This window comes from Cohnella faecalis (assembly GCF_003570905.1).
GTDB classification, from domain to species: Bacteria; Bacillota; Bacilli; order Paenibacillales; family Paenibacillaceae; genus Cohnella; species Cohnella faecalis.
Genome location: NZ_QXJM01000037.1, coordinates 57,672 through 115,342, shown reverse-complemented (window position 1 = coordinate 115,342; position 57,671 = coordinate 57,672). Strand labels below are relative to the sequence as shown.

50 protein-coding genes and 1 pseudogene (2 of these 51 cut by a window edge) are annotated in these 57,671 nt (G+C 55.3%); all 51 read right to left on the bottom strand.

What is annotated here, in order from left to right; genetic code table 11:
- Positions 1-956 carry the 5' portion of an EF-P 5-aminopentanol modification-associated protein YfmH gene (gene yfmH, locus D3H35_RS11740; RefSeq protein ID WP_119149507.1) on the bottom strand. It extends 337 nt beyond the left edge of the window, so only the first 956 of its 1,293 coding nucleotides appear in the window; the start codon lies at positions 954-956; its stop codon lies off the left edge, out of view.
- Positions 953-2,239: an EF-P 5-aminopentanol modification-associated protein YfmF gene (yfmF, locus tag D3H35_RS11735; RefSeq protein ID WP_119149505.1), complete on the bottom strand. Its 1,287-nt coding sequence runs from the start codon at positions 2,237-2,239 to the stop codon at positions 953-955. The genes yfmH and yfmF overlap by 4 nt, the downstream gene beginning before the upstream one ends.
- Positions 2,240-2,390: 151 nt before the next feature.
- Entirely contained in the window at positions 2,391-3,170 is a 780-nt protein-coding gene (sleB, locus tag D3H35_RS11730) for a spore cortex-lytic enzyme (RefSeq protein ID WP_119149504.1), read from the bottom strand.
- Between the two features lie 131 nt (positions 3,171-3,301).
- Positions 3,302-6,016 (bottom strand): FtsK/SpoIIIE family DNA translocase, encoded by a 2,715-nt coding sequence (locus D3H35_RS11725; protein ID WP_199728508.1) that lies wholly within the window; start codon positions 6,014-6,016, stop codon positions 3,302-3,304.
- Positions 6,017-6,770: 754 nt separating this feature from the next.
- Positions 6,771-7,037 (bottom strand): YlzJ-like family protein, encoded by a 267-nt coding sequence (locus tag D3H35_RS11715; protein ID WP_119149498.1) that lies wholly within the window; start codon positions 7,035-7,037, stop codon positions 6,771-6,773.
- Complete coding sequence (locus D3H35_RS11710; RefSeq protein ID WP_119149496.1) at positions 7,034-7,798, bottom strand: ClpP family protease; 765 nt, start codon at positions 7,796-7,798, stop codon at positions 7,034-7,036. The genes D3H35_RS11715 and D3H35_RS11710 overlap by 4 nt, the downstream gene beginning before the upstream one ends.
- A 134-nt stretch (positions 7,799-7,932) precedes the next feature.
- Positions 7,933-9,612 (bottom strand): ribonuclease J, encoded by a 1,680-nt coding sequence (locus tag D3H35_RS11705; protein WP_119149494.1) that lies wholly within the window; start codon positions 9,610-9,612, stop codon positions 7,933-7,935.
- A 219-nt stretch (positions 9,613-9,831) separates the two neighbouring features.
- The gene (dapA, locus tag D3H35_RS11700; protein WP_119149492.1) at positions 9,832-10,734 is read right to left on the bottom strand and encodes a 4-hydroxy-tetrahydrodipicolinate synthase; all 903 of its coding nucleotides are present in this window, start codon (positions 10,732-10,734) and stop codon (positions 9,832-9,834) included.
- Between the two features lie 22 nt (positions 10,735-10,756).
- Positions 10,757-11,974: an aspartate kinase gene (gene dapG, locus D3H35_RS11695; protein WP_119149490.1), complete on the bottom strand. Its 1,218-nt coding sequence runs from the start codon at positions 11,972-11,974 to the stop codon at positions 10,757-10,759.
- 84 nt (positions 11,975-12,058) lie between these two features.
- Positions 12,059-13,099 (bottom strand): aspartate-semialdehyde dehydrogenase, encoded by a 1,041-nt coding sequence (locus D3H35_RS11690; protein WP_119149488.1) that lies wholly within the window; start codon positions 13,097-13,099, stop codon positions 12,059-12,061.
- 45 nt (positions 13,100-13,144) lie between these two features.
- Positions 13,145-13,741: a dipicolinate synthase subunit B gene (locus tag D3H35_RS11685; protein ID WP_119149486.1), complete on the bottom strand. Its 597-nt coding sequence runs from the start codon at positions 13,739-13,741 to the stop codon at positions 13,145-13,147.
- Complete coding sequence (gene dpsA, locus D3H35_RS11680) at positions 13,738-14,637, bottom strand: dipicolinate synthase subunit DpsA (protein ID WP_119149721.1); 900 nt, start codon at positions 14,635-14,637, stop codon at positions 13,738-13,740. The genes D3H35_RS11685 and dpsA overlap by 4 nt, the downstream gene beginning before the upstream one ends.
- Before the next feature lie 349 nt (positions 14,638-14,986).
- Positions 14,987-15,430 carry a dUTP diphosphatase gene (gene dut / locus D3H35_RS11675; RefSeq protein WP_119149720.1) on the bottom strand — a complete coding sequence of 148 codons (444 nt, stop codon included), beginning with the start codon at positions 15,428-15,430 and terminating at the stop codon, positions 14,987-14,989.
- Complete coding sequence (locus tag D3H35_RS11670; RefSeq protein ID WP_119149484.1) at positions 15,393-16,673, bottom strand: M16 family metallopeptidase; 1,281 nt, start codon at positions 16,671-16,673, stop codon at positions 15,393-15,395. The genes dut and D3H35_RS11670 overlap by 38 nt, the downstream gene beginning before the upstream one ends.
- Positions 16,674-16,748: 75 nt before the next feature.
- Positions 16,749-17,729 carry a polysaccharide deacetylase family protein gene (locus D3H35_RS11665; protein ID WP_119149482.1) on the bottom strand — a complete coding sequence of 327 codons (981 nt, stop codon included), beginning with the start codon at positions 17,727-17,729 and terminating at the stop codon, positions 16,749-16,751.
- Between the two features lie 172 nt (positions 17,730-17,901).
- Entirely contained in the window at positions 17,902-20,019 is a 2,118-nt protein-coding gene (gene pnp / locus D3H35_RS11660; RefSeq protein WP_119149480.1) for a polyribonucleotide nucleotidyltransferase, read from the bottom strand.
- 176 nt (positions 20,020-20,195) lie between these two features.
- Entirely contained in the window at positions 20,196-20,465 is a 270-nt protein-coding gene (gene rpsO / locus D3H35_RS11655; protein ID WP_119149478.1) for a 30S ribosomal protein S15, read from the bottom strand.
- Between the two features lie 160 nt (positions 20,466-20,625).
- Positions 20,626-21,621, bottom strand: a complete 996-nt coding sequence (locus D3H35_RS11650) for a bifunctional riboflavin kinase/FAD synthetase (protein WP_119149476.1) — start codon at positions 21,619-21,621, stop codon at positions 20,626-20,628.
- A gap of 38 nt (positions 21,622-21,659) precedes the next feature.
- Positions 21,660-22,601 (bottom strand): tRNA pseudouridine(55) synthase TruB, encoded by a 942-nt coding sequence (truB, locus tag D3H35_RS11645; RefSeq protein ID WP_119149474.1) that lies wholly within the window; start codon positions 22,599-22,601, stop codon positions 21,660-21,662.
- A pseudogene (locus D3H35_RS11640) lies at positions 22,598-23,580 on the bottom strand (DHH family phosphoesterase). The gene truB and the pseudogene D3H35_RS11640 overlap by 4 nt, the downstream one beginning before the upstream one ends.
- 46 nt (positions 23,581-23,626) lie before the next feature.
- Positions 23,627-23,983 (bottom strand): 30S ribosome-binding factor RbfA, encoded by a 357-nt coding sequence (rbfA, locus tag D3H35_RS11635; protein ID WP_119149473.1) that lies wholly within the window; start codon positions 23,981-23,983, stop codon positions 23,627-23,629.
- A 35-nt stretch (positions 23,984-24,018) separates the two neighbouring features.
- Positions 24,019-27,180 (bottom strand): translation initiation factor IF-2, encoded by a 3,162-nt coding sequence (infB, locus tag D3H35_RS11630; RefSeq protein ID WP_119149470.1) that lies wholly within the window; start codon positions 27,178-27,180, stop codon positions 24,019-24,021.
- On the bottom strand, positions 27,173-27,505 hold the full coding sequence (locus D3H35_RS11625) for a L7Ae/L30e/S12e/Gadd45 family ribosomal protein (RefSeq protein ID WP_119149468.1): 333 nt from the start codon (positions 27,503-27,505) through the stop codon (positions 27,173-27,175). The genes infB and D3H35_RS11625 overlap by 8 nt, the downstream gene beginning before the upstream one ends.
- Positions 27,489-27,809, bottom strand: a complete 321-nt coding sequence (gene rnpM, locus D3H35_RS11620; protein WP_119149466.1) for an RNase P modulator RnpM — start codon at positions 27,807-27,809, stop codon at positions 27,489-27,491. Before rnpM ends, D3H35_RS11625 begins: the two co-directional genes overlap by 17 nt.
- 54 nt (positions 27,810-27,863) lie before the next feature.
- On the bottom strand, positions 27,864-28,961 hold the full coding sequence (gene nusA / locus D3H35_RS11615; protein ID WP_119149464.1) for a transcription termination factor NusA: 1,098 nt from the start codon (positions 28,959-28,961) through the stop codon (positions 27,864-27,866).
- Between the two features lie 51 nt (positions 28,962-29,012).
- A complete protein-coding gene (gene rimP / locus D3H35_RS11610) occupies positions 29,013-29,474 on the bottom strand; it encodes a ribosome maturation factor RimP (RefSeq protein WP_119149462.1) in 462 nt (153 codons plus the stop codon).
- 199 nt (positions 29,475-29,673) lie between these two features.
- Positions 29,674-34,020 (bottom strand): PolC-type DNA polymerase III, encoded by a 4,347-nt coding sequence (locus D3H35_RS11605; protein ID WP_119149460.1) that lies wholly within the window; start codon positions 34,018-34,020, stop codon positions 29,674-29,676.
- A gap of 452 nt (positions 34,021-34,472) precedes the next feature.
- Complete coding sequence (proS, locus tag D3H35_RS11600; protein WP_119149458.1) at positions 34,473-35,921, bottom strand: proline--tRNA ligase; 1,449 nt, start codon at positions 35,919-35,921, stop codon at positions 34,473-34,475.
- A gap of 27 nt (positions 35,922-35,948) precedes the next feature.
- Positions 35,949-37,211, bottom strand: a complete 1,263-nt coding sequence (rseP, locus tag D3H35_RS11595; protein ID WP_119149456.1) for an RIP metalloprotease RseP — start codon at positions 37,209-37,211, stop codon at positions 35,949-35,951.
- 98 nt (positions 37,212-37,309) lie between these two features.
- Entirely contained in the window at positions 37,310-38,452 is a 1,143-nt protein-coding gene (locus D3H35_RS11590; protein WP_119149454.1) for a 1-deoxy-D-xylulose-5-phosphate reductoisomerase, read from the bottom strand.
- 28 nt (positions 38,453-38,480) lie between these two features.
- Positions 38,481-39,275, bottom strand: a complete 795-nt coding sequence (locus D3H35_RS11585) for a phosphatidate cytidylyltransferase (RefSeq protein WP_119149452.1) — start codon at positions 39,273-39,275, stop codon at positions 38,481-38,483.
- 4 nt (positions 39,276-39,279) lie between these two features.
- On the bottom strand, positions 39,280-40,095 hold the full coding sequence (locus tag D3H35_RS11580; protein ID WP_119149450.1) for an isoprenyl transferase: 816 nt from the start codon (positions 40,093-40,095) through the stop codon (positions 39,280-39,282).
- Between the two features lie 82 nt (positions 40,096-40,177).
- Entirely contained in the window at positions 40,178-40,732 is a 555-nt protein-coding gene (gene frr, locus D3H35_RS11575) for a ribosome recycling factor (RefSeq protein ID WP_119149448.1), read from the bottom strand.
- The gene (pyrH, locus tag D3H35_RS11570) at positions 40,732-41,460 is read right to left on the bottom strand and encodes a UMP kinase (RefSeq protein ID WP_119149447.1); all 729 of its coding nucleotides are present in this window, start codon (positions 41,458-41,460) and stop codon (positions 40,732-40,734) included. Before pyrH ends, frr begins: the two co-directional genes overlap by 1 nt.
- Before the next feature lie 79 nt (positions 41,461-41,539).
- Positions 41,540-42,190 carry a translation elongation factor Ts gene (tsf, locus tag D3H35_RS11565; RefSeq protein ID WP_119149445.1) on the bottom strand — a complete coding sequence of 217 codons (651 nt, stop codon included), beginning with the start codon at positions 42,188-42,190 and terminating at the stop codon, positions 41,540-41,542.
- Positions 42,191-42,331: 141 nt separating this feature from the next.
- Complete coding sequence (gene rpsB / locus D3H35_RS11560; protein WP_119149443.1) at positions 42,332-43,030, bottom strand: 30S ribosomal protein S2; 699 nt, start codon at positions 43,028-43,030, stop codon at positions 42,332-42,334.
- A gap of 226 nt (positions 43,031-43,256) precedes the next feature.
- On the bottom strand, positions 43,257-43,796 hold the full coding sequence (locus D3H35_RS11555) for a hypothetical protein (RefSeq protein WP_119149441.1): 540 nt from the start codon (positions 43,794-43,796) through the stop codon (positions 43,257-43,259).
- Positions 43,789-44,382 carry a hypothetical protein gene (locus D3H35_RS11550; RefSeq protein ID WP_119149439.1) on the bottom strand — a complete coding sequence of 198 codons (594 nt, stop codon included), beginning with the start codon at positions 44,380-44,382 and terminating at the stop codon, positions 43,789-43,791. The genes D3H35_RS11555 and D3H35_RS11550 overlap by 8 nt, the downstream gene beginning before the upstream one ends.
- A gap of 36 nt (positions 44,383-44,418) precedes the next feature.
- A complete protein-coding gene (locus D3H35_RS11545) occupies positions 44,419-44,748 on the bottom strand; it encodes a hypothetical protein (RefSeq protein ID WP_119149437.1) in 330 nt (109 codons plus the stop codon).
- 49 nt (positions 44,749-44,797) lie between these two features.
- Positions 44,798-46,174: a DUF342 domain-containing protein gene (locus D3H35_RS11540; RefSeq protein ID WP_119149719.1), complete on the bottom strand. Its 1,377-nt coding sequence runs from the start codon at positions 46,172-46,174 to the stop codon at positions 44,798-44,800.
- 54 nt (positions 46,175-46,228) lie between these two features.
- Entirely contained in the window at positions 46,229-47,017 is a 789-nt protein-coding gene (locus tag D3H35_RS11535; RefSeq protein ID WP_119149435.1) for a FliA/WhiG family RNA polymerase sigma factor, read from the bottom strand.
- 16 nt (positions 47,018-47,033) lie between these two features.
- Positions 47,034-47,447, bottom strand: coding sequence for a hypothetical protein (locus D3H35_RS11530; protein ID WP_119149433.1), 414 nt, complete (start codon positions 47,445-47,447; stop codon positions 47,034-47,036).
- A 1-nt stretch (position 47,448) separates the two neighbouring features.
- The gene (locus D3H35_RS11525; RefSeq protein ID WP_119149432.1) at positions 47,449-47,943 is read right to left on the bottom strand and encodes a chemotaxis protein CheD; all 495 of its coding nucleotides are present in this window, start codon (positions 47,941-47,943) and stop codon (positions 47,449-47,451) included.
- Positions 47,940-48,560, bottom strand: coding sequence for a chemotaxis protein CheC (locus D3H35_RS11520; protein ID WP_119149430.1), 621 nt, complete (start codon positions 48,558-48,560; stop codon positions 47,940-47,942). The genes D3H35_RS11525 and D3H35_RS11520 overlap by 4 nt, the downstream gene beginning before the upstream one ends.
- A 3-nt stretch (positions 48,561-48,563) precedes the next feature.
- Positions 48,564-49,025, bottom strand: a complete 462-nt coding sequence (locus tag D3H35_RS11515) for a chemotaxis protein CheW (RefSeq protein ID WP_119149428.1) — start codon at positions 49,023-49,025, stop codon at positions 48,564-48,566.
- Between the two features lie 30 nt (positions 49,026-49,055).
- Positions 49,056-51,113, bottom strand: a complete 2,058-nt coding sequence (locus D3H35_RS11510; RefSeq protein ID WP_119149426.1) for a chemotaxis protein CheA — start codon at positions 51,111-51,113, stop codon at positions 49,056-49,058.
- Positions 51,114-51,155: 42 nt separating this feature from the next.
- Positions 51,156-52,655, bottom strand: a complete 1,500-nt coding sequence (locus D3H35_RS11505; protein WP_119149424.1) for a protein-glutamate methylesterase/protein-glutamine glutaminase — start codon at positions 52,653-52,655, stop codon at positions 51,156-51,158.
- A gap of 78 nt (positions 52,656-52,733) precedes the next feature.
- On the bottom strand, positions 52,734-53,597 hold the full coding sequence (locus D3H35_RS11500) for a MinD/ParA family protein (RefSeq protein ID WP_119149422.1): 864 nt from the start codon (positions 53,595-53,597) through the stop codon (positions 52,734-52,736).
- Positions 53,590-54,954, bottom strand: a complete 1,365-nt coding sequence (gene flhF, locus D3H35_RS11495; protein WP_119149420.1) for a flagellar biosynthesis protein FlhF — start codon at positions 54,952-54,954, stop codon at positions 53,590-53,592. Before flhF ends, D3H35_RS11500 begins: the two co-directional genes overlap by 8 nt.
- A complete protein-coding gene (flhA, locus tag D3H35_RS11490; protein WP_119149419.1) occupies positions 54,951-56,984 on the bottom strand; it encodes a flagellar biosynthesis protein FlhA in 2,034 nt (677 codons plus the stop codon). The genes flhF and flhA overlap by 4 nt, the downstream gene beginning before the upstream one ends.
- Positions 56,985-57,003: 19 nt before the next feature.
- Positions 57,004-57,671, bottom strand: the 3' portion of a protein-coding gene (flhB, locus tag D3H35_RS11485) for a flagellar biosynthesis protein FlhB (protein ID WP_119149417.1). It continues 427 nt past the right edge of the window; the window shows 668 of its 1,095 coding nt (coding positions 428-1,095); its start codon lies off the right edge, out of view; the stop codon is at positions 57,004-57,006.

Sequence of the window (57,671 nt, the reverse complement as noted above, 5' to 3'; positions counted from 1 at the left end):
TAGCCCGAACCGGTGTTGAATTCATGACCGAAGCCGTCGGAAATCAAATTATCGTCGTACAATTGCTGGTACAGCGGCGTGCTCGCTCCCAACGCAGCATCCAGCATAAGCTTGCTTACCAGTTCGCGTCGAATAGCGCTTTCTCCGACGGCTTCCCCCGGCGCTTCCTTATAACCGAACATGCATTTGGGCAGCGAAACGGGAAGATGAAGCACCCGGATCGGCTCCCTTACCGCAAGCGGCTCTTCCTCGAATAATCGTCCGATTTCGCCGCCCGGCCTGAACGACTTGGCAGCCTGGTCTTCACGCACCTGCTTCAAAGTCGCTTCCGGATCGACTCCGCCCACGACGAACAGCGTCATGTTGGACGGATGATAGAAGGTATGGTAGCAATCGTACAGCATTTCCTTCGTAATGGAACGAACCGAGTCTGCCGTCCCGGCGATGTCGATATGGACGGGATGCCTGCTGTACAGCGCTTCGATCAAACCGAAATACACTCGCCAATCCGGATTGTCCTTGTACATATCGATTTCCTGTACGATAATCCCTTTTTCCTTATCGACGTTCTCGTCCGTAAAATACGGATTTTGCACGAAATGAAGGAGAGTGTTCAGGTTGGCCGGCACCTGCTCGGTAGCCGAGAACAAGTACACCGTACGGTCGAAGCTCGTATAGGCGTTAGCCGAAGCCCCTTGCAGAGCGAACTGTGAAAAAATATCGCCCTCCGGCTCCTCGAACATTTTGTGCTCGAGAAAATGGGCGATTCCGTCCGGCACCCGGATCGCTTCGCCTCCAGGCGGTACGAAATGGTTGTCGACAGAGCCGTAGCGGGTCGTAAACGTCGCATACGTCTTCGTAAAACCGGGCTTCGGCAGTACGAACACGTCCAGCCCATTCGGAAGCTTCTCGTGCCAAAGCTTTTCTTCCAGGCCCGGATATTCGACTATCGTCATCGTTGCCCCTCCTCCTTCCGGTCGCGCAGGAAGTAGATCGTATCCAGCTTAACGCCTTTGGCCGCTTCCCGAATCTGATCCGGCGTCACCGCTTCAATCTCCCCGCGAAAGCTGTCGCTCGTGCGCTCGATGCCCGACAGCACGGCGTTATAATCGAAGCCGATTCTTTCGAAGGCCGAGTCTTGAATTTCCCGCAGCTGATTAGCAAGCATCGCTTTCGTCCGGGCCAAATCCTCTGCCGCGAATTCGCCTCTCTCCATGGCTGCAAGCTGCTCCTTGATGATCGTTACCGCCCGATCGAAGTTTTGAACCTCGATGCCGGATTGAATCGTCATAATCCCTTTGTGGCCGTCTATGCGAGAAGATGCGTAATAAGCCAAGCTCGCCTTCTCGCGGACGTTGACGAACAGCTTCGAATGCGGAAACGCGCCGAGCAATCCGTTATAGACGAGCAGCGCCGCATAATTCGGATCGGCGTAGGTCGAGCCTACGCGAAGTCCCATATTCAGCTTGCCTTGACCGACGTCGAGCCGCTCGACGATCGTCTGCGGCTCCGCTCTGGCGGGAACGACGGACGTTCTGGAGAAAATCGCCGGCTCTCCCTCCGGAAGCTTGAAAGCTTTCGCAGCGATTTCCTTTACTTCCGCAAGCTTCGTATCTCCTGACACGTAGAGATCGAACGACGCGTTCTTCAGCCAATGCTTATAAGATGCATAGAGAGAGTCGGGAGTTATAGCCGCCAAATCGTCCTTCCGTCCCAGCGATAGTAGCCGATAAGGTTCGTCTTTGCACATTTCCTCCACGCAGCGTTCGGCCGCATAGCGGATTTTGTCATTGATGATGGCGTCGATCCGCTTCGTTACGGTCGTCTTTTCCGCTTCCACGTACCGGGCTCTGAACGAATCGCCCTCCGTTGCCGGCTCCGTCACCACATCGCCGAGAAACACAAGAGCTTCCTTCAGCAGCGATTCGTTCGAGGACACGAACCGGTCGTTAATCATGTCGAGCTTGAATTGCACGATCTGATGGTCGCCCCGCTTGTAAATATCGAAGCCGAAGCCCGCCCCGTACAGATCGTCCAGCCGTTCCCGGAATGCGATCGTCTCCGGATAACTGCGCGTGCCGCGCCGAAGCACGAACGGGGTGAGCGCCGTCGGCGTCACCCCGGATTCGGTCAGCGGAATTCCGGCGTACAGAGCGCATGCGAATGTTTTGAAACGTTTGGTCGGAAGCACGTGAATGCGCAACCGACCGAGTTCACCGCGCTCGAAGTGTTCCGTCATGTTCCTGCAACCCCTTTATGCATAAAATCGCTTTTTCCAATTCCGACGGTTATTCAGCTTTACGTTCAGCCCCATTCTAACCGATCGGACAAAGGGGAAGCAAATGTTGGAAAAGCTATTTTGAAAAACGAATTTTTCGGCACGTTTGCTTTTACCGGCAGAAAATGTGTTTACCGATTTTCTTGTACTGCGGTCTCGTCCAAATCCATTTCGAGGTCGCTGTCTCCGGATTAAAATAGTACAGACAGCCATCGCTCGGATCCCAGCCGTTAATCGCGTCGTTGACCGCTTTTCTGGCGCTTTCGTTCGGTTCGAGGTAAATCTGCCCGTCCGCAACCGCCGTAAAGGCGCCCGGCTGAAAAATAACTCCGGTCGGCGTGTTCGGAAATTCCGAGGATTTCACCCGATTCAGAATGACCGCCGCTACGGCAACCTGGCCCTCGTAAGCTTCTCCGCGCGATTCGCCATAGACGGCGTTCGCCATAATTTTCAGCTCTTTCTCCGAGAAGCCCAATTTGTTCGCAGCCGGAAGCTTGTTGTCGTTCGCAGGCGGAGCGCCTCCAGCGGCACCAGTACCGGCAGCGGCGCCGCCGGGCAGTTCCGCGGCCGTCGGCTTCCAGTTTTTCGATGCTTGCCACAGCTTCAGCTTCGTCTTCGCTCCGACGACTCCATCGGCCTTCATACCGAATTTCCATTGGAACCATTTGACCGAGTTCAGCGTCGTCGGTCCGAAGTCCCCGTCAACTTTGCCGCTGTAAAAGCCGAGATGCTTCAGCCTCCCTTGCAGTTCATAGATGTCTTTCCCCGATGCGCCTTGCTTCAGTGTCGTCGTACCGAACGTTTCGCGGCTAATGCCCGAATGCTGAAGCGTGTACAGGCCTAGCAGGCCAAAAACCAGACAGATGGTCAAAATGACCAGACGATAACTCACGGGAGCTCACGCCTTTCTCTTGATGTTCGCGAGTTAGTATGAGAAGCCTGGCACCCTCTTATACCCATAACAAGAAAACAGACCGTGCTTCCTATGCGGAAGACGGTCCGAGAGCGCGCCAGGCGCGGAATTTATGAAGGAATTCGCTGCTGATACTGCTCCATCGTCATAAGCACCTCGCGGGGCTTGCTGCCCTCGTACGGGCCGACGATGCCTTTCGCTTCCATCGAGTCGATAAGACGGGCTGCTCGCGTGTAGCCGACGCGCATCCTTCTCTGAAGCAACGATACGGATGCTTGCTTCGCTTCCAAGATGATCTGCACCGCTTGATCGAACAGCTCGTCCACGAATTCGTTGCCGTCAGACTCATCCGATTCTTCGACTTCCGGCACAAGCTCTTCGTTGTACTCCGCTTCCGCTTGACCGCGGGCATAGCCGACCACGGATTCGACCTCTCCGTCGGACAAGAAAGCTCCTTGCACCCGGATAGGCTTCGATGCGCCCATCGGCAGGAAGAGCATATCTCCACGTCCGAGAAGCTTCTCTGCGCCGACCATGTCGAGAATGGTGCGCGAATCGACCTGAGACGATACCCCGAACGCAATCCGGCTTGGAATGTTCGCCTTGATTACGCCGGTAATAACGTCGACGGACGGACGCTGCGTTGCGATAATCAGATGGATTCCCGCCGCCCTGGCCATCTGGGCTAGGCGGCAAATCGCGTCCTCGACATCGCCGGCGGCAACCATCATCAAATCCGCAAGCTCGTCTACGATAACAACGATATAAGGCAGCACTCCGTCCTTGTTGTCGCCGCTCAACATAAGCGCATTATAGCCTTCAATGTTGCGCGTGCCGGATTTGGAAAACTTCTCGTACCTTTTCTCCATCTCCACGACGATTTTCTTCAATGCCAGGGAGGCCCGCTTCGGATCCGTTACGACAGGCGCCAGCAAATGGGGAATACCGTTGTAGACGTTCAGCTCGACCATCTTAGGGTCGATCATCAGAAACTTCACTTCATCAGGCTTCGCCTTATAAAGCAGACTCGTAATGATGCCGTTAATGCACACCGATTTGCCGGAGCCGGTAGCGCCGGCTACGAGCAGATGGGGCATTCGCGCGAGATTGCCCACGATCGGTTGACCGGAAATATCTCTACCGAAGGCTATAGTTAGCCGTCCCTGCGCTTCCTGGAACGCTTGCGTCTCCAGAACCTCGCGCAGCGTAACGACGCTAACTTCGTTGTTCGGCACCTCGATCCCGATTGCAGACTTGCCCGGAATCGGCGCCTCCATCCGTATATCTTTGGCGGCAAGCGCCAGAGCGATGTCGTCGGTTAAGCTGACGATCCTGCTGACCTTGACCCCAACGTCGGGCTGAAGCTCGTAACGGGTTACGGCAGGCCCGCGAGCCACGTCAAGCACCTTGGCCCTCACCCCGAAGCTTTCGAGCGTCGCTTCCAGCTTGCGAGCCGTATCTATGTAGTCGTTGGCGCTGCCGGATTTACCGTTGCCGGCGGGCTTATCGAGCAAGTTCATCGGCGGGAGCTTGTAGGGCTTCGGCGCCGGACGAACCGGCTTCGGTGTTATGGTCGATGCGACCGGGGAAGAAGCTTCCGCAGCGGGAGCGGGCGAATCCGTCTCTGCCGGTTCGGCCATTCCTTCCGGACCGGTTCCGGTTTCCAAATCCAACGCAAGCTGCTCACCTACCGTCTCGGCCATCGTCAGCGGTTCGATCGGAGGCCGGGTCATATCGGCGTAAATCGGTTTCAAATCGTCGTTTTCACCGCTTAGCCATGGAGCTGTAGCGGTATTCTCCGCAAAGTCGGTAAATCGCGGACCCGAATGGAGCTCGTCGGACGGTGTGCCTTCCTTAATTTCGACATCGTTGAACGGGGTCTCAAGGACAGACGATTGCTCCTCTGCTTTTTTTCGTCCGTTTGCTTTTGACGGAAACGATACAGGAGTATCCTCGTCTTCCCAATCATCGCTTGGCGGCAACTCCGCCTCTCTTTCCGGCTTACCGTGAAACAGCTGAAAAAACAGCGGCGTCTTCCGCGAGGATGTCTGCATCGGAGGCTCGTCCAGCCCGTCGTCGTCGGGAATGGGCGCTTGCGCTCCTTGCACGGCAAGCTTGGGCTTAGCCTTGGTCCGAACCGGCACCGCTTTCGCGGAGAGCAACCGGCGTCCAGAGGACAGCTTGGCATAGATCAGCGGGAATATTCGGCGAAGGAACATCCGAACGGCTTGGCCCATTTCGACGTAAGATCGTCCCGTAACGAGCAGAATCGCGATGGCGAATTCGACGACCAAGACGAATTTAGCCCCGTAATAACCGAACATCCAATAAAAAATCGAATATTGAAGCGCGCCGACAAGGCCGCCTCCCAAGCTTTTTTTCATGATTGGCACATCGGTCGCCGGCTCGGCGGACCACAGCTGCTCCTTCAGCTGAGCCATTGTTTGCGATACGATCGATGAGGGCGTTAACGCTTCCAAAGTTCCGAGCGTACTGTCGAGGAGCGCCATCGCGCTCCATAAAGAAAAAGCGAGCGCCACAAGCAAAAAGCCGGAGCGGCGGGACGTCCATCCTTTCGGCCATCCGCGCTTGATCATCGCGTATAATCCGATCCACGCGCCGGCGAGGGCTAGCATATAGTAGTGGTTGCCCAACAAATAACCGAACAATTTGGAGATCGATCTTCCGACCGCAGCCTCTCCCGCAAATGCGAAAACGGAGATGGTAATGAGCAAAATGCCGTATATTTCAAACTTCAGGCTCGATGCGAACGAAGCCTTTTTCTTCTTGCGCTTGGCCAAAATTGCCACCTCCCGGTTCAACATTATACCACAGTTTGCGGGAGGTTGGCAGGGAGCGCGCCAGCGCCGCCAAGACGCGCATCAGTGGGACGAGGTACCATTCTTTCTCCGATTACTCCGCCCAGATGCTCATCAGTGGGACGACGTACCATTCTTTCTCCAATTACTCCGCCCAGACGCTCATCAGTGGGACGAGGTACCATTCTTTCTTTCTCCGATTACTCCGCCCAGACGCTCATCAGTGGGACGACGTACCATTCTTTCTCCGATTACTCCGCCAAGACGCTCATCAGTGGGACGACGTACCATTCTTTCTCCGATTACTCCGCCCAGATGCTCATCAGTGGGACGACGTACCATTCTTTCTCCGATTACTCCGCCCAGATGCTCATCAGTGGGACGACGTACCATTCTTTCTCCAATTACTCCGCCCAGACGCTCATCAGTGGGACGAGGTACCATTCTTTCTCCGATTACTCCGCCAAGACGCTCATCAGTGGGACGACGTACCATTCTTTCTCCGATTACTCACCCAGACGCTCATCAGTGGGACGACGTACCATTCTTTCTCCGATTACTCCGCCCAGACGTCGCATCAGTAGGACGACGTACCATTCTTTCTCCGATTACTCCGCCCAGATGCTCATCAGTGGGACGAGGTACCATTCTTTCTCCAATTACTCCGCCCAGATGCTCATCAGTGGGACGACGTACCATTCTTTCTCCAATTACTCCACCCAGATGCCCATCAGTGGGACGCTCCAGTCTACAATCGCGGTTAACCCAGCGATTGGTCCATTTCGTTCTGCATGGAAACGGTCGAAGCCTGATGGTCGCTGTAGGCAATGATTCGCCCGGGCTCGAATTGCGGCAATAGAAAGCTTTCGAGCGGCGCGTGAATGAGACGAACGATGCGCCCAAAGCCGGGAGCGACGGGAGTTACCTGAACGAGCATGCTTCCTAACACGATTTCCATCATCGGAGGCAGCTCGTTGCCATAGCCTTCGAGCACGAGCTCCAGAGGCATCGGAGTATAAAGGTTCATGACGGACTGCCCCCCTCCGATTTTTTAGTTCCGATCCGTCGATTCAATTCTTTAAGCGCCTCTCCGATACCACCTACGGCATTGATCAACCCGTGACGAACCGCATCGCTTCCGATAACGGTCGTACCGATGTCGCGAGTGAGCTCTCCCGTCTTGAACATCAGCTCTTTGAACGTCGCTTCGGAAATGTGGGAATGGCGAGTAACGAAGCGGGTCACTCTCTCCTGCATCTTATCCAAATATTCGAACGTTTGGGGAACGCCGATGACGAGCCCGTTCATCCGGATCGGATGAATCGTCATCGTGGCCGTCTCCGCTATGAACGTGTAATCTGCCGAAACCGCAATCGGAACGCCGATGGAATGTCCTCCTCCGAGCACGACGGTGACCTTGGGCTTGGTCAGCGAAGAAATCATCTCCGCGATGGCAAGTCCGGCTTCGACGTCCCCTCCGACCGTATTCAGAACGATAAGAACTCCTTCCACTTTCGGGTTTTGCTCGGCCGCGACGAGCTGGGGGATCAAATGCTCGTACTTCGTCGTCTTGTTCTGCGGCGGAAGCATTAGATGACCTTCGACCTGTCCGATGATCGTCAAACACAAAATGTTCGACTCGCTGGCCGGGACCGAGGTTTGACCCAACTGTACGATCGAATCCGTGACGGCTGCCGAGGCTTTCCGCGCTTCGTCCGCTGGATTGGCGGGAGCTGCCGGATTCGGCTGATCAGAGCTTGGGAATGCTGTCGTCTTATCGCTCATCATTTGTCCTCCTTGGGGCGTGGCTTGACCTAGTATGAGCCCGGGATGGTCAAATATGCGAATAGAAAAAGCCGCGCTTCCGACCGCATGCAGCGGCCGAAAGCACGGCTCTTCGTTCGAGTGTGGGGGGGTGAATCTTACACTTCCATGATGATCGGAAGGATCATCGGTCTTCTTCTCGTTTGTTCGTACAAGAAACGGCCGAGCGCTTCCTTGACATTCGTCTTGAGCGACGCCCATTCGTTCACTTTGTCGTTCATCAGCTTGTGAAGCGTGCTGGAAACGATACGGTTCGCTTCCTCCAGCAACCCTTCGGATTCGCGCACATACACAAATCCGCGGGAAATGATGTCCGGTCCGGATAGAATCGTCCCGTCTTGCTTGCTCAGCGTAACGACGACGACAAGAATGCCGTCCTGGCTAAGAAGCTTGCGGTCGCGAAGCACGATGTTGCCGACGTCGCCTACTCCTAGGCCGTCGATGAGCACGTTGCCCGCAGGCACTTTTCCCGCTTTGCGAGCCGTTCCGCCCTGAAACTCCACTACGTCGCCGTTATCGATGAGGAAAATGTTCTCCTTGTCGATGCCGACGGATTCGCCGAGCAACCCGTGATGACGAAGCATCCGGTATTCTCCGTGAATCGGAATGAAGTATTGCGGACGCATCAGGTTAAGCATCAGCTTGAGCTCTTCCTGGCTTCCGTGACCGGATACGTGCACGCCGGATATGGAGCCCGGTCCATAGATAACGCTTGCACCGAGCCGCATCAATTCGTCTACCGTACGTCCGACGTACTTCTCGTTGCCGGGAATCGGAGTAGCCGCGATAACGACCGTGTCCCCAGGCAAAATGTCCACTTTACGGTGAGTCGAACGTGCCATGCGCGTAAGCGCGGACATCGGCTCGCCTTGGCTGCCCGTCGAGAGAATGACGACGCGATCCGCAGGAAGCTTGTTCACCTCTTCCGGTTCGATCAGCATTCCTTCCGGAATGTTCAAATAACCGAGCTCCGAAGCGATGGAAACGACGTTCACCATGCTGCGGCCGATAACGGTCATTTTGCGGCGAGTTTCAAGCGCCGCGTTGATGACTTGCTGAATCCGATGTACGTTCGACGCGAAGGTCGCAACGACGACGCGCTGCTTCGAGCTGCGGAAAATCTCTTCGAACTCCTTGCCGATGTTGCTCTCGGATGGAGTGAAGCCTGCGCGTTCCGCGTTCGTGCTGTCCGACAGCAGCGCCAGAACGCCGCGGCTGCCGATTTCGGCCATCCGCTGCAGATCCGCATATTGCTCGTTAACCGGCGTGTGGTCGAACTTGAAATCTCCCGTGTGAACGACGATGCCTTCCGGCGTCTCCAGACATATGCCGACGGAGTCCGGTATGCTGTGATTCGTACGGAAAAAGCTCGCTTGGATTGTTCCAAGCGTAAGCGTCGAATCGGCGGTGATCAGATGACGCTTCGTATCCCCGAGCAGTCCCGCTTCCTTCAGCTTGTTTTCCACCAAGCCTAGCGTCAGCTTCGTACCGTACACCGGGACATTCAAATGCTTAAGCACGTAAGGCAATCCGCCAATATGGTCTTCATGTCCGTGCGTAAGCAAAATTCCGCGCACTTTATCCCGGTTGTCGGTCAAATAAGTAATGTCCGGAATGACGACGTCGATCCCGAGCATCTCTTCTTCCGGGAATTTAAGTCCCGCGTCAACGACTACGATGTCGTTCGCATATTGAATGCAGTACATGTTTTTACCGATTTCGCCGACACCGCCGAGCGCGAAAATCAGTAATTTGTCTTGGTTGTTCTTCTTGGACAAGTCTAGCTACCTCCCAAATCAATTCGACAATCCCGATCGATATAATATTGTCAAGCTGCAAAAATTAGCCGCACCCAAGCACTCTTGATCATTATACATGAACCGAAATACCAAATACAAGGCAAGACCGTTGAACGTTTCGTAACGTATACTGTCTCCAAATCGGACTTAAAGAAAACAAAAAAGCCGATGCGTAGACCGCATCGGCTGCCGTATGGCTTAGTGGACGAGAACCGACGGGGCGACCTTAGCGAGCAGACGGCGGATGAAATCCGCCTCTTCGTCGGACGCGGTTACGAGCGGAAGGCGAACGCCTCCGACCGCATAGCCTCGTTGACTAAGGGCATATTTGACCGCTACCGGGTTCGGCACGGGATGTGGACAATGGAAAAGGCCCTTCAAGACCGGGTAAATATCGTTGTTAATCGCTGCGGCCTCGGCGACTTTGCCGGATTTGTACGCTTCGATCATTTGTTTCATCGTTGCGCCAATGACGTGGCTTGCGACGCTGATAACGCCATGGCCGCCGATTGCAAGCACAGGCAGCGTGATCGTATCCTCACCGGAGTATAGCTTGAAGCCTTCCGGGGCTTCGCGGATAATTTCCGTCATTTGCTCCAACGAAGAACATTCCTTGGTCGCCACGACGTTCGGCAATTGCGCCAAACGAAGCGTTGTCTCCGCGGAGATGTTCACGACGGAGCGGCCTGGAACGTTATATAGAATGACCGGAAGCTTCGTCGATTCCGCGATCGCGCGAAAATGACGATACAGTCCTTCTTGGTTAGGCTTATTATAATACGGACCGACCAGCAGCAAACCGTCCACGCCCGCCTCCTCGGCAAGCTTCGTCAAGTGAATTGAATGAGCTGTATCGTTGCTGCCTGTACCGGCGATAATTTTACATCGTCCGGCAGCTCTTTCGACCGCGAAGCGAAACAGCTTTTCCTTCTCCTCGTCGGTTAACGTCGGAGATTCGCCGGTCGTACCGCAAATAACGAGACTATCGGATTGTTGCGCGTCGATCAGATGATCGATCAGCTCTCCGGTCACTTCCCAATTAATGTTCAGTTGATCGTCCAAAGGGGTGACCATCGCCGTCACCAATTGACCGAAACTCATGATGAACGTTCCTCCCTTTTCGTCAAGGTATCAAATGAAGTGCGAATTCGGTATGCAGCGCTTGGAGAGCGGCAGCCATCTGCGTCTCCGTAACGAGAATCGAAATCGTCGTGTTGGAATCCGCGGATTGCAGAATCGTGATCCCGTTCGTCGTCAGCGCCTCCACGATCTTGGCCATGACTCCGGGCTCTCCGTTCATTCCTCCGCCGATAACAGATACTTTGGCGCACCCTGTCGTAACCTTCGGCTCGAAACCCAAGTTCTTAAGTAAGGCTATGGCCTTATTCGAATCCGCTGCCGAAACCGTGTAATGAACGCTTGCCGGCATTACGCTTATGAAATCAACGCTAATACCGCTCCCCGCCATCGCCTTGAAGACGCTCAGTTGCAGGTCGAATGGCGCTTCGCCCGACACGGATAACTGCGTAACGCCGCACACATGGGCTAATCCGGTAACCGTACGGTCGGTCCAGCCCGAGCTTCCGCGCACAGCTTCCGCGTGCGTCACCAGCGTACCCTCTCCGTCGGAAAAGGTCGATCGCACTCGAACCGGCACACCGGCTTTCATCGCGATTTCCACCGCTCGCGGGTGAATGACCTTCGCTCCATTATAAGCCATATTGCAAATTTCGTCATAACTTACGATAGGAAGCGGCCGAGCATCGCCGACAAGCCTTGGATCTGCAGTCAGTATTCCGTCCACATCCGTATAAATATCGACGATTTTCGCCTGCAAGGCCGCACCGAGAGCCGTGGCCGAAGTGTCGCTGCCGCCTCGCCCCAAAGTCGTCGTTTCGCCATTTTCCGACATTCCCTGAAAACCAGTAACTACCGCCACGCGTCTTTCCTCCAAATGCTGGAGGAGCGTGTCGGTATGGATGCGGATAATTCGCGCCGATCCGAATCTCGAATCGGTGACGATGCCGGCTTGGCCTCCGGTTAACGCGACTGCCGGAATGCCCTGCGAATGGAGCAGGCTGCATAACGTAGCGGCCGAAATCAATTCTCCGCAGGAGAGCAGCATATCCCGTTCTCTTGGAGCAAGAGCGTTACCGTTGCTTCGGATCAAGTCCAGCAGCGTATCGGTTGCATACGGATCGCCTCGCCGTCCCATGGCGGATACGACAACGACGAGCCCATCGCCCGCTTCGTACTCCCTAATAATATGACGGAGGACGTGGCGCCGACTTTTCTCGTCGGACAGCGACGTCCCTCCGAATTTTTGCACCGTTACGACCATCTTCGCTTTCCCTCCGTTCCTCATGCTGCATTCGGAATGATCGGAGTACGGATCAAGAGAAGGTCTGTTTGTGCTTATGAACTATTATTTCCGAGTATTGGCGATATGCTCCGCAATCTGAACGGCATTCCATGCGGCGCCCTTCAGAAGATTGTCGGATACGATCCACAGGTTAAGCGCCCGCGGGTTCGACAGATCGCGGCGCACGCGTCCGACGAACACTTCGTTCTTGCCGGCCGCATCGGTAGCAAGCGGATATACTTGGTTGTCCGGATCGTCCTGAAGCTCGATGCCCGGCGCCTCCGCCAACAGCTTCTTCACTTCGGACAGATCGAAGTCTTGCTTCAATTCCACGTAGACGGATTCGGAATGACCGTAGACGACTGGAATCCGCACGCAAGTCGCCGTTACTTCGAGCGACTCGTCGTTCATGATCTTCTTCGTCTCGCGAATCATCTTCATCTCTTCCAGAGTAAAGCCGTTCTCCTGGAACTTATCGATTTGCGGAATCGCGTTGAACGCGATCTGATGCTTGACCGGAAGCGATCCGACCGGCAGAATGTCCGGATTCGGGTCGTTGCCTTCGAGCACCTCGCGGGATTGGCGGAGCATTTCGTTGATCGCTTTCGCTCCCGCTCCGGATACCGCTTGATAAGTGGAGACGATGATGCGGGAAATGCCAAATCGGTCGTAGAGCGGCTTAAGCGCCGCTACCATCTGAATCGTCGAGCAGTTCGGATTCGCAATAACGCCCTTATGCTCGTTCACTTTGTCGATATTCACTTCCGGAACGACAAGCGGCGTTCCCGGATCCATGCGGTACGCGTTCGTATTGTCGATGCACACGGTACCGTGCTCGATCGCATGCGGAATGAGCGCCTTGCTGACGTCGCCGCCCGCGCTGAACAGCGCGATATCCACGCCTGCGAAGCTTTCCGGCTTCGCTTCTTCAACCGTTATATCCTGGCCTTTGAAGGCAATCTTCGTGCCGGCGGAACGGGCCGAAGAAAGCAGCTTCAAGCTTTTGATCGGGAAGTCGCGTTCTGCGAGCAATTTGAGAATTTGTTCCCCAACGGCGCCGGTCGATCCCACGACCGCGACGTTAAACAACGTTTGTGTCGACATAATGAAATCCTTCTCCCCTCGAATGCGGCAAAAAATGAATATATCTCAAGCGTATTGGAAACGCTCGATAATCATAGGTTGAAGCTGAGTGCCTTGCAGGGCCGCTTCGCAAGCGTCGATGACAAGATCCATGCGGGCGACGAGCGAGTTAGGCTTCGCCTGCGGATTGTCCTGACCGAACGGAACGAAGTAGATGTTCTTCACAACGAGCAGCTTGGCGATATTGGCGGCGTTGAGCCCGAGTCCGTCGTTCGTAGATATGGCGAGGACGAGCGGTCTTCCGTTGCGCATCTGAGCTTTCGCGGCCATGAGCACCGGGCTGTCGGTTTGCGCGTTGGCAAGCTTGCTCGTCGTGTTGCCCGTGCAAGGAGCGATCGTCAGAACGTCGAGCTTCTTGGACGGACCAAGCGGCTCCGCGTCCACGATGGACGAAATGATCTCGTTGCCCGTCAGCTCGCGGAGCTGAGTCTGCCAATGCTCGGTCGAGCCGAAGCGGGTATCCGTCGTCATGACCGTATGCGAGGCGATCGGGACGACATTGGCGCCCGCATCGACGAAACGTTTGATTTGGGGCATAATTTCCGGCAACGTGCAGTGAGAGCCGGTTAACGCATACCCTACAGTGATCCCGTGCCAATTCATGGCGCATTCCCCCGTTGCCTTTTGTCCTCCAGAATGATCTGGGTCAGACTGTTCGCGATAATGCGACCTGCCGTCTTGGGAGCCACGATTCCGGGTAATCCGGGCGCTAGAAGCGCCTTAATTCCGCGCTTCTCGGCGAAGCGGAAATCGGTCCCGCCGGGCTTCGACGCAAGGTCGATAATGACGGCGCGCAGGGGAAGTTCAGCGATCACTTGTGCTGTGACTATCATAGTCGGAATCGTGTTAAAAAGCAAGTCGATATTCCCGGCGTGACGCGCCAAATCAGGGATGTAGAACGGTTCGAAGCCCATCTCGAACGCCCTTGCGAACGACTCCTCGCGGCGTACTCCCGCCTTCACTTTCGCACCCAATCCTTGCAGCGTTCGAGCCATCGTCAGACCGGTTCGGCCGAGTCCGAGAACGATGCATGAAGAGCTGTGAATCGTGATGTCCGTATTTTGGATCGCCATCATGAGGGCGCCTTCGGCCGTTGGAATCGAATTGTAAATCGCGACGTCGTCGCGCTCGAACAGTTCGACCAGCTTCAAATGATGCTTCTCGCACAGTTTACGCAAATAAGGCTTTGCCATTCCCGCGTACAGCGCGCACGTTTTTGGCATGACGCTTAAATGAGCTTCGGTCAGCTTCAGTTCTTGATCGGAGAAAACGGCTTGAATCGATCCGTCATCGTCGGTTCCGACCGCAGGCAATAAGAGAGCGTCCGCATCCCGGAGAATGTCGGGCGACCATTCCGCTTTGACGACACCGGAAAACGGCGTTTCCAGCGTGTCGAAACCGACCAAGGTAACCGCCGCATCAAGCTCGGTCAGCCTTCGTACCACTTCCAACTGCCGGGCGTCCCCGCCGGCCAGCACGACTTGCACACCCGTGAGCAAGATGGTGTCTCTCCCTTCGGAATTCGTCTTGCCTAGATCATTCGGCTTCCCACAGCACATACTATGCACCCGCCTACCGGGGGGTGCGCTCCTCCTACTCGTTCCAAAGCTCTCGCGCCAAAAAGAGGCTGATTCAAAAGCCAGTACCCGTTCATTTTGAAACAGTTCGTTGAAAAAAAGGGGGGTAGTTAGTCGTGCGACTCTCACCGGGACGATTCGGCGGCTTGGCGCGGAGTTAGGTAGTCGACAGCATATTTCTCTATCCGCCGCCGACGATGAACGAAGAAGAGGCTGCCCCGCAAGTCGCCGAAGCAAACTTGCGAGACAGCCTCCTCTATTCGTTATTTCATCATTTGCCCGTATGTCCGAATCCTCCGGCGCCGCGAACGGTGTCCGGCAGCTCGTCGACCTCGGAAATCGACACTTGCGGCACGCGCTGGAACACAACCTGAGCGATTCTCTCGCCCCGTTCGATCGTGAACGGCTCCTGCCCCAAGTTAACGAGCAGCACCTTCACTTCGCCGCGATAATCGGCGTCGATCGTTCCCGGCGAGTTCAAGCACGTTATGCCGTGCTTGTACGCCAGTCCGCTGCGAGGCCTGACTTGCGCTTCCAGCTCCCGGGGCATCGCCATCGCGAAGCCTGTCGGAATTAGCGCGCGCGCGCCCGGAGCGAGCACGAACGGCTCGGTGACGGCTGCTTGAACGTCAAAGCCTGCGGCCCATTCCGACATTTGGCGCGGCAGCGCTATATCTTCATTCCCCGGCAGCCGCTTCAACTGTATTGGATACAACGAACTCCCTCCCAATTCCCGACAATACCTTCTGCTGCGATCCTACAAGCGCAATGGCGCACGAGGAGCCCAGTATCGTTCTCATCATTCCGTTCACATCGTCCAGCGTGACGCGGTCGATTCTTTCGAGCATCTCGTCTAGCGTGTAATGGCGTCCGAGCATAAGCTCGTTCTTGCCAAGCCGATTCATGCGGCTGCTCGTGCTTTCGAGACTCAGAATAAGATTCCCCTTCAATTGCTCCTTGCCTCTGAACAATTCCGCTTCGCTTAGTCCCTTGGCGGAAATATCGTCGAGAAGCTCCATCGTCAATTCGTATACGTCCTTCGTCTGCTTAGGCGCCGTTCCGGCGTATACCGTGAACAATCCGCTGTCCGCATAGGAAGTGTGGTACGAATAGACGGAGTAAGCCAAGCCGCGTTTCTCGCGAATCTCCTGGAACAGCCGGGAGCTCATGCCGCCGCCTATCGTATTGTTGAGCAGCACCATCGCGTACAGGTTCGGTTCCTGGATCGAGCATCCCGGGAACGTTAGGCACAGATGGTTTTGCTCGGTTTTCTTCTGATGGAACAACGATCCCGAACGGAAGACTGGCGGCGTAAGCTCGACATCGGTTCCCCGTACGTCGAATTGCCCGAAATGCTGCTCCAACAGCTCCAGCACCTCTTCTCCGACGTTGCCGGCGATGCTGACGACCGTATTTTCGATCCGATACCGTTTCTTCATATATTCGCGCAAATCATCGGAGCCCATCTTGTTCAACCGTTCCGCCGTTCCCAGAATGGAGTAGGCCAGCGGATGATCGCCGTAAGCCGCCCTCGACGCAAGGTCGTGAACCGTATCGTCCGGCGTATCGTCGTACATCGAGATTTCTTCAAGAATGACGTTTTTCTCTTTCGCCAGCTCTGCGCTCGCCAGCTCGGATTCGAAAAACATGTCGGCCAGCACATCGACCGCGATCGGAAGATGCTGATCCAGCACTTTGGCATAGTAGCAAGTGTACTCTTTGGATGTAAATGCGTTGACATTGCCGCCGATACCGTCGAATTTGTCCGCAATATCCTTGGCAGTGTGACGTTTCGTCCCTTTGAACAGCATATGCTCAACAAAATGGGAGACGCCGTTGTCGTCCGGTGTTTCATTGCGGGAGCCGGTTTTCACCCAAATACCGAATGACACCGACCGGCAAGTCGGAATCGATTCGATCAATACGCGAAGGCCGTTCCGCAGCTGATACTTGTTCACCCGATTTCCCCCTAACGATGAATAGTACCACTATATCAAATTCCGACAAACCCCACAAATTCCTTGCAAAATGTTTCAAAATGTCCTTCTGGGAGAGAGAGCCTCCGACACCGTTCCCGGCGCGTACCCTTTTGCCCGGATCGCTTCGATCATCCCGGATAACGCCCCGTCGGACGCTTTCGTAGGATGCATGAGGATGAGATTGCCCGGCCCTACGCGCGCCGCGATTTTGGCAACAACGGCGGATGAAGGAGGATTTTTCCAATCGATCGTATCGATCGTCCACAGCACCGTCCGCAAGCCGAATTCCGAAGCCGCTCGCACCGTCCTTGCATCGTAGTCGCCGGAAGGAGGCGCGAACCATTTGTTCCCGGCTCCGAGCTCCTTCAGCAAAGCTTCTGTTTTGCCGATTTCTTCTTTCTGGCGCTGCAGCGACAGCTTGCTCATATCCGGGTGAGTATAGGCATGGTTGGACAGCTCGTGTCCTTTAGCCATCATTTCGGCTGCCAGCTCCTTATGCTTCGCCAGCCACGTTCCATCGAAGAAAAAAGTCGCCTTCACTTTTTCCTTGTCCAATGTCTTAAGCATTCGCGCCAAATATTCGTCTCCCCAAGCGACATTGATCATTAATCCGACAGCCGGTTTGGCCGGATTGCCGCGGTAAATCGGCATGTACGGCAAATCGTCCAGCCGCACCTTCGCCGTTAATTCCCGATAAACCCAAGGAAAATCGGCGCTGCCGGGCAAAACGCCAAGCGCTTTCGCCCTCGAATAGGTTGCATGGACGTCCACCTCGCGGCCGTTGTAGCCGGGTATCGCTTTCCATACCCGGTCGATAACCGCATCGGCAGGCTCGATCTTTCGCTTAGCCGCTTCGGCTTCGATCCACTCTTTCAGGCCGACGCCCTTTAACTCTTCCGACACGGCGGCCGTCTCGGACGAACGGAGCTTGACCGCCTCTACAAAGGGAGCGAGCGGCCCGTACGTTCCGGCCATCCACACTGCCCACAAAGCTATTAGCATCGCCGCGATTCGAGCAGGCGACTTTCGAATCATCCGCCGTATTCACCCGCTTTCCGGCAATCGTCCGCCTCGCACTCTGCATCATCCTATGCGTAATGGCGTCCGTTTATGTACAAGTCCTTCGGGCAGCCTTTTGCGGGCAAAACAAAAAGAGACTTGCACGATCGAGTCTCTTTTGTAATCGGGATATTCGGTTCGGTTTATTTTATTGCGCCGGTTGAGCCGGAACCTGCTCGGAATCCTTCTTCAGAAGCGCTTTGCGGGAAAGGTTGATCCGTCCCATGTTGTCGATCTCGGTTACTTTAACCTCGATGACGTCGCCGATATTGAGAACGTCTTCGACCTTGGCAATTCTCTCGTGCGCGACGTGAGAAATGTGAACCAGACCGTCCTTGTTCGGCAAAATTTCGACGAAGCAGCCGAATTTCTCGATGCGCTTGACTGTGCCGGTGTAAACCTCGCCGACGACGACTTCCTTCACGATGCCTTCGATAATCGCCTTCGCGCGTTGGTTCGCCGCTTCGTCCGTCGAAGCGATATAGACCGAGCCGTCTTGCTCGATGTCGATTTTGACGCCGGTTTCCTCGATGATTTTGTTGATGATTTTACCGCCGGAGCCGATGACGTCGCGGATTTTGTCCGGATTGATCTTCATCGTAATGATCTTCGGCGCGTAAGGGCTGAGCGACTTGCGCGGCTCTTGCATCGTTTCGAGCATTTTGCCCAAGATGTGCAAGCGGCCTTCTCTAGCCTGCTCCAGCGATTCCGCCAAAATAGCGCGGTCGATTCCGTCGATCTTGATGTCCATCTGAATCGCGGTTACGCCTGCGGCCGTTCCCGCCACTTTGAAGTCCATATCGCCGAGATGATCTTCCATCCCTTGAATGTCCGTCAAAATCGACACATGCTCTCCATCCTTGATAAGTCCCATCGCTACGCCCGCTACCGGCGCTTTGATAGGAACGCCCGCGTCCATCATCGCCAGTACGCTGGCGCAAATGCTCGCTTGGGAAGTCGAGCCGTTCGATTCCAATACCTCGGATACGAGACGGATTGCGTACGGGAACTCTTCTTCCGATGGGATAACCTTCAGAAGCGCGCGTTCGCCCAATGCCCCGTGACCGATTTCGCGGCGGCCCGGAGCGCGGAGCGGACGGGCTTCGCCGACGGAGAACGGCGGGAAGTTGTAATGGTGCATGAAACGCTTCGATTCCTCGAGGCCGATGCCGTCGAGAATTTGCACGTCGCCGAGCGCTCCGAGCGTACAAATGCTGAGCGCCTGGGTTTGTCCGCGAGTGAACAAGCCGGAGCCGTGCGTGCGAGGCAGCAGGCTGACTTCGCTCGAAATCGGACGGATTTCGCTGAGGCCCCGTCCATCCGGACGCACTTTGTCGTGCGTGATCAGGCGGCGCACTTCGTTTTTGACGATGTCGTACAATACTTCCTTGACGTCCTTGAGCTTCTCGGGCGTCTCTGCGTAGAAATCCGAGAAATGCTGAACCGCTTCGTCGTTGATGGCGTCGATCGCCTCTTGACGGGCATGCTTCTCCTGGATGCGAACAGCTTCGACGAGGCGGCTCTTGGCGTACGCGTTAACGTCGGCTTCGACCGAAGCGTCGACCGCGTGCAGCTTAACTTCCATCTTCGGCGTGCCGGCAACCGCTACGAGGCTGTCGATCGTATCAACGATCTTCTTGATCTCATCGTGACCGAACATGATCGCTTCGAGCATGTCGGCTTCCGGCACTTCGTTCGCTTCGGCCTCGACCATCATGATCGCGTCGCGGGTACCCGCCACTACGACGTACAGATCGCTCTTCTCTTCCTGCTCGACCGTCGGGTTAACGATGAATTGGCCATCGATGCGTCCGACGATGACTCCGCCGATCGGTCCGTTGAACGGGACGTTCGAGATCGACAGCGCCGCCGACGTTCCGATCATGGCCGCGATTTGCGGCGAGCAATCCTGATCCACGCTCATTACGATGTTAACGATTTGAACGTCGTTCCGGAACCCTTCCGGGAATAGAGGACGAATCGGACGGTCCGTCAGACGACTGGACAAAATCGCCTTTTCGCTTGGACGTCCTTCCCGCTTGATGAAGCCTCCGGGAATTTTGCCGACTGCGTACATTTTCTCTTCATAGTTCACCGTAAGCGGGAAGAAATCGAGATCCTTCGGTCCCGGGGAAGCCGTAACGGTACACAACACGACCGTCTCGCCGTAACGAACGACGACCGCTCCATTCGCTTGCTTAGCCAGCTTGCCCGTTTCAAGCGCGAACGGACGACCGCCAAGCAACATATCCACGCGATGTTCCACTGTCATTCCCTCCTATTCTTCTGTCATATGTACATTCGACACGCTTTCCATTATTTCCTTCCTTCGTACGCCTTAGGCATTCAAAGGCCATATCCGCCCAACATGGGAAAAAAGCAACCCGGTACCGGAAGGATCGCAATCCTTCAGGCGGCCAGGTTGCTTTCGCGTGACCAAAATTAGCGGCGCAAGCCGAGTTTTTCGATCAGGGCGCTGTAACGTCTAACGTCTTTGTTTTTCAAATACGCGAGCAGCTTCCGACGTTGACCAACCATCTTCAGCAGACCACGACGGGAGTGGTGGTCCTTCTTGTGCGACTTAAAGTGAGTCGTCAAGTTGTTGATGTTTTCCGTCAGGATAGCGACTTGGACTTCCGGGGAACCCGTGTCCGAAGCGTGCGTTTTGTGCGTTTCGATCAGTTCTTGCTTACGCTCTTGAGTCAATGCCATCCTATTCACCTCCTTCAAACGATTGGAAAATTCCATTAGCCTCGCAGCCGACGGTGAGATCGAGCAGCCAAGCCAAGGTTAAAGTGCGCTGTTTCGTTCCGCGCAACCTCGTTATTATAACATACGGGACATCGCCGTTACAATCTGTGTTTCTTAAAAATTAAGAATCGTTCGCTGTCATCTTCGACAGAAGCTGCTTCGCTTGTTCCGCATCCGTCCGAATTTGCGCGACGAGAGCTTCGATCCCGTCAAACTTCATCTCCGGACGCAAAAACGTATGAACGGACAAAGCCAGCTCCCGTCCGTACAAATCGCCTTCGAAATCGAACAAATGCGCTTCGAGCTTCACTTCTCCGCCCGGAGCGTCGAAAGTAGGCCGTATGCCGACGTTAAGCACCGCATGATGACTGCTTTCAATTCGACCGGAAGCGGAAAAAATATCTACCGATACGGCATATACCCCGTTGCGCGGAATGACGTACGGCTGAAACGCCTTAACGTTGGCGGTCGGGAAGCCGAGCTGCCGTCCGCGCTTATCGCCGTGGATAACTTCGCCTCGAATGACGTACGGACGTCCGAGCAGTTGGCTCGCGACTGATGCATCGCCTTCGGCAAGGCGCTCGCGAATACGGGTGCTGCTGACCTTGCAGCCATCCAGAAACACAGCTTCGACGACTTGAACGGAGATCGCCCCGCCGCTGAATGCGCTAAGCGATTCGGCCTTCCCTTCCCCGCGATGGCCGAAGCCGAAATCGAACCCGACGACGGCTGTGCGGACCCCGAGAGGCAGCAGAAGCTCCCTTACGAACCGTTCCGCCGATATTTCCGCGAAATCGCGGTCGAACCGGATGACGTACGCAGCCTTGACGCCCAGCTCGGCAAGCAAAGAAAGCTTGTCGTCCAATGGAGTCAGTACGGTGCCAAACTGCGGGTCTTGTCCGAGGACCGCCCGCGGATGCGGATCGAAGGTCATGACCGCAGGAGACAAGCCGCGCTCCTCGGCGATGGAAACGGCTTGCCGAATGACTTCGGCATGGCCGATATGGACGCCGTCAAAAAAACCGATAGCCAAGCAGAGGCCGTCGTCTGTCGCCGGCAACGTTGCAGAGCCTTCGATCCGACCGATACTTGCAGCTGTTAATTCATATCGTTCCACCTGATGCCCTCCCGCACCTTCGGCGCGTCAATCGTCTTCTACTCCCCGTCCTGGGGATGGAACACTTTAACCGGGCGCAGCGCGCCGGTTTCGCGGTTATAATCGAACAATCCGATAAATGTGCCGTCCGAGCGGTATACCCGCCATATCCCTTCGGAATCAGGAACCGGGCGCAGCCGAATCGCCTGCAGCGCCTTTCCTTGAAGAGCGTATTCCGATTCCGGAGATGCGGCCGTCGTATGAGGCAAATGGACGAGAAGCCGATCCGCGCGCAGCAGCCTGTTCTCCAACGTTCCAAGCTCCATCAAATCCGCAATTTGCTCCAGCGTCACGCAATCGCTCTCGCGAAGGCTGGCGCTTTCGGTGCGTACAAGCTCCGCCATAACGGCGGGAACGCCGAGGCTGGCTCCGATATCTACGCAAAGCGTTCGGATATACGTCCCTTTGGAACAACGAACGGAGAAGCGGATTTCGGGATGCGCAACCCCTGCGGTTACTTCAAGCACTTCCAAATCGTGAATCGTGACGGGACGCGCTTTCCGTTCCACCGTTACGCCCTGCCTGGCAAGCTCGTACAGCCGCTTGCCGTCCACCTTGACCGCCGACACCATCGGAGGAACCTGCTCGATGTCTCCGATAAACGAAAGAACGGCGCTTCGCATTTGCACTTCCGTCAAATGCGAAGCATCCCGTTCCTCCATCACGATGCCGCTTAAATCTTCCGTATCCGTCGATAGCCCGAAACGAAGTCGAGCCTCATAGGTCTTCGGCATTTCTTGCAAATACTCGACGAACCGGGTCGCCCTGCCGATGCATAGCGGCAGCACTCCGGTTACCGCCGGATCCAGCGTTCCGGTATGGCCGATCCGGCGAATGCCGGTCAAGCCCCGCACCTTCGCTACGATATCGTGAGAGGTCCAGCCTTTCGGCTTCAATACGCCGAGAACGCCATCGCTATTGGCAGGCAGTCTCTTCCTCATCCGGCATCCAACGCTTTCCGAACGGCTTCAACGACTTGTTCGATAACGGCCGGCAACGGTTCCGTCAGCCTGCAGCCTGCAGCGCGAACGTGCCCCCGCCTCCGAACTGCTGAGCGAGCGCCGCCACGTTCACGGTTCCGGCGGAACGAAGACTGACTTTCACCGATTTCGTGCCGTTTTCCTTGAACAAAATGCCGACTTCTACCCCTTCGATGTTTCGCGGATAGTTGACGAGCCCTTCCAGATCTTCATTGGAAGCGCCAGTCTCCTCCAAGTCCTCATTCGTGACCCACAGCCAACCGATCCGCTTGTCCTCCGAAAAAGAGAGTCGGGCTAAGCCCCTCTGAATCATGAGCATCTGTCCGAGCGACATGCGCTCCAACAAATTCTCGGCCAGCTCTTGCCCTTTGGCACCCGCTTCGAGCAGCCTTGATGCAATCGCCATTACAAAAGGACTCGTATTGGAATATCGAAATCCTCCCGTGTCCGTCAAAATGCCGGTATAAATAGCATTTGCGACGTCTTCGTCGAGAGAGATTCCGAAATGACCGATGAGCTCGTACAAAATTTCCGCAGTCGCGGCAGCATCGAACTTAAGAAGATTAACGAGACCAAAGCCGTCATTCGTAGGATGATGATCGATGTTAAGCAGCTCCGCGTCGTCCGCGAACCATGCTGTCGTCTTGCCGACGCGCGAATAATCGGCGCAGTCGACGCAGATAACGTTGCGGTACTTGGTCTCGGGCTCGACGCCTTCCGCTAGGGTGACGATATCCGAACTCCGCCACAAAAAATGAAGGCGGGACGGGACCGGACCTTCATTGATCATGACGAATGATTTGCCAAGCTTGTCGAGCAGCCAACCGACGGCGACTGTCGAGCTAATAGCGTCGCCGTCGGGCTGCACGTGGGAAACGACTAGAAAATCGTCGCGTTCTCGAATATACGAGACCGTATCTTGCAGCGATTGATTCCACATCGCTTATTCATCCTCCCCCGGATATAAGAGCTATTCCGGGAGACAATCAATGTTCCCGCGATTCTTTGTTAATTTGCGCCAGCAGAGCTTCGATATGGCTGCCATATTCGATAGAGCTGTCGAAGCGGAATTCCATGACCGGCGTATGCCGGAGCCGGACGCGTCGTCCGAGCTCCGACCGCAGGAAGCCGTTCGCGCGGCCGATTGCTTTGAGCGTTTCTTCCTTCTGTTCGTCGTTGCCGAGAATGCTGAGATAGACGCGGGCAAGCGACAAATCGTTCGTTACATCCACTCCGGTGACGGTAATAAATCCGATACGCGGATCTTTCAGCTCGGTTTGGATAATGCTGCTTATTTCTTTTTTGATCTGTTCCCCGACCCGTCCCACGCGGAATTTAGCCATGCCGAATCACCTCGTATGATCGATGCGGACATCTCTTAGCGCTCAACGGACTCCATGATGAACGCTTCGATAACGTCTCCTTGCTGCAGATCGTTGAATTTGTCCAACGTAATACCGCATTCGTAGCCTTCGGATACTTCTTTGGCATCGTCCTTAAACCGCTTGAGCGAGTCGATTTTGCCCGTGTAGACGATGGAGCCGCCGCGAATCAGACGCATTTCCGCATTGCGGACAATTTTGCCGTCCGTAACCATACAGCCTGCGATCGTCCCGACCTTGCTCACTTTGAACGTCTCGCGAACTTCCGCGTGACCGATGACCTTCTCCTTGAATACCGGATCCAGCATCCCTTTCATCGCGTGCTCGATTTCCTCGATCACTTTGTAGATGATTTGGTGCAGGCGCACGTCGACTTTTTCTTGCTCTGCGGCTTGCGCAGCGCGCGATTCGGCGACGACGTTGAAGCCGATAACGATAGCGGCCGATGCGGAAGCGAGCAAAATATCGGACTCCGTAATCGCGCCTACGCCGCTGTGAATCGTTCTTACGCGAACGCCTTCGATATCGATTTTCTCGAGCGATCCTTTGAGCGCCTCCAAAGAACCTTGAACGTCGGCCTTAAGGATAACGTTGAGATCTTTGATTTCGCCTTCTTTGATTTTGCTGAAGAGATCGTCGAGGGTAACTTTGGAATTCGCTTTAATGTTATCTTGACGCGTCTTGATAGAGCGTTTGTCGGCGATTTCGCGCGCTTTGCGCTCGTCTTCGAACACCATGAACGGATCGCCTGCTTGCGGAACTTCCGTCAAGCCGGTAATTTCGACCGGTGTGGAAGGACCCGCTTCCTTGATCCGGCGTCCGCGATCGTTCGTCATCGCGCGTACGCGGCCGAAGCAATCGCCGGCGACGAATGCGTCTCCGACTTTGAGCGTTCCGTTCTGAACGAGAATACGGGCAACCGGCCCTTTTCCTTTGTCCAGCTCGGCTTCCATGACAGTACCGCGGGCGCGCTTGTCGACGACTGCTTTGTAGTCGTTCATTTCGGCTACGAGCAACACCATCTCAAGCAGCTCGTCAAGGTTCAAGCGCTGCTTCGCGGAGACGTTGACGAAAATCGTGTCGCCGCCCCACGCCTCTTGCACCAGACCGTATTCGGTCAGCTCTTGCATCACTTTATCCGGATTCGCGTCCGGCTTGTCGATTTTGTTAACGGCCACGATAATCGGCACGTTAGCCGCTTTGGCGTGGTTGATCGCTTCGACCGTCTGAGGCATAACGCCGTCGTCGGCCGCTACGACGAGAATCGTAATATCAGTCACCTGAGCTCCGCGGGCACGCATCGTTGTGAACGCTTCGTGGCCCGGCGTATCCAGGAACGTAATTTTCTTTTCGTTGATTTCGACTTGGTACGCGCCGATATGCTGCGTAATGCCGCCGGCTTCGCCCGCTGCGACCTTCGTCTCGCGAATCGCGTCAAGCAGCGTCGTTTTACCGTGATCGACGTGTCCCATGATCGTTACGACCGGCGGACGCCATTCGAGCGCATCCGGATCGTCGTTCTCTTCGGTCGTTTCGAAATTCGTGTCTTCAACGACGATTTTCACTTCGACTTCAACGCCGTATTCGCCTACGACGAGAAGAACGGTATCGAGATCCAGCTCTTGGTTGATAGTAACCATCGTTCCCATCATGAGGAGCTTTTTGATGACCTCCGATGCGTCCTTATGAAGCAGCTTCGCCAATTCGCCGACGGTCATCGGTCCGCGGACGATAACTTTCTTCGGCGTATTGTCGATTTTCTCGCGCGGCGGCAGATTGCTCCGGCCTCTGGCGTTTTTGCCGCCTTTGCCTTTGCCCCGCGGACCGCCTGGACGGCCTTCCTCGAACCGTTTGCCGAAATCGTTCTGATTCCGTTTGCCGCCATCGCGGTTAAAGCCGTTGTCCCGACGATTTTCGCCCGGACGGCCGCCGCGTTGGCCTGCCGCCGCGGATGCCGGTGCCGGTCCGCCGCGCGAAGCTCCGAACCCGCCGCCTTGACTGCCTTGGCCTTGCGGACGTCCGCCTCCGAACCCGCCGCCTTGACCGCCCTGACCTTGCGGACGATTGCCGCCGAAGCTGCCTTGGCCTTGCGGACGACTGCCTCCGAACCCGCCGCCTTGACCGCCTTGGCCTTGCGGGCGATTGCCTTGGTACCCGCCTTGGCCTTGCGGACGACTGCCTTGGTATCCGCCGCCTTGACCGCCTTGGCCTTGCGGACGGTTGCCTTGATATCCGCCGCCTTGACCGCCTTGGCCTTGCGGACGGTTGCCTTGATACCCGCCGCCTTGACCGCCTTGGCCTTGCGGACGGTTGCCTTGGTACCCGCCGCCTTGACCGCCTTGGCCTTGCGGACGGTTGCCTTGATACCCGCCGCCTTGACCGCCTTGGCCTTGCGGACGGTTACCTTGATACCCGCCGCCTTGACCGCCTTGGCCTTGCGGACGGTTGCCCTGGTACCCGCCGCCTTGACCTTGCGGACGGTTGCCGTCGCGATTGCCTTGGTAGCCGCCTTGACCTTGCGGACGGTTGCCGTCACGGTTGCCCTGGTACCCGCCTTGACCTTGCGGACGGTTACCGTCGCGGTTACCTTGGTACCCGCCGCCTTGACCTTGCGGACGGTTGCCGTCGCGGTTGCCTTGGTAGCCGCCGCCTTGACCGTTCGATGGGGAGCTTTGCGGTTGTCCCGAAGGCTCGGAGCCCGCGGATGGAGCCGCTGTAGCGGCGGATGCCGCGGGAGCCGATGGCGCCGAAGCCGATGCGCTGGCCGCAGGAGCCGAAGCCGCTGCCGGCTGCGAAGAAACCTGCGCCGGACGCGGAGCCGGTTGGCTCGCTTGCGCGGGAGGAGTAGACGCTACGCTCGCGTTCGCGCGCGTCTCTTCCGGTCTGCGGGCGCTTTGCCCTTGGCTCGCGCCTTGAGCGGGCGCTCCGCCCGGTTTATTGTTTTGCGCCATTTTTGCGGCGGCATTAGCCTTCACGTCGCGGAAAAACTTCTCGACCGCGCCGACCATGCCGTCTTCCATGACGCTCATATGATTGTTGACGGGCATGTTCTGTCGCTTCAAAATCGTGATGACTTCCTTGCTGCTCATGTTGAGCTGTTTGGCATATTCGTAAACGCGAAGCTTATCCTTGTTGTCATTCGTTTCTTGCTTACTCAATATTCTCCACCTCCGAATGTTGACCCCAGCCGTTAGCTATGAGATCGGCAAACCCTTGCTCCGTAACGGCGAACATAACCCGTTCCGGCTTGCCGACCGCAGCACCCAGCTCAAAGCGGGTAAAACCGATCAACAACGGGACGCCGAAGCTTTTGCACTTGTCCGCCAGTTTCTTACCCGTGTTCCCAGAAGCGTCGGCCGCGAGCAGAACAAGCTTAGCTTCGCCAGCGCGAACCGCTTTCAACACGGTTTCTTCCCCGGTGACCAATTTCCCGGCCCTCATCGCAAGTCCCAGCCGGGACAAAACCTTATTCCCCGTCGTCATCGTCGTCCTGAAGCTCCTTGCTCGCCTGAAACTCGTCTTCCGCCCGAATGAAGTCCTCTTCAAGGCGGTCATATATGTCGGCCGACACGGGCACCTTCAAAGCCCGCTCGAACGCTTTCGATTTTTTGGCCAGCTTGAAGCAGCTGACTTTACCGCATAGATAAGCGCCCCGGCCCGGTTTTTTGCCCGATAGATCGATCGTGATTTCGCCTTGAGGCGAACGGACGATGCGGATCAATTCTTTCTTGGGCATCATTTCCTGACAGGCGACGCATTTGCGCTGAGGTATTTTTCGCGGTCTCAAGGTTCTCCCCCTCTCGTCCAACGCGCTTCGTCCGAAGCCGTCGTTCATGCGCGATCAATCGATCGATACGCTGTCCTGATGCATTGTCTCTCCGGCCGTTTTCGGACGGCCGTACTCTTGCTCGGCTTGAGTCTCGCTCTTGATGTCGATTTTCCAGCCCGTCAGCTTGGCGGCAAGACGCGCGTTCTGACCTTTGATGCCGATCGCAAGAGACAGCTGGTAATCCGGAACGATGACGCGGGCCATCTTCTCGGCCTCGAACACGATGACTTCGAGCACCTTGGAAGGGCTCAAAGCGTTCGCAACGTATTCCTCGACCAGTTCGGACCAACGCACGATGTCGATTTTTTCGCCTTTAAGCTCGCCGACGACCGTCTGAACGCGTATCCCTTTCGGCCCTACGCAAGAACCGACAGGATCGACCTCTTCGTTGCGGGAGTACACCGCAATCTTGGAACGGAATCCGGCCTCGCGGGCGACGCTGCGGATTTCGACCGTGCCGTCGAATATTTCGGGCACTTCAAGCTCGAACAATCGTTTCAGAAGACCGGGGTGAGTCCGGGACAAAATAATTTGAGGCCCCTTGCTCGTGTTTTCGACCTTCGTAATATAAGATTTGACGCGATCTCCCTGCTTAAACTTATCAGTCGGCATAAGCTCGGTCAGCGGAAGCGCCGCTTCCACCTTGCCGAGATCGATGTACAGATTGCGCAAATCCATCCGTTGAACGATTCCCGTTACGATGTCCTGCTCTTTGTCCACATAAGCGTGGTAAATAAGGCCGCGTTCCGCTTCGCGGATTCGTTGGGTAACGACCTGCTTCGCCGTCTGGGCGGCGATGCGGCCGAAGTCCCTCGGCGTTACTTCGATTTCGGCGATATCCTCGATTTGATAATGAGGATTGATGCTGCGCGCGGCTTCCAGCGTAATTTCCATGCGCGGATCGAGCGCATCCTCCACGATCGTCTTGCGGGCGTACACTTTGATTTGGCCGGTTGTGCGGTTAATATCGACGCGTACGTTCTGTGCCGTGTTGAAATTGCGCTTGTAGCTGGAGATGAGTGCCGCTTCGATGGCTTCGAGCAGGACGTCCTTGCCGATGCCCTTCTCGCGCTCGATTTCGGACAGCGCTTCGATAAACTCCATGCTCATGACGGAATGACTCCTCCTCTTGAATAAGTGACGCAAAGACGTCACTGCATATTAGAAAACAATGGCCAGGCGCGCCGAGGCCACTTTATCGTAAGGGATGGCATGCTTGCGGCGTCCAATGACGACTGTCATCGTCGTCCCGTCGAAAGCGTCCAGCCTTCCTTCGAATTCCTTGGCGCCGTCGATCGGTTCGTACGTCGTGACGAACACATGCTTGCCGACCGAGCTTGCGACGTCTGCGGGTTTCTTCAAAGGACGCTCCGCGCCAGGCGAACTGACCTCGAGAAAATACGCTTCTTCGATCGGGTCGAGCTCATCCAGCTTTGCGCTAATGAATTCGGAAATACGGCCGCAATCGTCGATCTCGATGCCGCCCTCCTTGTCCACATATACGCGCAAAAACCAGTTGCTTCCTTCCTTCACGTACTCGACGTCCACCAGTTGAAACCCGTTATCCGTTAGGAAAGGCGTTGCAAATTCCTCGACAACGGATTTGATTTTCGGTGCACTCACACTCAACTGACAATGACCTCCCGATTGCTGCAAATGGATGGCTGCAAAAGACGACAGAGCCTTAAAGACCCCTAGTCAAAACGGAAAGAGTGGGTTTCCCCACTCTTCTGCAGACAGTGTTATCCACATGATTACCAAAAATAATATACCATAACCTCCACCGGCTGGCAACCGCTATTTGAATAGCGTTCCCGGCGTTTCAGAAGAGCATCAGCTGATTGCTTTCCGGCATTCCGCGGAAGCAGCCTAGACCGGACAGCAACTCGACAATCGTTTTGCTCGCCTTCGAACGCTGTTGAAAATCCTCGACGGACAAATATTCCCCGTCGTCGCGAGCGGCCGCAATATTGCGCGCAGCATTCTCGCCGACTCCGGCCACCGACGAGAACGGAGGAACAAGCGCATCTCCGTCGACGATGAACCGGGTAGCGTCCGAGCGGTACAAATCGATCGGCTTCACCTTGAAGCCGCGCGCCGTCATCTCCAGCCCCATCTCCAGAATGGAGATCATGTTCTTCTCCTTTGTCGTCGCTTGAAAGCCCTTGCCTTCGATTTCGAGCAGCATCTTCAATATAGCGTCGTAGCCTTGACAGAACAGCTCGACGTCAAAATCCGCCGCCCGAACCGAGAAATACGTCGCGTAATATTGAATGGGATAATAGAGCTTGAAGTAGGCCGTTCTTACCGCCGAGATAACGTATGCCGAGGCATGCGCCTTCGGAAACATATACTCGATGCGCAGGCAGGAATCGATATACCATTGCGGGACGCCGCAGCGCTTCATCTCCTCAATCCATTCAGGCGTCAAGCCTTTGCCTTTACGTACGCTTTCCGTAATTTTGAACGCAAGCGACGCATCCATTCCCGCTTTATAAATAAGAAAAAGCATAATATCGTCCCGGCAGCCGATTACGGTCTTGATCGTGCAAGTGCCGTTCTTGATCAACTCCTGCGCATTGCCGAGCCAGACGCCCGTCCCGTGAGACAATCCCGATATTTGCAGCAGGTCGGCAAAGGAAGAAGGCTTCGTCTCTTCCAGCATCTGACGGACGAACCGCGTTCCCATCTCGGGAACGCCGAACGTGGCGACCGGAGAACGGATCGTCTGCGGCTGAACGCCCAGAGCTTCGACTGAATTGAACAGGCTCATGACCTTCGGATCGTTCATCGGAATCGTCGTCGGATCGACGCCGGTCAAGTCCTGAAGCATCCTCATCATCGTCGGATCGTCGTGTCCGAGTATATCGAGCTTGAGCAAGTTCTCGTCGAAGGCGTGATAATCGAAGTGCGTCGTCTTCCAATCCGCGCTCGTATCGTCGGCTGGGTACTGCACCGGCGTAATATCCTCGACGTCGATATAATTCGGAACGACGACGATTCCGCCCGGATGCTGTCCGGTCGAACGCTTGACGCCCGTAACTCCCGCAGCGATCCGGTTCAGCTCCGCCCCCCGCCAGCTTTTTCCGTGGTCCTCTTGGTACTTTTTCGCATATCCGAACCCGGTTTTCTCGGCTACCGTACCGATCGTTCCCGCCCGGAACACGCTCTTCTCTCCGAATAGCACCTTCGTATAATTGTGCGCCTGAGGCTGATATTCCCCCGAGAAGTTAAGATCGATATCGGGAACCTTGTCTCCCTTGAATCCGAGAAACGTCTCGAACGGAATGTCCTGCCCTTCGCCCTTCATCGGCTTGCCGCAGTTCGGGCAGTTTTTGTTCGGCAAATCAAAGCCGCTTGGCACGCTGCCGTCGAGAAACCATTCGCTGTGGCGGCATTCCGGATTCAGGCACAAATAGTGAGCCGGAAGCGGGTTAACCTCGGAGATGCCAAGAAAGGTAGCAACGACCGACGAGCCGACGGACCCCCGCGAGCCGACGAGATAGCCGTCTTCGTTCGACTTTTTCACAAGCCGCTCGGAAATGAGGTAGTTGGCGGAAAAGCCGTATTTAATAATCGGAACGAGTTCCTTCTCAAGCCTCTGTACGACAACGTCGGGAAGCTGTTCGCCGTACATCTTCTTGGCCGTCTCATAGCAAGTGTTGCGGATTTCCTCGTCGGCTCCGTCGATGATCGGCGAGAACAAACCGTTGTCCGTCGGACCGCCCTTCTTCGGAAACATATCGAACGGCTCGAACCGGTCGGCCAGCTCGTTCGTGTTTGTAACGACGATTTCCATAGCTTTCTCGGCGCCCAGGAAGGCGAACGCCTCCAGCATCTCGTTCGTCGTCCGAAAATGCGCGTCCGGCTTGCGCTGGTCCTTCAGCGGGCTGAACCCGGTAATTCCGTGAATCGTTATGTCGCGGAACAGCTTCTCGCGAGGTACCAAGTAATGGACGTTGCCAGTCGCGATTACCGGCTTGCCCAGCTTTTCGCCGATTCGGACGATGCGTCTGAGCGCCTCTTCGAGCTCGGCCCGGCTGCCGACAAGCCCTTTGTCCAACAAATGGATATAAAAATCAAGCGGCTGCACTTCGAGCACATCGTAAAATTTGGCGACTTCCTCGGCTTCTTCCACCGATTTGTTCAGAACGGTTTCGAACAGTTCCCCCTTCTCGCAGCCTGACAGCACGAGTAGCCCTTCGCGAAGCTCGATCAGCTTGCTGCGGGGAATGCAAGCTACGCGGCGAAAATAATCCGTGTGGGAAAGAGAAATCAGCTTGAACAGATTTTTTTTGCCCGTCGCGTTGAGGGCGTAGATGCCGCTATGAAACGGGCGCGTCGTCTTCCAGCTATTCTCGTTCACGCTGTTCAAACGGCCCAGTTCGGTTACCCCTCTGGCATTCGCATCCTTGATCAGTCCGTTAAGGACACCGGCGAGAGCTAACGTATCGTCGATAGCGCGGTGATGACTCTCAAGCGACACCTTGTACAAATCCGAGAGCGTATTAAGCCGGTGGTTTTTCATCGTCGGATGCAAATACCGGGCCAGTTCCAACGTGTCGAGGACGGGATTGACGACTTCCGGAAAGCCGTTGCTCTTGCACGCTTCCTGAATGAAGCCGATATCGAACCGCGCATTGTGGGCCACTAGCACCGAATCGCCGATGAAAGCCAAAAACTCCTTCAGCTTAGGCGCAAGCTCAGGCGCGTCCGCGACCATATCGTCCGTAATGTTCGTCAGCTGTTGAATGTTATAAGGAATCGGCTCGTGCGGATTGATGAATGTCGCGAACCGGTCGATCTCCTGACCCGCCTTCATCTTGACTGCCGCGAGTTCGATAATTTTGTTGGCCGTAACGGACAAACCGGTCGTCTCTATATCGAATACGACGTAAGTAGCGTCTGCGATAACTTCCTCACGCGGATTAAGCACCATCGGAACAGAATCGCTCACGACGTTCGCTTCGACGCCGAACAGCACCTTGATTCCGTGTTTTTTGCCGCCTTTTACCGCGTCGGGGAAACATTGCACGTTGCCGTGGTCGGAGACGGCGATCGCTTTGTGTCCCCACTTGGCTGCCGTCTTGATGTAGGCGTCCACCGGAGTGACTGCGTCCATCGTGCTCATTGTCGTGTGCAAGTGGAATTCAACCCGCTTAAGCTCGGCGTCGTCCTTCCGTTCGGCGGGTGCATTCATCTCTCGGACGTCGCTCGGCATCATGACGAGCTCCGGCGGATTCAGGAACCGATCGTATTCGACTCTGCCGCGCAGCTTCAGCCACATGCCGTTCTTGAGCAGGCTGAGCATTTTGTTGTCTTCCTTGTTTTTGCCGAACATCTTGATCGTAAGCGAATCGGTAAAATCGGTTACATGAAACTGGTAGAGAGTATTTCCGTTGCGAAGCTCCTTCACCTCGAGACCGAATACCGTTCCTCGGATCGTCGCCTTCTTCTCTTCTTCCAGGATTTGCTGGATAGGAACCGGTTCGTCCTTTATATCGTAGCCGTGCTGAAGCACTTGGGGAGCTTCGCCCCCGTCGCTGGCTGCCGAGGACGCTTCTTCTTCCTTCGCGCTCGCGATCAATTGATCGATGGCGTCCCGCGACTCCTGCTGGATTTTTTGCTGGAATTGCTCGTACGCCTCCTGGCGCGATTCTCCCGCCATCATTTTGACGCGGCAAACCCGACCGAACCGCTCCTCGTAAAATCGGACCGCATGCGCATCGATCGTCTTTTTGCGTGCGAGTTCAAGACCGGTATCGTCCAGCATATAGATCGTAAGCAGACCGCCTGCCGCTTCGACCCGGGCTTTAGCGAGCCACCCGTTAACGGACGGGAACTCCTTCTGCATCCATTCCACGAATACGTTCCAATACTCCTGAAGCAGCTCGTCCGTCTCCACCGCATCCGAATAGTTCAGGACGATTGCCCGAATATCGGCGATATGGCTCAGCTTCTCTTTGATCCGCCCGGTAAAACCGACATAGACCGAAGCCGGTATAAGGGTATCTTTATGAAAATAAAACGTCCATTCCTTGCGCGTACGGCTAATTTCGACTTTCTGGATGTACCCGTCCCGGAAATGGGAATCGATCCACTCCGCCGGAAGCGCCGCTTCCCGCAGCAGCAGCTCGAACCGTATCCGCCCATCCGATGCGTGTTGCATGAAGTATTTCCTCCCGTCGTCCCATGAAAAGCAAAAGCTTCCGAGAAAATGGCTTCCGGCGCGTGCCCCGCGCCGGCGGACCGTCTTCAATCAGGAAGCTTTCCGTCTATACTCTAGTATTTTACCCGAACGTTCCCCTCGCATCAATAGTCATTCCTCCCCAACATTCGACGTCTCGTGCGCTCTGGTCGCCATTCGCCGAATGTATGGTACGGGGTACCATTCTTCTCGCTCGCTGATCGTCATCCGACGAATGTGTGGTACTGGGTACCATTCTTCTCGCTCGCTGATCATCATCCGACGAATATATGGTACTGGGTACCATTCTTCTCACTCGCTGATCGCCATTCGCCGAATGTATGGTACGGGGTACCGCATTTGGCGGTCAACGAATGGAGTGATCGCAACAAAGAAGAAGCCGTCCCATCGGACGGCCCCCCTGACAAAATCTATTAATACGCTCTAGCAAAGACGACAGTGTGCTCGGAGGCTTCGCCGCAAACGAGACAAGTCGGTTTCTTTTCCTTCGTCTCGAACGGAATGTTCCGGCTCGTCGCCCCGGTCTCTTGCTTTACCGTGCTTTCGCAAGCGTCGGAGCCGCACCAGCCTGCGAGCGCGAAGCCGCGTTTCACTTCGAGCTTTTCTTTGAGCTCGTCCAGCGTATCGACCGAGAAGGAGTTCTCCTCGCGGAATTGCTGAGCGCGTTCGTACATGTCGCGATGCACATCCTCGAGCAAAGCTCGCACTTCCTCTACGATCCGATCGATAGGCACTTGCTTCTTCTCGCCGCTCACGCGAGAGACGAGCACGCAAACGCCGTTCTCAAGATCGCGAGGTCCAAGCTCCAGCCGAATCGGAATGCCGCGCATTTCGTATTCGTTGAACTTCCACCCCGGAGAAACGTCGGAGCGGTCGTCGACGCGGACGCGAACGCCAGCAGCCTTCAGTTGAGCATACAGCTCGTCCGTCTTGGCGATAACGGTCTCGCGGGTTTTTGGCGGTCCAATCGGAATCATGATGACTTGCGTGGAAGCGACCTTCGGAGGAAGCACCAGACCGCGGTCGTCGCCGTGCACCATAATGAGCGCGCCAATCAAGCGAGTGCTGACGCCCCAAGATGTCGTATGGCAAAATTCTTGCGTATTCTCGCGGCTCAAATATTTAATATCGAACGCAACGGCGAATTTGGTGCCCAAGTAATGCGACGTACCGGCTTGCACCGCTCGGCCGTCCTTCATCATCGCTTCGATCGAATACGTATCGACCGCTCCGGCGAATCTCTCCGACGGCGTTTTTTGTCCTTTGATGACCGGAATGGCGAGTACGTTCTCGACGAAATCGGTATAGACGTCCAGCATCGTCATCGTCTCTTTGCGAGCGTCGGCTTCGTCCTCGTGTGCCGTATGGCCTTCCTGCCACAAAAATTCGCTCGTACGCAAGAACGGCAGCGTCCGCTTTTCCCAACGGACGACGTTCGCCCATTGGTTGATGAGCATCGGCAAATCCCGGTAGGAGTTGATCCACTTGGCGTACATATGGCCGAACATCGTTTCGGAAGTCGGACGAATCGCCAGCTTTTCCTCCAGCTGCTCTCCGCCTGCTTCCGTAACGAACGGCAGCTCCGGGTTGAACCCTTCCACATGCTCCTTTTCCTTCTGGAAAAAGCTCTCCGGGATGAACAGCGGGAAATACGCGTTGCGATGACCGGTATCCTTGAACCGTTGATCCAGCTCGCGCTGCATATTCTCCCAAAGCTCGTAGCCGTCCGGGCGGAACACGATGCAGCCGCGAACCGGCGAATAATCCATCAGCTCGGCCTTCTTGATAACGTCGATATACCAACGCGAGAAATCTTCGCCCTGCGGCGTAATTTCCGTTACGAATCCTTTATCCTTGGACATGACAATTCCCCAACTCCCGAATGCGTCTTAATTGCGAACCAATTGCAAAATATCGTTGTAGGTCACGACGACCATCAGAAGCATGAGCATCGCGAAGCCGATGAAGTGAACCATGCTTTCCCTGTTCGGATCGATCGGCCTGCCGCGAACCGCTTCCAATCCGAGGAACAGAAGCCGGCTGCCATCCAACGCCGGAATCGGCAGAAGGTTGAAAATTCCGAGATACAAGCTAAGAACGGCGGCCCACGAAGTCAATTGCGGAAGCCCCTGCTTCGCGATGTCCAGCGTCACTTGCGTCGTCTTGACCGGTCCTCCGAGATCGTCCAGCTTAAACTCGCCGAAAATGATTTTGCGGAAGCCGTCAAAAATCCGTTGCGTCATGACGACCATCATTTCACCCGAGTAGCTTATCGTCTCTCCGATGGTCGGCGTTCTCATCTCCGGAATCGGATTGATGCCGATCAAGCCCGTATCCTTGTTAGGAGTGACGGAAATCGGCACATCTACTCCGTCTCTGCCGACAATCCATTGCATCGGCTTGCCGGCGGAAGCTTTGATGGCAGTCACGACTTCCTCCGTCGATCCTCCGATCGCCACTCCGTTAATCGACTTGATCCAGTCATCCTTCTGCAAGCCGGCTTGCGCGGCCGGCATGCCTGGCGACACTTGATAAATGAACACCTTCGAAGAATCTTCCTTAGGCAAGCCGCTTAAAAGCAAATAAACCGCAAACAGAACGAAGGCCAGCAAAAAATTCATGACCGGACCCGCAAAAATCGAAAGCGCGCGTTGGCCGACCGTTTTGCTGCCGAACTGCCGATCGATTGGAGCGATTTGCGTCTCGCGCCCCCTGGCGACAACGAGTGCCTGACGATGCACATCGAACCGCTGCAATTCGCCGTCCACGTCCAGATTGACGTACAAGTGCTTCTCCAGATCGATGGCTTTCACTTCGCCGCGAATAACGTTCGTACGTTCGTCAAGCCGATCGAGGTACATACGAGTGACGAGATCGTCCTTGACTCGAACAGCTACGGTTTGCCCCGGCGCTACTTCGACGATTTCCGGATCTTCGCCGGCCATGCGCACGAAACCGCCTACCGGAAGCAGGCGAAGAGTAAACCTCGTCTCTCCGCGCTTGACGGAAAACAGCTTCGGTCCGAAGCCGATGGCGAATTCGCGAACGAGAATGCCTGCCCTGCGGGCGAAATAATAGTGGCCGAACTCATGAAGCGAGACAAGCAAAAAAAACATGAGTATGGTCAGAAGCGTTACCTGGATCATTTCCATTTCGTTATACCCCCGTTGCCGCGAACGGCTGTCCTTAGATTAACATTATTCTCCGGGACGATACAAGAGAATACGGGAGGAGCGAATTGTACGCGGAATCAACCGATTCGGGACGCCTCCGAGCGGGCCCAGGCATCGGTTGCGAGGATCGTCTCCAAATCCGGCGAAGCCAGAACGGAATGGCTCGCCAGTACGCTCTCCACGATTTCATCGATGGCGAGGAATGCCGTTTCGCCCTTCAGAAAACGGGAGACGGCGATTTCGTTCGCCGCGTTGAAGACGGTCGGAGCGGTGCCTCCGGCCTTTCCTGCCTCATAAGCGAGCCGAAGGCAAGGATAGCGGCTGAAATCCATCGGACGAAAATGAAGCGTGCCCTTCGCAAGCAAGTCGAGCGCGGAAGCCGGCGACGATCTCCGTTCCGGGTAAGTGAGGGCGTATTGAATCGGCACCCGCATATCCGGATTGCCCAACTGAGCCATTACGCTCGTATCCTCGAACTCGACCATCGAGTGGACGATGCTTTCCGGATGAATGAGGACATCGATCCGATCGTACGGCATATCGAATAGCCAATGGGCTTCGATGACTTCGAGCCCCTTGTTCGCCATCGTAGCCGAATCGATCGTTACTTTTGCGCCCATGCTCCAGTTCGGGTGCCGGAGAGCGTCTGCTACCGTCACGCCGCCAAGCTCATCCCGGGAACGATCGCGGAAGCTGCCCCCCGAGGCGGTCAGCACGAGACGTTTGACATCGCGAAGCCTCTCGCCGTTAAGGCACTGGAACAACGCCGAATGCTCGCTGTCCACCGGAACAATCGCCACTCCCTTATCGGCGGCTCGTTTCATGACGATATGGCCTGCCGTCACGAGCGTTTCCTTATTGGCGAGGCCGATCGTCGCTCCCGCTTCGATAGCGGCCAATGTAGACGTAAGTCCCAGGCTGCCGACCAGAGCGCAAGCGACATAATCGGCGCCGACGCCTGCGGCGACTTCGTTCAGTCCGTCCTCGCCGTAGACGACTCGAACGCCCGGAGGCAGCTCGCCTCGAATCCGCTCCGCCAGCTCCTTCGTCGCAATGGATACGAGCTTTGGCTTAAAAGCGCGCGCTTGCTCGAGCAGCAGCTCGATATTGGAGCCGGCCGCCAGCCCGACCACTTCATAGCTGTCCGGATCGCGCGAAATGACGTCAAGCGTCTGGGTGCCTATGGAACCGGTGCTGCCAAGCACGGACACTTTTTTCATACGGACCTCCGTTATGTATACGAAATCTTTAAGGAATGAGCGTCAATAAATGAACCAAAGGAAATACGATCAGCCAGCTGTCCGTCCGATCCAGCACTCCTCCGTGACCCGGCAGCAAATTGCCGGAATCCTTCACTCCGCGAAACCGCTTGTACGCGGATTGAATCAAATCCCCGAGCTGTCCCGCTATCGCCGCGGTCAAACCGATGAGCGCCGCACGTCCGTACCCGATCCATTCCGAACCGAAATAAGCGAACGCGAGAGCCGCAACGACCGCTAATACGAGTCCGCCCAATGCGCCTTCAATCGTCTTGTTCGGGCTGATCGCCGGCCAGAGCTTCGTCCGTCCGATCGCTTTGCCTACGAAATACGCGCCGGCATCCGAAGTCCAAATACTGACGAAAGTAAGCATCGACCAGAAGATGCCGTGATCGAGCTCCCTCGTCGCAGCCATGTAATGAAAGCCGGTGCCGACATAAATCGCGCCGATGAACAGAACGGCGGCATGCTCGAGTTGAATTTTGTTTTTGCTGAATACGGTTGCCGCCAAAAGCGCGAACATAAGCAGCCAGGATACGGTCGCAAACGAAGGCAGCGATACGCCCCACGATTCGGGCAGCCGCGTCAGCGCGAGAATAATAACCCCGACAAAGCCCGCCAGCACGTCCCATCTCGACCACGCATGACCGTTCAGCTTGGCGAATTCGGAGTAGCCGATAATCGCCATAGCGACGAGGAGCAGCGAGTAGTACCAATCCCCAAGCCACAACAAACAAAAAAAGGCTGTTCCCGCCACGAGACCGGTTACGATTCGTTGACCCATGATGCTACAGTCCTCCGTAACGCCGAGCTCTCCGTTGATATTCGCGGATAGCGTCGTAAAAGTGTTGTTGCCCGAATTCAGGCCAATAAACGTCTGTGAACCAGAACTCGCTGTACGCGAGCTGCCAAAGCATGAAGTTGGACAACCTTAGCTCGCCGCTCGTACGAATGAGCAAATCCGGATCGGGAAGCCCGCTCGACAATAGATGCCGCTCGAACAGCGCTTCGTCAATCGCCTCAGGGTCCAGCTTGCCGTCCGCGCTCGAACGGGCGATCTCTCGCACGGCGTCCACCATTTCGTTGCGGCTTCCGTAATTAAGCGCAAAATTAAGGATAAGGCCTGTATTTCCTTCCGTTCGTCTTACCGCCTCTTCGACTGCGGCAACCGTATGACTCGGCAGCACGTCTTTTTGTCCCATCATGCGAACCTGGACGTTTTTATCGATCAATTCCTGAAGCTCAAGCGCAAGAAACTCTTGCGGCAGCTTCATGAGGAATTCCACTTCCGCTTTCGGACGTTTCCAATTTTCCGTCGAGAAGGCGTATAAGGTCAGTACCTTGACGCCGATTTCATCCGCCAATTTCGTAATCCGCTTGACCGTCTTCATTCCGTTATGATGCCCGGCGATGCGAGGAAGACCCCGCGCTTTGGCCCATCGTCCATTGCCATCCATAATAATAGCCACATGCTGCGGGATGTTGCCGCCGGACGGCACATCCGTCCCGGCATCCGTTCCCTTCCGCTTCCGATCGGAGCCGTCTTTTCCAGACGCTCCGAATCCCAGCAGACGGAGCCATCCCCTAGACCCCGAATTACCCATTTCGAATCCCTCCATCATGCGAGCGAAAACCTACGAGAATGAGAATAAACCCCACCGTATTCGGAGGGGCAGATTCGAAAGCTTACACTTCCAAAATTTCTTTTTCTTTGGCGGCCAAAATCTTTTCGACTTCGGCGACGTATTTATCGGTGAGCTTCTGCACGTCTTCTTGGTGACGGCGCGACTCATCCTCGGAAATTTCGCCTTTTTCCTTCTTCTTGATGTCGTCGTTGGCATCCCGACGAATGTTCCGGATCGCGACTTTCGCTTCTTCCCCGAACTTCTTCGTATCCTTGACGAGATCTTTGCGCCGCTCTTCGGTCAGCGGGGGAATGTTAAGGCGAATAATCGTTCCGTCGTTGGCGGGTGTTAACCCGATATCCGACTTGAGAATCGCTTTCTCGATAGCGGCCAACGCAGATTTGTCCCACGGCTGAATGATCAGGGTTCGGGAATCCGGCGTGTTGATCGAGCCGAGCTGATTGACCGGCGTAGGCGTTCCGTAGTAATCGGCTTGCACCCGATCCAGCATCGCCGACGAAGCGCGTCCCGCTCGCAGCGTTTGCAAATCGCGTTTCAAAGCTCCCAGAGCTTTTTCCATCCGTTCTTCCGCGTTCTTCTTGATTGCTTGCGGCACTAGTCTACACTCCCTTTTACGATCGTGCCGATTTTTTCGCCCATGACGGCACGCTTAATATTTCCTTTTTCGGTAATCGCAAATACGAGAAGCGGAATGTTGTTATCCATGCAGAGCGAAGAAGCGGTCGAGTCCATGACGCCGAGATTTTTGTTGAGCACGTCGAGGTAAGTGAGCTGCTCGTACTTCTCCGCGCTGGCGTCCTTGAACGGATCGGCGCTGTATACGCCGTCGACTTTGTTCTTTGCCATCAGAATAACTTCGGCCTCGATCTCTGCCGCACGCAGAGCCGCCGTCGTATCCGTGGAAAAGAACGGGTTGCCCGTGCCGGCGGCGAAAATAACGACGCGGCCCTTCTCCAGGTGACGGATCGCGCGACGACGAATGTAAGGCTCCGCGATTTGCTGCATCGCGATCGACGTCTGCACGCGGGTAGGAACGTTCATTTGCTCCAGTGCGTCTTGAAGCGCCAAGGAATTCATAACGGTGGCGAGCATGCCCATGTAGTCTGCCGTCGCGCGGTCGATCCCCTTCTGGCTGCCTGCGATTCCGCGCCAGATGTTGCCGCCTCCGCACACGATCGCAACTTCGACGCCAAGCTCCACCACTTCTTTGATTTGTTCGGCGATCGACAAGATGGTCGTCGCATCAATTCCGTAACCGTTCAGACCGGACAACGATTCACCGCTAACCTTGAGCACAACGCGTTTATAAAACGGACGTTCCAACGGATGTTTCCTCCATCCTGCAAATCAAGATTTAAAAAAGAGGGAACACTTCGTGTTCCCGATTGGCCTTGCTGTGCGATTATAGTTTGGCTTGAGCCATAACTTCTTCGACGAAGTTGTCGACTTTTTTCTCCAAGCCTTCGCCAAGCTCGAAGCGAGCGAAGCGGCGGATCGAAATTTTTTCGCCGATCGTAGCGATCTTCTCGTTAAGCAACGTGGTGATCGTTTTGTCTTGATCTTTGACGAAGGATTGCTCCATCAAGCAGTTCTCTTCGTAATATTTGGCGATACGGCCTTCGACCATTTTGTCGACGATTTTCTCCGGTTTGCCTTCGTTAAGCGCTTGGTTGCGGAGAATTTCTTTTTCCTTGTCGAGCTCGGCTTGCGACACTTCCTCGCGGCTCAGGAATTTCGGACTCGCAGCGGCAATATGCATCGCGATATCGCGCGCGAACGAGCGGAATTGCTCGGTTTTGCCGACGAAGTCGGTTTCGCAGTTGATTTCGACGAGTACGCCGATGCGGCCGCCTGCGTGGATGTAAGATTCTACAGTGCCTTCCGTAGCGATGCGGTCGCCTTTTTTGGCTGCCGCGGCAAGTCCTTTTTCACGAAGAAGCTCGCCCGCTTTCGTCAGATCGCCGTTCGCTTCCTCCAACGCTTTTTTGCAATCGAGCATGCCCGCGCCCGTTCTCTCGCGAAGCGTTTTTACGTCTGCTGCATTAATGGCCACGTAGGTACCCTCCTAAAATTCAGGCCCTTGCCGAGCCTTGCGGCCCGTCCGGGTTCCGATATCTGGTCTTAAAAAAAGGGCGGCGAGAAGGTTCTCTTCTGCCCGCCCTTGGTTTGCATGAGCTAAAAGCGAGGCGGCTTATTAAGCCGTCGTTTCTTCGCCTTGATTGGACTCGACGATAGCGTCGGCCATTTTGGAAGTGAGCAGCTTAACGGCGCGGATAGCGTCGTCGTTACCCGGAATGACGTAATCGATCTCGTCCGGATCGCAGTTCGTATCAACGATACCTACGATTGGAATGCCGAGTTTGCGAGCTTCGGCAACAGCGATGCGCTCTTTGCGAGGATCGATGATGAACAAAGCATCCGGAAGTCTGCGCATATTTTTGATGCCGCCCAGGAACTTCTCGAGACGGTCTTTTTCTTTGCGAAGAAGGATAACTTCTTTTTTAGGAAGAACTTCGAACGTGCCGTCCTCTTCCCATTTGGTGAGCTGGTGAAGACGGTCCGTACGTTTTTGGATCGTGGAGAAGTTGGTCAGCGTGCCGCCGAGCCAACGTTGGTTGATGTAGTACATGCCGCTGCGTTCCGCTTCTTCTTTCACGGAATCTTGAGCTTGCTTCTTCGTGCCCACGAACAGCAGCGTACCGCCGTTCTCAGCGAGCTGGCGAACGAAGTTGTACGCCTCGTCCACTTTTTTAACCGTTTTTTGAAGATCGATGATGTAAATGCCGTTCCGCTCGGTAAAGATGTACTTGTCCATCTTAGGGTTCCAACGACGAGTTTGGTGGCCGAAGTGTACCCCAGCTTCGAGAAGCTGTTTCATGGAAATTACTGCCATCTTTCCTGCACCTCCTGATAAAATGGTTTTTTAGGTGAATCCCGCCGCTTCTCGCATCTTCCGGCAATACTTCCCGTGGAGGCTCGCTCAATCGGAAGCACCGTTGCCGAAATTGAAAAGCGTGTGTTTTTTCACACCGGGGAATACTATACCATAACGAGTATAGATGTGCAACCTATGAGAATCGCCGCTCCAAATTCGGATGCGGCGAAGGGTTGAAAGAGTCTCATTTTGTGCCGGTAAGATGCTTCATGATTTCAGAGTAAGCGGGTTTTCCAGTGAACGTGCTCGTTCCGACTTTAAGCTTTTTGCTGATTGAATTTGCCTGCTTCAAAAAGTCGGCCTCGTCGTCGATGATGCCTGCGTCCTTCAATTTGCCCGCCACGATTATGAGGGTATCGTTATATTCCACGCGAATAGACTTTTCCTCAGAGGAGCCGTCGGAAGGTTCCTTGCCGTTCGATTCGGCCGAGTCCGCCTTGGGCGAAGCTGCGTCTTGCGCGCGATCGGTCTGCTCTGGCAACGCCGCGATGGCTGCATCGATCTTGGCGGCCAGCTCGTCCTCGGAATAGCGTTTCTCCGCGGAAGGGTAAAATGCTAGCCCTTGCTCCTTTGCGTAGCTTTCAAACTGCTCGCGGGTAATCGCTTCGCTGCCGTTTTTCTCGGAAGTTTGAAGCCCTTTGGCCAACAGAATGAGCTGCAGCATGGAAGCGCCGAGAATGATTCCGATCCCCAAACCCATCAGCCAGCTGCGGTACTTATGCAATCGGTTCTTCCTCCCTGCGCGCAAGCTGCAGGATGAGCTGCACCTCGCCTTTATTCATTCCGAACGATCTGGCGATTTGCTCTACGGAACGGCCTCTGGCGTGCTGCTCCAGAAGCTCCGCATAGCGAACGCGTATCGTCGTCGCCGCGGCGGCCGGTTCCGTCTCAGCCGGCTCGGGAACAGGGTACGAAGCGGTCTCGGCTGCCGACATAACCGCTGCAAAAGGCACGGCAATGGCCGAAGCGGACTCCGTCTCGATTCGTTCCGTGACGGTCGGCGCCTCGGTACTCGATGGAGGGGACGCGGTTGAAGTCCGCTGCTCCGACCAGCTTCTCATCTGCTGTTCCATGTCGCGGACTCTGCGGCCAAGCCGTTCCACGGTTTCGTCCTGCTCGCGTTTGAACTTGGCGACCGCGTCGACGAGCTCGCGGTTTTCCAGCTCCAGATCCTCCAGCAGTTTGTCGTACGCGGCCTCGTTGGCCGATTCCCGATCTTGGGCGTTCGATTGTCGTCTCGGCATCATCCACGCATAACCGAAAATGACGATGCCGAACAGCACGATGCTTAACCAAGGACTTGGGCTCACGGTCTTGCTCCTTTCGAAATCGCAAACGCTTGATAATCATCCGGAGAAATCGATATGTCTGCCTTTGAACGGATGAGGAGCGTCTGCGATAGAATCCTCGGGCGCCTTGGCGTCCCCTTCCGGGTGTCGTCCGTTCCGGCGCTCTGTCCCGCCATCTTGTCCGCGCGCATCGCGATCTTTGATGTCGCTCTTCGCCGCCGATTCCGTCTTCGTCTTTCTTTGCGCTTGACGCTCCGCGTTTTTGATCGCTTGCTGCCCGAGCATCGCTTGCTCGGAAGCGCCGCGCTGGTGCTGATGCTGAGCGAGCGGGGTCATCTCCGCCGCGCGCGGCAAAGAAGTCTGCAGATCGATCGATTTGTAGCTCATCGGTGATCGCCGCCTCCTTCGTGAGAGTATTAATTCGGAAGGAATCCTGTTAGAAGAAAGGAACCATGACGATATCGCCGTCGGAAAACCGGAACGAAACCCGCTGCGAGCTGTCCTTCACGAACCGGGTGTATCTTCCGATCACGATCTTCGTGCCTCCGAATATCGTATGGACGGCGTCGACCCGAGCGATGGAAGTGTCCTCCAGCGTTTTTTCGATTTCAAGAATTCTGTTCTTCGACTGCTGCAGTTCCTCCAGCGTCTGCCGTTTCGTCGATGTCAGCTTCACGCGCATGGCCAGCTTATCGGAGGCGAGCTGCCCCGTAGAAGCGAGTTGATTCAGTAGGGAGAGCGCCTTCTCGGTCTTGTCCAGACTTTCGCTGTATTGCCGGATCAGCGCTCTCAGCTCATTCAATTCCTGACGAAGCTCGGGTTGAACGCCGACCTCGATCGAGGTCGCGGTCGACATCGAATTGCCAATCATTCTAGCCGTCACCCGTTCGCCCGCCTGGATTAGTCCGCCAACGACGAGCCCCTTTGCGCCTGCGCAAAAAACATGGTGGCCGGCTCTGACGTTCGAATGCATGATGCTCTGGGACACGATGACATCCTCGCCTGCGTAGACGTTGCCTTCTTGAATGAAGGAGCATTTGACGTTGCGCCCGGCTTTAATAAACCCTTTGTTGCTTCCAATTATTCCTCCGGCGATTTCGATCGAGCCGTCGGATTCGACCTCCGCGCCTTCAATGCCTCCGGTTACGCGAATGTCGCCGGACGCCCGCACCCGGAATCCGGTCAGGATGTTGCCTCTGACGACAACCGTGCCGACGAAATCGATGTTGCCGATATTATAGTCGACGTCTCCGTTCACTTCATATACGGGAAATACGTTCAGCTTTTCCTTATCCGTCTTCGTTACCAAGCCGTCGATTGCCGCGTACATGGCCGTTTTTTCCGGATTGACGACGACGTTCTTTCCGACTTTGAAATTCGCTTCCTTGCCATCCTTGGCTGCGATTTCCTCGCCTGTCACCGCTTTGCCCGCTTGCCCCGGCTGAGGCGGCAAGCGCTCGGCGATCAGCTGTCCCGATTTGACGTTCGCCAGCTGGGTTACTTCCTTGAAGTCGATGCTCCCGTCTTCCCGTTCGACCGGTTTTCGACCTTGTTCCTTCACCTCGAAGAGACCGCGAATAAACCCGTCCACGCCATTAACTGGAGGCGTACCTACGGCAATAACGGTTTGGTTGAAATAAAAGTCTTGCGGTTTTTGACAAACCAGAGAAAGAGTTTCGCTCTGCAGACCGTGCTTCACACCTTGAGATGCGAGGTAAGTTTCCAGTTCGCGAACCGTTATGCGAATGACGCCTTCTACGCGTTGAAACCCAAGATAAGCCTTCATCTTGTCGTCGCTGAACGTAACCTGCATCCATTCCTCTAACGGCTTATTCTCGTTGGCAGCCAAGTTCACGACCTCCTTTCATCATCCGTTCTGGAGTAGCTGTTCCTTCTGTTTGGCAAGCGCGCCCCGAAGCCGCAAAATCGCTTTGGAATGAAGCTGAGAGATTCTCGACGGCGATAGGGACATCACTTCGGCGATTTCGCTTAAAGACAAATCCTCGTAGTAGAAAAGCGAAACGACCGTTCTTTCTTTTTCCGTCAGCTTTCCGATTCCGAATACGAGCGTGTCCTTCAAATAAGTCTCGTGAACCTTGGACTCCGGACTTGGAGCTTTATCGTCGACGAGCAGCGACAAGCGAGTCTCCGACTCTTCCTCTCGAATGGGATCCTCCAAGGAGCATACCGCCGCTACCGCTACTTCCTGCAGCATTTGTTGAAATTCTTTCTCGTTAATATTCAAATAGGAGCACACTTCCTCGTCCGTCGCAGAGCGCAAATGGCGCTGCTCCAGAACCGCGTATGCATCCTCCATTTTTTTCGCTTTGTCGCGTACGGAACGGGGCACCCAGTCTCCTTGCCGCAGACCGTCGATGATGGCGCCCCGGATTCGCCAGGATGCGTAAGTCTCGAATTGAAGGCCTCGTTCGTAATCGAACTTCTCGATCGCATCGATCAGACCCATGGCACCGTTGCTGGCCAGATCGTCTTTGGTCACGTTTTTCGGCAAACCGACAGCCATTCGGCTGGACACGTACTCCACCAACGGCAAATAATGCTCGATCAGTCGTTTGCGTGAATCCGGATTACCATCTTTTTTCCAGCTCTTCCACAACTCTTGATGGGACAACCGGGAACGGGTTTGATCGACCATTAATGCTTCACCATCCTTATTCGTCGTTCAGACGGCGGATTGCCTGGACCACTTGCTCCGGATCGGCATCATCTATGGATACTAATCTCTTGGGCGCTAACGGTTTAAAACCGGATGCGGATCCGCTGCTTCCATCCGTCCATTGCTCTTTCAACATTTCGGTCAACGATTCGTCGTCATCGGGAGTTACCATGTCAAGAACGGCGCCGCGTTCCTCCTCCAGCTTGCCTTCGGGCGTTTGCCCGGAGCTCGGGTGCAGCAACACGCCCAACACGAATCTAATTGCGAGAGCGATCAAGAAAAACGCGACGAACGCGTAAAAACTTCGGAGTAGCGTCGTACCGATCGGGTTCCGGGACAGCGAGAACAAAAACACCAACGCTGCGCCGAACCCGCCGAAGAAGCCGTTCCAGCGCCACGATCCGACCATATTAAATCTCCTTTACTCCGAACTGAACGCTGCGTATGACGAACACGCCCGTCTCGCTGCTTAATTCTACCGTGCGTCCGAAATTGCCTCCGGTATCCTCGGACAATATCGGTATGGCGAACTCGGAAAGAGCCAGCTTCGTCGATTCGACGTTGCGCGGACCGATTCGCATCGTGTCGCTGTTGCCGGCGAACGCGAACATCTGGGCTCCGCCCGCCATCTTGGCCACAAGCCTGCGAATAATGGCGCCCTGCTCTTGCATTTGCTTGACAAGCTGAGGAACGGCGGTGTCGGCGAATTTGGCAACGTTCAATTGTCCTTCTTTGGCGATATCGGACGATGGCAGCATAATATGGGCCATCCCTCCGACTCGTACGACCGGATCGAATAACGTTAGTCCGACGCACGACCCGAGACCGGTAGTTTTTAGAACGGCGCCGCCGACAGCGACATTCAAATCCGCCATGCCGACCTTGATGTACGTGCTCTCCGTCATTCTATCGGCACTCCTAACGAACGAAACAGCTTGTCGAACGACTCCGGATCCGGAATGAGGAAAAATTGCCCTTCCGCCTCCAATTGTCCTTCAACGAACGTTGTATCGATTAACAAGGCATCGTCACCCATCGTTCCGTATTGGAGCAGACCGTAGCTTAGTATAGCCCCTGCCATGTCGACGGCAATGGACGGTACGGTCGGAGACATATTCAATCCCGTAAAATCAGCCAGAGAAGACAAATACGAGCCTGCCAGTATATTGCCGATTTCGCAGAGAGCGGACAGCTCCAGCTCCGTGTAGTGATCGCCTTCGGCGGCGTTGAATCCGAGCAGCCCTTGCAGCAGCCTGCGGGCGGCGACACGGCTTAATATGAAAAACATATTGCCGGGCGCGTCACCCTCAACTCTCAAAAAGATCGCGATGACGACGGCTTCCGTGCCGCCGACCCGATTGGATATCGCTTCGAACGGAAGAAGGCTGACCGTTGGAACCGCCATATCCACGGGCTTGTCCAGCAGGAGGGAAAGCGAGGTCGCCGCGTTGCCCGCGCCGATGTTGCCGACCTCCCGCAGGACGTCCATCTTGAGTTCCGAGTCTTTCTTGAACAGGCTCACCGCTTATTCACCGAATTTCTCTAGTTGAATGATTTCCGAGCGATTGAGCACTTCCGACAGGTTAAGCAGAATGAGCAAGCGGCTGTCCCCGATTTTGGCTACGCCTCGCAAATACTTCGCCTTCACTCCGCCGACGACTTCCGGAGGGTTCTCAATCGCATCGCTCGCCACATCCAGAACGTCGTTAGCCGAATCGACAATGAAGCCGACTTCCAAGTCGTTCGCGGCGACAATGATGATTCGGGAGCTCTCGCTCGGCTCGGTCTCTTCCAATCCGAAACGGCCCCGAAGATCGATAACCGGAATGACGATACCGCGCAAGTTGATGACGCCTTTGACGAAAGCGGGCGTCTTGGGCACGCGGGTAATCGGAATCATTCGTTCGATCGTGCGTACTTTATCTACCTCGATTCCGTACTCTTCGTGCGCCAACGTAAACACAATGACTTTCATTTCCTCAGCCAATGGAAAACCCTCCTTATGTAGTCCGGTCTCTTATTTGATCAGCGCGTTAGGATCGATAATTAAAGCCACTTGTCCGTCTCCGAGAATCGTCGCTCCCGATATGATGTCAAGGCCGGTCAAATATCCGCCGAGCGCCTTGAGCACGATCTCGTTCTGTCCGATGAATTCGTCCACGAGCACTGCCGCGAGCTTGTCGCCTTTGCGAATGACTAGCACTTCCGTCTCTTCTTCGTCGGAATCCCGATAATCGGGCGATTCCACCAGCTCCGCGAGCGACAGAACCGGGATAATCGAATTGCGGTAATCGATGACGCGCTGTCCGTGAAGAGAGCGAATTTGCTCCCTGCGAATCGCGGCCGTCTCTACGATGGAGGAAAGCGGGAAAGCATATTTCTCCGAGCCTAGCTTAATCAGCATAGCAGCGATAATAGATAGAGTAAGCGGCAGCTGAATGGAAAACTTCGTGCCGGCTCCGATAACGGAAGTCACCGTTACGTGACCGCCAAGAGACTCGATCTTCGTCTTGACGACGTCGAGTCCGACGCCTCGCCCGGAAATGTCGGACACTTTGTCAGCTGTGCTGAAGCCTGGAGCGAATAAGAGCATGTTCGCCTCGTCGTCGCTCAGCTTCGCCGCTTCCTCCGGCTTCACGACACCGCGCTTGATGGCGATCTCAAGTACCTTCGGACGATTGATCCCTTTGCCGTCATCCTCGATTTCGATAAAGACATGGTTGCCGCTATGATAAGCGCGGAGGTTGACCGTCCCGACCTCCCGCTTGCCGGCCGCCACACGGTCCGAAATCGACTCGACGCCGTGGTCGACGGAATTGCGAAGCAGATGGACGAGCGGATCTCCGATTTCATCGATAACGGTCCGATCCAGCTCCGTCTCCGCCCCGGTGATGACGAGATCGACCTTCTTGTCGAGCGACTTCGCCAAATCCCTAACCATCCGAGGAAATCGGTTAAAGACGTTGTCGATCGGCACCATCCTCAGCTTAAGCACGATGTTCTGAAGATCCGCGCTGACCCGGGCCATATGCTCGACCGTCTCGGTGAGGTCGTTGCGTTTCACTTCCGATGCAAGCTGCTCCAGTCGTACGCGATCGATCAGCAGTTCGCTGAATAAATTCATGAGCGTATCCAGCCGATCGATGTCGACGCGAATGGTGCGGGGAGCGGCACTTCCCGAAGCCGCCGCTTGCTGCGGCGGACGCGGCGCGGCGTTCTCCGGTTGCGCGGGAGCTGCCGAAGCGGCAGCCGTTTCCTTCTGCGCTTGCTTCGCGGCAGCCGCTGCGGTTCCGGACGCTTTATTCAAATCGTTCAGATAAGCTTTATCGATTGCCGTCAGCTTCACCGATTCGATCTCGGAAACCCGGGACACTTCGTCCAACAGCGATTTCTCTTCGGCTTGCGAGATGTAGTAAACGGAAAAGCTTCGATCGAATTGCTCTTGCTCGATCTCTTGAACGGACGGGCTGGACTTGATGACCTCCCCGTTGCGCTCCAGAACGTCGAACACCATATAAGCGCGCGCCGCTTTCAATAAGCAATCCTCGTTCACAGTCACTTCGAGATGGTAGGCGCGGTGTCCGCTTTCGAGTGATTGCTCGAGAACCGATTGCTGGAACTGATCGAGAACGAGCGAGTGGGGAACGCCGACATTCGCGCCCGTCGTCTTCGCAGGCGATGAGGAGCCCCCGATATCGCCCTTGACGATCGCTTTGAGCCTGCTCACCAATTCGCTGACGTCGGCTTTACCCGTACCTCCGCCAATGATGTCCTGGACCATCCCCTCCAGCGCGTCTAATCCTTTGAACAACGTATCGAAAATAGCTTCGTTCATGCTCAGCTTTTCGTTGCGAACCAGATCGAGCACGTTTTCCATCTCATGGGTCAGCGAAGCCAAATCCTCGAATCCCATCGTCGCGGACATCCCTTTTAACGTATGGGCGGACCGAAATATGACCTGTACGATGCTGATGTCTTGCGGCTGTTGCTCCAGCTTGAGCATGTTTTCGTTCAAAGCTTGCAAATGATCGTTGGATTCATCGATGAAAATGGATAAGTACTGATTCATTTCCACGGACCGGACACCTCCTGGTTGGCTCATCTACCTGCAACTGGCTTAACTTTTGCGCACCTTCACTTCATGAACGAGCGCCTGCGCGATCTTGGGAAGCGGCAGCACTTCCGTCGCGGCATTCAACTCAATGGCCGAGCGAGGCATCCCGTATACGATGCAAGTGCTTTCCGCTTCGGCGATAGCCGTGGAAGCCCCGTCCTCCAGCAAAGCTTTCATTCCCTTTGCCCCGTCGCTTCCCATCCCGGTCATCAGAACCGCGTGACGCTTAAGAGGTTTATGTCCGATCAGCGATTCGAACAGCACGTCCACGGAAGGCATATGGCCGTTGCGCGGCCCTTCTTCGGTGAGCTTGATCCGGTATTTGCCGGCAGCGTCCTTGGTGATAGACATCTGTTTGCCCCCCGGCGCAATATAGGCGGTCGACGTTTCCAAAGGCTCGCCGTCGACGGCTTCCCTCACGTGGATGCGGCAGAAGGAGTCGAGCCTCTGCGCCAGCGAGTGGGTAAACTTGGGAGGCATATGCTGCACAACCAGAATCGGAGCCGGGAAATCGGCAGGAATGCCTGTAAGCACTTCGTGAAGCGCCCGCGGACCGCCGGTTGAAGTACCGATGGCTACCACTTGGTTAAACGTCGGCATCGGTTTCCCCTTCGGCTCATCCGACTTGTGCGGCTTTTGCTCGATCCGGGAAGGATCAACCGATTTCTTGACCGGAGCCGAAGCAGGTGCCGGATCGGCTTGGTGCCGAGCGCCGGTCGTTACCCGCCTGCCCTTCAACTCCGTACCGTCAGCCGGACGGGCCGGCGCCTTCGGAATGGGATCCGGCTTCTTGTCGATGCTCGGAGTTCCCAAGCTTGTGCTCCGTTCAAGTGCCGTTCGGCCAAATCTCGAGTTCTTGAAAGTCGTATCCTGAGTCGGAATCCGATCTTCCGGCTTGACGCCGTCGGCTTTTCTGCGTTCGGCAGGTTCCGGAATGACGATCGGCTTTTCCTTAACCGTATCTGTCCCTGTCGCCATATCCGGATTCGTATCCGTTCGGTCGCTTGTCTCGGCTATAGCCGGAGCTGGCGGAGATAACGCTGACACCGGTTGAGCTCCGCCGGGAGACGACGCGGGGAGCAGGCGGAACGAGCCTTTGCGAACGGCCTCGACCGCAATGTGCAGCTTCTCCCGAAGCTGTTCCCCAACCAGATGAATGTCGAGCTTGCCCGATCCGTCCGGCTTGCGTATGAAATCGAAAGCTCCATACTGCAGCGCCTTGATCGTGTCCCGGGTTCCATTGTCCGTCATGGCCGACAGCATTACGATCGGGGTCGGGCGCACTTCCATAATGCGATGGAGCGCCTCGAGTCCGTTCATGTTCGGCATTTCCATATCCATCGTTATAATATCGGGCAACAGCTTGACCGTCAGCTCGACCGCTTCTTCTCCGTCGGATGCGGTCGCCAGCACCTGAAAAGCCTCGTCGGCATCGACCACATCGCTGAACACCTTCCTCATGAAAGGGGAGTCATCGACGATAAGTACGTTATATTTCGGCATTCGCGTCCCCTCCTTCGTTGTTCTTGATGTATGCGAGAGACTAACCGCTACGCGCAAACGACGTTTTCTTATCCCGAGTTACTTCCAGAGTTTTCTTATCCGTTGCAAAAATCCGTTCATTCCGGCCGGAGCGCGATCCCGCTCTTCCATCAAATAAGCGGAAGCGATGCGGTCGATTCCTTTGGCCGCAGCAGAATCCGGAAAAGCGAGCGACAAAGCGGTTTGACGTTTGACCGCCTTCGATACGTGATTATCGTCAGGTATATACCCGAGCACGGGAATATCCATTCCCAGGTATTTGTCCGCCACTTGCCGGAAGTTGTCCGAAGTTTGCCTGCCTTCCCTTTCGTCGCTCACCCGGTTGACGACTAGCCGGAAGGGAACGTCATGTCCCATCGTTTTCATCATTTTGATCAGAGCATAAGCATCGGTTATCGAAGTCGGCTCCGGTGTCGTTACGACGAACGCCTCTTCGGCCGCCGTGATGAATCGCGTCGTTTCCTTCGATAAGCCCGCTCCCGTATCGAATAGAAGATAGTCGACGTGGCCGTGCAATTTGCCGATTTGTTCGGCGAAATATTCGAGCTGATCTTCCGAAAGCCGAACCAAATCTTGAAAACCGGAACCTCCGGCTATGAATTGCAATCCGCCCGGGCCGGTTTGGACGATTTCCCAAATCGTCTTTTCGCCTTTGAGCAAATGAATCAAGTTGTATTTGGCGGGTGTCCCGAGCAGTACGTCGATATTGCCAAGTCCGATGTCCGCATCGAAAACCAGCACGCTGTAGCCTCGTCTTTGCAAAGCCATCGCAAAATTAAGGCTGAAATTGGACTTGCCCACGCCGCCCTTGCCGCTTGTAACGGTCAGGATTCGCGTTGTCGTCGACTTCGGAATGTCTCTTGTGTGAACAAGATGCCTGAGCGCTTGCGCCTGATCATGCATAAGCCGGCTCCCCCAATAAGCGGCTAACCCATTCGTTAGGATCGAATGGCCGGATATCGTCCGGAACCGTCTGGCCGCAAGTGATATAGGAAATGGCAAAGGAGTATTCGAGCGCCAGATTGAGAATCGAGCCGTAAGAGTCGGTCTCGTCGACCTTCGTCAACAGGAGCCTGGTTACGCCGTATTTGGCGAATTGGCTGGCGACCGATTTCATGTCGCCGTATTTTTGCGTCATGCTGAGGACGAGAATCGTCTCCGCATGTTCTCCCGGAGAAAGCATGCTGTTCACTTCGGATACGAGCAGCTCGTTGCGGTAATTGCGTCCCGCCGTATCCATTAAGACGAGATCCCGGTCTTCAAATTTCTTGAATGCCCGCTGCGCCTCGCTCGGCGAGAACACGACCTCCAGCGGAAGGTTCAAGATGTCCGCGTAAGTTCTTAGTTGGTCGACAGCCGCGATCCGGTAAGTATCCGACGTTATTAATCCGACCGTCCGATGATGAGTAAGCGATTGATCGGCCGCGATCTTGGCGATCGTCGTTGTCTTCCCGACGCCGGTCGGGCCGACGAAATGAACGATCCGCGTCGATGAGTTAATTCCCGAGCCTGCGGATGGAAGGAGCCATTCAAGCAGCACTTCGCGGGCGACGCTTAGCGCAGCAGATTCGTCGTCCGCCCCTTCCGTTCCCAGACGGTCGTTCACTTCTTCCGCGAAGCGCTCGATGATCGGTGCCTCCACGCCCTGCTCGGCTAAACGACGGCTCCAGTTCATGACCGAATCGGGCATGCTGCGGAACGTCTGCTGCTTGGAAAGCTTGACCATCATTTCCTTCATAGAGCGAAGCTCCGTTAACAGTGATGCGGTATCCGGATTCTCGGCAAGACCGGCTCCGGCTTGCACCGGCCGGGCAGGTCTCGGATCGTCGGGAACGGCGAAAGCGCCTCGTTCGGGCGCTTCTTTCGAAGGTGACTCTGCCGGAACGGCAACGGCAACTGCCGAAGCTGCCGATGGAACGGCTGACGTACGAACGGCCGGCGCATCCGAAGTTCCAGTACTGCGTGCGTATCTTTCTCGCACTGCCGCGTTAGGCAGCTGCACTGCCGGTATCGCCGACTCCTCCGACGGCTCGGACTTGCGAACGATTGGCTTCGTAGGCGCCGCGGGGCGAGGAGCAGGCTTTCGCGAAGCTTCGTCGATGGCGGCAATCACCTCCACCCGTTTTTTGCGGAACATGCCAAGAAATCCGCCGGTGCGGATTTCCTTCGTGTTCAAGATGACGGCATCCGACCCGAGCTCGCTTCGTATCATTTGAACCGCCTGCGGCAAATCGTCAACTACGTATCGTTTTACTTTCATGCGTTCACCACCCCGACGCTTTGCACTTCGATATTAGGTTCGAGCTCACTGTAAGACAGCACCGGTATATCGTTCAAGGAGCGTTCGAGCAGCTGCCGCAAATACATTCGTATCGTCGGCGATGTAAGTACGATCGGCTGTTGTCCCGATTGAATCAACCGGTTCACTTGCTCGGTTAGTCGTTGATAGATCGCTTGCGAGGATACCGGATCCATCGCCAAGTAGCTTCCTTGATCGGACTGCTGGACCGCTTCTGCGATCTTCTTCTCGACGGCAGGGCTGACCGTAATAACCTTGAGCGGCTCGCTTGCTTGTGCGTATTGCTGCGTAATCTGGCGGGAGAGACTTTGGCGGACATATTCCGTCAACACCTCCGGATCCTTCGTGAACTTGCCGTAATCGGCAAGCGTCTCGAGAATGGACACCATGTCGCGAATCGATATTTTCTCCTTCAGAAGCTTTGAAAGCACTTTCTGAATTTCCCCTACGGTCATGATGGAAGGGACGAGCTCTTCCACGAGCGCAGGGTATGTTTCCTTGACGCTGTCCACGAGCGCTTTGGTCTCCTGCCGACCGATCAGCTCGTGCGCGTGCTTCTTGATTACTTCCGTCAAATGGGTGGCTACGACGGAAGGAGGATCGACGACGGTGTATCCCGCCAGCTCGGCTCTTTCCTTCGTTGCTTCGTTAATCCATAGTGCCGGAAGCCCAAAGGCTGGTTCTTGAGTCTCAATGCCCGTGACGGAGTCGTCATCGAACCCTGGACTCATGGCCAAGTAGTGCTGTAGCAATAATTCGCCACGAGCCACCATATTTCCTTTCATTTTGATAATATATTCGTTCGGTTTTAGTTGAATATTGTCGCGAATTCGGATAACCGGGACTATTAGTCCCATTTCGAGCGCGCATTGACGTCTTATCATAATAATTCGGTCGAGCAAATCGCCGCCTTGGTGAGTATCGGCCAACGGAATAAGTCCGTATCCGAACTCGAATTCGATCGGATCGACTTGAAGCAGGCTGATGACGCTCTCCGGGCTGCGCACCTCCTCGATCTCCTTCTCTTCGACCAGCAGCTCTTCTTGCTGCTGCCTGCGAACCAAATTGCGCTGAAGCCGATATCCGGCAATGACTAGGATGACGGAAAAAGGGATCGTCGAAATGAAGCCGATCGGGGTTGCAATTCCCAGAAGAAATACCGTACCAGCGACGACGTACAAAAGATAAGGGTAACGAAGCAGCTGCGTCGACACATCGTGTGCCAAGTTGCCGTCCGAAGCGGCGCGAGTAACGATAATACCCGTAGCGGTACTGATCAAAAGCGCCGGCACTTGGCTGACGAGTCCGTCGCCGATCGTCAGGATGGAATAAGTCTCGAGCGCATCCGTGACGCTCATCCCATGGATCGCCATCCCGATAATAAAGCCGCCGATCAAGTTGATGACGAGGATGATAATGCTTGCAATGGCGTCGCCCTTTACGAACTTGCTCGCACCGTCCATTGCGCCGTAGAAATCGGCTTCCTTCTCGATCTTTTCGCGGCGCTCGCGCGCTTGCTGCTCGTTGATAAGCCCCGCGTTCAAATCCGCGTCGATACTCATCTGCTTGCCGGGCATCGCATCGAGGGTGAACCGCGCCGCAACTTCAGCTACGCGCTCCGATCCCTTCGTAATGACGATGAACTGTACGACGACGAGGATAAGGAAGACGACGAAGCCGATGGCGATTTGGCCGCCGGCCACGAATCGGCCGAACGTCTCTACGACATGCCCTGCGTCGTGGTCTTTCAGAATCAGACGCGTCGTCGAAACGTTGAGAGCGAGCCTGAATAGAGTCGTGATCAAGAGCAAGGAAGGAAAGATGGAGAAGTGGAGCGCATCCTGCGTGTTCATCGAAATAAGCAAGATCATGAGAGCGACAGAAATGTTGATGACTAGCAATATATCCAATAATTCTTTCGGAATTGGAACGACCATCATCAGGACAATGCCGATGATGCCGAGCAGAATGCTTAAGTCCCGAAACTTCATGTTCGTTCCCCTTCCTGCACTAGGCTTTGCGGCGACCTTTCAGCCGATATACGTATGCCAGAACTTCCGCGACGGCTTGGAACAAATCTCCCGGAACGGTGTCCCCGATTTCCGTTCGTTCGTAAAGCCCGCGGGCGAGCGGCTTGTTTTCCATAATTACGACATCGTTTTTTTTGGCAATTTCCCGGATTCGCAGAGCGAGATAATCCTGCCCTTTGGCCATGACGGTCGGAGCATCCATCTTCGTCCCGTCATATTGCAGAGCGACTGCGTAATGCGTCGGGTTCGTGATAACGACGTCGGCTTTCGGAACTTCCTGCATCATTCGCATAAGCGCCATTCGACGCTGGCGTTCCCTGATTTTACCTTTGATGAGCGGGTCGCCTTCGATGTTTTTGTGCTCGTCCTTAATGTCCTGCTTGCTCATCCGCAAGCTTTTCTCATGCTCGTATTTCTGATAAATGAAGTCGCCGATGGCGATGACGAACAAAATGGCGGACACGAACATTCCAAGCTTGATCGTCAATTCCGCCGCAAAAGCAAAAATATCTTCGATCGGTACGTGAGCGAGTCCGAGAAAGCGATCTCGTTCCGACCAGAGCATCAAATACACGACTACGCCGACTACCGTCAGCTTTAGGGAGCTTTTCAAAAACTCGACGACGGAGCGCATGCTGAAAATTTGTT

Coding starts and splice junctions, on each gene's coding strand:
- yfmF (WP_119149505.1), bottom strand. CDS start 2,239: ATGACGGAACACTTCGAGCGCGGTGAACTCGGTCGGTTGCGCATTCAC.
- D3H35_RS11725 (WP_199728508.1), bottom strand. CDS start 6,016: ATGTTGAACCGGGAGGTGGCAATTTTGGCCAAGCGCAAGAAGAAAAAG.
- D3H35_RS11715 (WP_119149498.1), bottom strand. CDS start 7,037: ATGAACCTTTATACTCCGATGCCTCTGGAGCTCGTGCTCGAAGGCTAT.
- D3H35_RS11710 (WP_119149496.1), bottom strand. CDS start 7,798: ATGATGAGCGATAAGACGACAGCATTCCCAAGCTCTGATCAGCCGAAT.
- dapA (WP_119149492.1), bottom strand. CDS start 10,734: ATGAGTTTCGGTCAATTGGTGACGGCGATGGTCACCCCTTTGGACGAT.
- dapG (WP_119149490.1), bottom strand. CDS start 11,974: ATGGTCGTAACGGTGCAAAAATTCGGAGGGACGTCGCTGTCCGACGAG.
- D3H35_RS11690 (WP_119149488.1), bottom strand. CDS start 13,099: ATGTCGACACAAACGTTGTTTAACGTCGCGGTCGTGGGATCGACCGGC.
- D3H35_RS11685 (WP_119149486.1), bottom strand. CDS start 13,741: ATGAATTGGCACGGGATCACTGTAGGGTATGCGTTAACCGGCTCTCAC.
- D3H35_RS11665 (WP_119149482.1), bottom strand. CDS start 17,729: ATGATTCGAAAGTCGCCTGCTCGAATCGCGGCGATGCTAATAGCTTTG.
- rpsO (WP_119149478.1), bottom strand. CDS start 20,465: ATGGCATTGACTCAAGAGCGTAAGCAAGAACTGATCGAAACGCACAAA.
- truB (WP_119149474.1), bottom strand. CDS start 22,601: ATGAGGAAGAGACTGCCTGCCAATAGCGATGGCGTTCTCGGCGTATTG.
- rbfA (WP_119149473.1), bottom strand. CDS start 23,983: ATGGCTAAATTCCGCGTGGGACGGGTCGGGGAACAGATCAAAAAAGAA.
- D3H35_RS11625 (WP_119149468.1), bottom strand. CDS start 27,505: ATGACGACGGGGAATAAGGTTTTGTCCCGGCTGGGACTTGCGATGAGG.
- nusA (WP_119149464.1), bottom strand. CDS start 28,961: ATGAGCATGGAGTTTATCGAAGCGCTGTCCGAAATCGAGCGCGAGAAG.
- D3H35_RS11605 (WP_119149460.1), bottom strand. CDS start 34,020: ATGCAACACGCATCGGATGGGCGGATACGGTTCGAGCTGCTGCTGCGG.
- proS (WP_119149458.1), bottom strand. CDS start 35,921: ATGTCCAAGGATAAAGGATTCGTAACGGAAATTACGCCGCAGGGCGAA.
- rseP (WP_119149456.1), bottom strand. CDS start 37,211: ATGGAAATGATCCAGGTAACGCTTCTGACCATACTCATGTTTTTTTTG.
- D3H35_RS11590 (WP_119149454.1), bottom strand. CDS start 38,452: ATGAAAAAAGTGTCCGTGCTTGGCAGCACCGGTTCCATAGGCACCCAG.
- D3H35_RS11585 (WP_119149452.1), bottom strand. CDS start 39,275: ATGGGTCAACGAATCGTAACCGGTCTCGTGGCGGGAACAGCCTTTTTT.
- D3H35_RS11580 (WP_119149450.1), bottom strand. CDS start 40,095: ATGGGTAATTCGGGGTCTAGGGGATGGCTCCGTCTGCTGGGATTCGGA.
- rpsB (WP_119149443.1), bottom strand. CDS start 43,030: ATGGCAGTAATTTCCATGAAACAGCTTCTCGAAGCTGGGGTACACTTC.
- D3H35_RS11545 (WP_119149437.1), bottom strand. CDS start 44,748: ATGAGCTACAAATCGATCGATCTGCAGACTTCTTTGCCGCGCGCGGCG.
- D3H35_RS11540 (WP_119149719.1), bottom strand. CDS start 46,174: ATGCAGGTTACGTTCAGCGACGACAAGATGAAGGCTTATCTTGGGTTT.
- D3H35_RS11535 (WP_119149435.1), bottom strand. CDS start 47,017: ATGGTCGATCAAACCCGTTCCCGGTTGTCCCATCAAGAGTTGTGGAAG.
- D3H35_RS11530 (WP_119149433.1), bottom strand. CDS start 47,447: ATGGTCGGATCGTGGCGCTGGAACGGCTTCTTCGGCGGGTTCGGCGCA.
- D3H35_RS11525 (WP_119149432.1), bottom strand. CDS start 47,943: ATGACGGAGAGCACGTACATCAAGGTCGGCATGGCGGATTTGAATGTC.
- D3H35_RS11505 (WP_119149424.1), bottom strand. CDS start 52,655: ATGCCGAAATATAACGTACTTATCGTCGATGACTCCCCTTTCATGAGG.
- D3H35_RS11500 (WP_119149422.1), bottom strand. CDS start 53,597: ATGCATGATCAGGCGCAAGCGCTCAGGCATCTTGTTCACACAAGAGAC.
- flhF (WP_119149420.1), bottom strand. CDS start 54,954: ATGAAAGTAAAACGATACGTAGTTGACGATTTGCCGCAGGCGGTTCAA.
- flhA (WP_119149419.1), bottom strand. CDS start 56,984: ATGAAGTTTCGGGACTTAAGCATTCTGCTCGGCATCATCGGCATTGTC.